The organism is Paraburkholderia sp. SG-MS1 (genome assembly GCF_012275575.1).
Lineage (GTDB): Bacteria > Pseudomonadota > Gammaproteobacteria > Burkholderiales > Burkholderiaceae > Paraburkholderia.
Genome location: NZ_NPIH01000238.1, coordinates 1 through 56628, shown reverse-complemented (window position 1 = coordinate 56628; position 56628 = coordinate 1). Strand labels below are relative to the sequence as shown.

At 64.3% G+C, this 56628-nt stretch carries 50 protein-coding genes and 4 pseudogenes; 35 read left to right on the top strand and 19 right to left on the bottom strand.

Annotated elements, in window-relative coordinates:
• The first annotated feature begins 2040 nt into the window (after positions 1-2040).
• From CIC12_RS22990 to CIC12_RS22980, 3 genes are all read left to right on the top strand, one after another.
• A complete protein-coding gene (locus CIC12_RS22990; RefSeq protein WP_168667279.1) occupies positions 2041-3273 on the top strand; it encodes a ribonucleotide-diphosphate reductase subunit beta in 1233 nt (410 codons plus the stop codon).
• 86 nt (positions 3274-3359) lie between these two features.
• Positions 3360-3677: a hypothetical protein gene (locus tag CIC12_RS22985; protein ID WP_121315743.1), complete on the top strand. Its 318-nt coding sequence runs from the start codon at positions 3360-3362 to the stop codon at positions 3675-3677.
• Positions 3678-3707: 30 nt separating this feature from the next.
• Positions 3708-4340, top strand: coding sequence for a histone H1-like DNA-binding protein (locus tag CIC12_RS22980; protein WP_168667278.1), 633 nt, complete (start codon positions 3708-3710; stop codon positions 4338-4340).
• Positions 4341-4633: 293 nt separating this feature from the next.
• Here CIC12_RS22980 and CIC12_RS22975 read toward each other — a convergent pair whose 3' ends face one another.
• From CIC12_RS22975 to CIC12_RS22930, 10 genes are all read right to left on the bottom strand, one after another.
• Positions 4634-5110, bottom strand: coding sequence for a glycine zipper 2TM domain-containing protein (locus tag CIC12_RS22975; RefSeq protein ID WP_168667277.1), 477 nt, complete (start codon positions 5108-5110; stop codon positions 4634-4636).
• A 25-nt stretch (positions 5111-5135) separates the two neighbouring features.
• The gene (locus tag CIC12_RS22970) at positions 5136-6074 is read right to left on the bottom strand and encodes a carbohydrate kinase family protein (protein ID WP_168667276.1); all 939 of its coding nucleotides are present in this window, start codon (positions 6072-6074) and stop codon (positions 5136-5138) included.
• A 96-nt stretch (positions 6075-6170) separates the two neighbouring features.
• Positions 6171-6671, bottom strand: coding sequence for a thiol peroxidase (gene tpx, locus CIC12_RS22965; RefSeq protein WP_168667274.1), 501 nt, complete (start codon positions 6669-6671; stop codon positions 6171-6173).
• 73 nt (positions 6672-6744) lie between these two features.
• Positions 6745-8025 carry a zinc-ribbon and DUF3426 domain-containing protein gene (locus CIC12_RS22960; RefSeq protein WP_168667272.1) on the bottom strand — a complete coding sequence of 427 codons (1281 nt, stop codon included), beginning with the start codon at positions 8023-8025 and terminating at the stop codon, positions 6745-6747.
• 48 nt (positions 8026-8073) lie between these two features.
• Entirely contained in the window at positions 8074-8976 is a 903-nt protein-coding gene (gene prmA / locus CIC12_RS22955) for a 50S ribosomal protein L11 methyltransferase (RefSeq protein ID WP_168667270.1), read from the bottom strand.
• A 3-nt stretch (positions 8977-8979) separates the two neighbouring features.
• On the bottom strand, positions 8980-10347 hold the full coding sequence (gene accC / locus CIC12_RS22950) for an acetyl-CoA carboxylase biotin carboxylase subunit (RefSeq protein WP_042320854.1): 1368 nt from the start codon (positions 10345-10347) through the stop codon (positions 8980-8982).
• A 117-nt stretch (positions 10348-10464) separates the two neighbouring features.
• Positions 10465-10932, bottom strand: a complete 468-nt coding sequence (gene accB, locus CIC12_RS22945) for an acetyl-CoA carboxylase biotin carboxyl carrier protein (RefSeq protein ID WP_168667268.1) — start codon at positions 10930-10932, stop codon at positions 10465-10467.
• A 77-nt stretch (positions 10933-11009) separates the two neighbouring features.
• Positions 11010-11465 carry a type II 3-dehydroquinate dehydratase gene (gene aroQ / locus CIC12_RS22940; RefSeq protein WP_168667266.1) on the bottom strand — a complete coding sequence of 152 codons (456 nt, stop codon included), beginning with the start codon at positions 11463-11465 and terminating at the stop codon, positions 11010-11012.
• Between the two features lie 194 nt (positions 11466-11659).
• Positions 11660-12208: a TlpA family protein disulfide reductase gene (locus CIC12_RS22935; protein ID WP_168667264.1), complete on the bottom strand. Its 549-nt coding sequence runs from the start codon at positions 12206-12208 to the stop codon at positions 11660-11662.
• An 11-nt stretch (positions 12209-12219) separates the two neighbouring features.
• Positions 12220-12873 carry a UDP-N-acetylmuramate--alanine ligase gene (locus tag CIC12_RS22930; RefSeq protein ID WP_168667261.1) on the bottom strand — a complete coding sequence of 218 codons (654 nt, stop codon included), beginning with the start codon at positions 12871-12873 and terminating at the stop codon, positions 12220-12222.
• 204 nt (positions 12874-13077) lie between these two features.
• On the opposite strand from CIC12_RS22930, the gene mpl reads away from it, so the two are divergent.
• From mpl to pyrF, 20 genes and pseudogenes are all read left to right on the top strand, one after another.
• Positions 13078-14472: a UDP-N-acetylmuramate:L-alanyl-gamma-D-glutamyl-meso-diaminopimelate ligase gene (gene mpl / locus CIC12_RS22925; RefSeq protein WP_168667259.1), complete on the top strand. Its 1395-nt coding sequence runs from the start codon at positions 13078-13080 to the stop codon at positions 14470-14472.
• Complete coding sequence (locus tag CIC12_RS22920) at positions 14469-15071, top strand: YqiA/YcfP family alpha/beta fold hydrolase (protein ID WP_168667257.1); 603 nt, start codon at positions 14469-14471, stop codon at positions 15069-15071. The genes mpl and CIC12_RS22920 overlap by 4 nt, the downstream gene beginning before the upstream one ends.
• Positions 15072-15378: 307 nt before the next feature.
• Positions 15379-17499, top strand: coding sequence for an RNB domain-containing ribonuclease (locus tag CIC12_RS22915; protein ID WP_168667255.1), 2121 nt, complete (start codon positions 15379-15381; stop codon positions 17497-17499).
• Positions 17496-18359, top strand: a complete 864-nt coding sequence (gene aroE, locus CIC12_RS22910; RefSeq protein ID WP_168667254.1) for a shikimate dehydrogenase — start codon at positions 17496-17498, stop codon at positions 18357-18359. The genes CIC12_RS22915 and aroE overlap by 4 nt, the downstream gene beginning before the upstream one ends.
• Positions 18360-18407: 48 nt before the next feature.
• Positions 18408-19130, top strand: a complete 723-nt coding sequence (gene mtgA / locus CIC12_RS22905) for a monofunctional biosynthetic peptidoglycan transglycosylase (protein ID WP_168667253.1) — start codon at positions 18408-18410, stop codon at positions 19128-19130.
• A gap of 56 nt (positions 19131-19186) precedes the next feature.
• Positions 19187-20107 (top strand): LysR family transcriptional regulator, encoded by a 921-nt coding sequence (locus tag CIC12_RS22900; protein WP_168667252.1) that lies wholly within the window; start codon positions 19187-19189, stop codon positions 20105-20107.
• Positions 20108-20285: 178 nt separating this feature from the next.
• Positions 20286-21686, top strand: a pseudogene (gene tcuA / locus CIC12_RS22895) (FAD-dependent tricarballylate dehydrogenase TcuA); the annotation flags it as partial.
• Positions 21687-21738: 52 nt separating this feature from the next.
• On the top strand, positions 21739-22962 hold the full coding sequence (gene tcuB / locus CIC12_RS22890) for a tricarballylate utilization 4Fe-4S protein TcuB (protein WP_446728032.1): 1224 nt from the start codon (positions 21739-21741) through the stop codon (positions 22960-22962).
• Between the two features lie 62 nt (positions 22963-23024).
• On the top strand, positions 23025-24335 hold the full coding sequence (gene tcuC / locus CIC12_RS22885) for an MFS transporter (protein WP_168667305.1): 1311 nt from the start codon (positions 23025-23027) through the stop codon (positions 24333-24335).
• A 436-nt stretch (positions 24336-24771) separates the two neighbouring features.
• Positions 24772-25725: an IclR family transcriptional regulator gene (locus CIC12_RS22880; protein WP_168667250.1), complete on the top strand. Its 954-nt coding sequence runs from the start codon at positions 24772-24774 to the stop codon at positions 25723-25725.
• Positions 25722-26780, top strand: a complete 1059-nt coding sequence (locus CIC12_RS22875) for a 2-dehydro-3-deoxygalactonokinase (protein WP_168667249.1) — start codon at positions 25722-25724, stop codon at positions 26778-26780. Before CIC12_RS22880 ends, CIC12_RS22875 begins: the two co-directional genes overlap by 4 nt.
• 48 nt (positions 26781-26828) lie before the next feature.
• A complete protein-coding gene (locus CIC12_RS22870; protein WP_168667248.1) occupies positions 26829-27509 on the top strand; it encodes a 2-dehydro-3-deoxy-6-phosphogalactonate aldolase in 681 nt (226 codons plus the stop codon).
• Positions 27506-28282: an SDR family oxidoreductase gene (locus tag CIC12_RS22865; protein ID WP_168667247.1), complete on the top strand. Its 777-nt coding sequence runs from the start codon at positions 27506-27508 to the stop codon at positions 28280-28282. Before CIC12_RS22870 ends, CIC12_RS22865 begins: the two co-directional genes overlap by 4 nt.
• Positions 28283-28426: 144 nt before the next feature.
• Positions 28427-29425 carry an arabinose ABC transporter substrate-binding protein gene (locus tag CIC12_RS22860; protein WP_168667246.1) on the top strand — a complete coding sequence of 333 codons (999 nt, stop codon included), beginning with the start codon at positions 28427-28429 and terminating at the stop codon, positions 29423-29425.
• A gap of 229 nt (positions 29426-29654) precedes the next feature.
• Positions 29655-31196, top strand: coding sequence for an L-arabinose ABC transporter ATP-binding protein AraG (gene araG / locus CIC12_RS22855; protein WP_168667244.1), 1542 nt, complete (start codon positions 29655-29657; stop codon positions 31194-31196).
• Between the two features lie 55 nt (positions 31197-31251).
• Entirely contained in the window at positions 31252-32268 is a 1017-nt protein-coding gene (gene araH / locus CIC12_RS22850; RefSeq protein WP_168667243.1) for an L-arabinose ABC transporter permease AraH, read from the top strand.
• Between the two features lie 51 nt (positions 32269-32319).
• Complete coding sequence (locus CIC12_RS22845) at positions 32320-33120, top strand: SDR family NAD(P)-dependent oxidoreductase (RefSeq protein ID WP_168667242.1); 801 nt, start codon at positions 32320-32322, stop codon at positions 33118-33120.
• Complete coding sequence (locus CIC12_RS22840; protein WP_168667241.1) at positions 33117-34031, top strand: SMP-30/gluconolactonase/LRE family protein; 915 nt, start codon at positions 33117-33119, stop codon at positions 34029-34031. Before CIC12_RS22845 ends, CIC12_RS22840 begins: the two co-directional genes overlap by 4 nt.
• A gap of 209 nt (positions 34032-34240) precedes the next feature.
• Positions 34241-35323 (top strand): aldose 1-epimerase, encoded by a 1083-nt coding sequence (locus CIC12_RS22835; protein ID WP_168667240.1) that lies wholly within the window; start codon positions 34241-34243, stop codon positions 35321-35323.
• Between the two features lie 108 nt (positions 35324-35431).
• Positions 35432-36247, top strand: coding sequence for an orotidine-5'-phosphate decarboxylase (gene pyrF, locus CIC12_RS22830; RefSeq protein ID WP_168667239.1), 816 nt, complete (start codon positions 35432-35434; stop codon positions 36245-36247).
• Between the two features lie 183 nt (positions 36248-36430).
• Here the strand turns inward: pyrF and CIC12_RS22825 are convergent, their stop codons facing one another.
• The 4 genes from CIC12_RS22825 to thiL all read right to left on the bottom strand — a co-directional run bounded on the left by CIC12_RS22825 (position 36431) and on the right by thiL (position 39095).
• A complete protein-coding gene (locus CIC12_RS22825; protein WP_168667237.1) occupies positions 36431-36943 on the bottom strand; it encodes a cupin domain-containing protein in 513 nt (170 codons plus the stop codon).
• A gap of 23 nt (positions 36944-36966) precedes the next feature.
• Positions 36967-37467 (bottom strand): CinA family protein, encoded by a 501-nt coding sequence (locus tag CIC12_RS22820; protein ID WP_168667236.1) that lies wholly within the window; start codon positions 37465-37467, stop codon positions 36967-36969.
• Positions 37468-37531: 64 nt separating this feature from the next.
• The gene (locus tag CIC12_RS22815) at positions 37532-38104 is read right to left on the bottom strand and encodes a phosphatidylglycerophosphatase A family protein (RefSeq protein ID WP_168667234.1); all 573 of its coding nucleotides are present in this window, start codon (positions 38102-38104) and stop codon (positions 37532-37534) included.
• Complete coding sequence (gene thiL, locus CIC12_RS22810) at positions 38094-39095, bottom strand: thiamine-phosphate kinase (RefSeq protein WP_168667232.1); 1002 nt, start codon at positions 39093-39095, stop codon at positions 38094-38096. Before thiL ends, CIC12_RS22815 begins: the two co-directional genes overlap by 11 nt.
• Positions 39096-39301: 206 nt before the next feature.
• Here thiL and CIC12_RS22805 point away from each other — a divergent pair, with 206 nt between their 5' ends.
• The 3 genes from CIC12_RS22805 (at position 39302) to CIC12_RS22795 (ending at position 43060) form a co-directional block, all read left to right on the top strand.
• Entirely contained in the window at positions 39302-41641 is a 2340-nt protein-coding gene (locus tag CIC12_RS22805) for an NADP-dependent malic enzyme (RefSeq protein ID WP_168667230.1), read from the top strand.
• A gap of 425 nt (positions 41642-42066) precedes the next feature.
• Positions 42067-42483 (top strand): ribonuclease, encoded by a 417-nt coding sequence (locus CIC12_RS22800; RefSeq protein ID WP_168667228.1) that lies wholly within the window; start codon positions 42067-42069, stop codon positions 42481-42483.
• A 16-nt stretch (positions 42484-42499) separates the two neighbouring features.
• On the top strand, positions 42500-43060 hold the full coding sequence (locus CIC12_RS22795; protein ID WP_168667226.1) for a barstar family protein: 561 nt from the start codon (positions 42500-42502) through the stop codon (positions 43058-43060).
• Between the two features lie 128 nt (positions 43061-43188).
• On the opposite strand, the gene CIC12_RS22790 is transcribed toward CIC12_RS22795, so the two are convergent.
• The 3 genes from CIC12_RS22790 to speE form a co-directional block, all read right to left on the bottom strand.
• Entirely contained in the window at positions 43189-43929 is a 741-nt protein-coding gene (locus CIC12_RS22790) for a 16S rRNA (uracil(1498)-N(3))-methyltransferase (RefSeq protein ID WP_168667224.1), read from the bottom strand.
• Positions 43930-43948: 19 nt separating this feature from the next.
• Positions 43949-44362 (bottom strand): VOC family protein, encoded by a 414-nt coding sequence (locus CIC12_RS22785; RefSeq protein ID WP_168667223.1) that lies wholly within the window; start codon positions 44360-44362, stop codon positions 43949-43951.
• 111 nt (positions 44363-44473) lie between these two features.
• Positions 44474-45346: a polyamine aminopropyltransferase gene (speE, locus tag CIC12_RS22780; RefSeq protein ID WP_168667222.1), complete on the bottom strand. Its 873-nt coding sequence runs from the start codon at positions 45344-45346 to the stop codon at positions 44474-44476.
• A 278-nt stretch (positions 45347-45624) separates the two neighbouring features.
• Between speE and tkt the strand changes: the two genes are divergently transcribed.
• Together tkt and gap are read left to right on the top strand one after the other, a co-directional pair.
• Positions 45625-47646: a transketolase gene (gene tkt / locus CIC12_RS22775; protein WP_168667221.1), complete on the top strand. Its 2022-nt coding sequence runs from the start codon at positions 45625-45627 to the stop codon at positions 47644-47646.
• A gap of 95 nt (positions 47647-47741) precedes the next feature.
• Complete coding sequence (gene gap / locus CIC12_RS22770; RefSeq protein WP_168667220.1) at positions 47742-48752, top strand: type I glyceraldehyde-3-phosphate dehydrogenase; 1011 nt, start codon at positions 47742-47744, stop codon at positions 48750-48752.
• Positions 48753-48860: 108 nt separating this feature from the next.
• Here the strand turns inward: gap and CIC12_RS22765 are convergent.
• Positions 48861-49302 (bottom strand): annotated as a pseudogene (locus tag CIC12_RS22765) (GntR family transcriptional regulator); the annotation flags it as partial.
• On the opposite strand from CIC12_RS22765, the pseudogene CIC12_RS22760 reads away from it, so the two are divergent.
• Positions 49291-49437: pseudogene (locus CIC12_RS22760) on the top strand (allantoicase); the annotation flags it as partial. The pseudogenes CIC12_RS22765 and CIC12_RS22760 overlap by 12 nt on opposite strands.
• An 11-nt stretch (positions 49438-49448) precedes the next feature.
• Positions 49449-49959: pseudogene (locus tag CIC12_RS22755) on the top strand (ureidoglycolate lyase).
• A gap of 107 nt (positions 49960-50066) precedes the next feature.
• Here CIC12_RS22755 and fur read toward each other — a convergent pair.
• Positions 50067-50495, bottom strand: a complete 429-nt coding sequence (gene fur / locus CIC12_RS22750; protein ID WP_168667219.1) for a ferric iron uptake transcriptional regulator — start codon at positions 50493-50495, stop codon at positions 50067-50069.
• A 158-nt stretch (positions 50496-50653) separates the two neighbouring features.
• Here fur and CIC12_RS22745 point away from each other — a divergent pair, with 158 nt between their 5' ends.
• From CIC12_RS22745 to leuS, 5 genes are all read left to right on the top strand, one after another.
• Positions 50654-51502, top strand: coding sequence for an outer membrane protein assembly factor BamE (locus CIC12_RS22745; RefSeq protein WP_168667218.1), 849 nt, complete (start codon positions 50654-50656; stop codon positions 51500-51502).
• Between the two features lie 157 nt (positions 51503-51659).
• Positions 51660-52457, top strand: a complete 798-nt coding sequence (gene dapB, locus CIC12_RS22740) for a 4-hydroxy-tetrahydrodipicolinate reductase (protein WP_168667216.1) — start codon at positions 51660-51662, stop codon at positions 52455-52457.
• Between the two features lie 88 nt (positions 52458-52545).
• Complete coding sequence (locus CIC12_RS22735; protein WP_168667214.1) at positions 52546-53256, top strand: MotA/TolQ/ExbB proton channel family protein; 711 nt, start codon at positions 52546-52548, stop codon at positions 53254-53256.
• 90 nt (positions 53257-53346) lie between these two features.
• Entirely contained in the window at positions 53347-53793 is a 447-nt protein-coding gene (locus tag CIC12_RS22730; RefSeq protein ID WP_168667212.1) for an ExbD/TolR family protein, read from the top strand.
• Positions 53794-53971: 178 nt separating this feature from the next.
• Positions 53972-56563: a leucine--tRNA ligase gene (gene leuS, locus CIC12_RS22725; protein ID WP_168667209.1), complete on the top strand. Its 2592-nt coding sequence runs from the start codon at positions 53972-53974 to the stop codon at positions 56561-56563.
• Positions 56564-56628: the final 65 nt, after the last annotated feature.

The window sequence follows — 56628 nt, the reverse complement described above, 5'->3', positions numbered from 1 at the left end:
GACTGGAATTCTCGACTATCGGCACGGCTCGGGAACGACAGTTCGGGCTGTTGGTCAGCAGGTTGGAGTGCCGCCGAAGGTACTTCGGCTACCCGGACCACGCTGTCGCCGACGCGGCCAGCCTACTATGGGATTTGGAAGGGATCATCTGCACACCCTTGATGACGTCGCCGATGCGTGCATGCAATCGAGTTGGCGAGCGACAGACATTGCGCTGGCCGCCGCGCGTACGCGGGATCTAGTTCGAATCCTGCGACTCATCGCAAAACAGAGCGACGGTGTGCGCGCGATCTCGGATCTCGAGCGCGAACTATCATTAGTTCCGGGGCCGTGGCGCAGCCACGTGTAAGAGACTCTTGGACTCTTACGGTACCGGACCAACCTTCCGCGAATCTGATTTTTGAATCCTGTGGCGGGACGGCCGATCTCCGCTTCGCAGGAGGGGTGCGGGTATCCTTTTACCTCATGAGCGGCCGAGGGGCTGCGAAAGCAAATCCCGTTTTCAGCGTCCGGATTCGCAGACTCTGATGGCCACAGGCGGTCAGTGGATGGCGAGGATGGTCAGTCGCGGCCTTGCCGTGGGGTAGTAGCGATTTGCAGTTGCGCTGAGTCATCTCGGGCTTACGCGGGGCGGACGTCGTCCGAGAGTTGCTTCGCGAAGCGCCTAGCGCAACATGCGATCGCTACTGCGACCATGGTGATCTGCCGTTTGAGAGAAAGCTGTTCGACCTGCTTGCACAAGCTGTGGGCAGCGACCTAACGACGCGCGTCGCGAGCAAACATTGCCAATCCCTCCTCCGACTACAAATCTGGGGCGCCCTCAGCGGAGGCTCAATGTCTTGACATTGCTATACGTCTGTCTGCCGATGCGGGCATGCTGCGGTGACCTTTGGGGGCAATCTCGCAGACGAGGGCATTCCCTTCATAGCCGGACGCGACTTCATCTGCGACCGAGTCGTCTCAACGGCTTGCCGTATGCCTGTGTAGCCGGTATGGTGCGGTCCCGCCAAGAATTTTTCTCTCGACCAGCTCTTAGGCTGGCGCGATTGCGAGCGTGGGCACTACGCTATTCGTCCTTCGATGAAGGGCGCGACTGAACTGCCCAGAGGCTCATTTTCCTGTTGAAAAAACACCAAATATGGGGTTTGTGATGGTAGTCAAGCACAATATTTGGTGTGTTTGACTTTTCTTGTGCGAGCTTGGCTGGTAGACTTCCGTAAAGTTCGCGAGCCGTTTTCCCCCTATCAACCGTTGATGTTTACGAATCGGTTTTTCTAAAGGAGACGCGTATGTCTGTGAGCGTTACTAGACGTAGAATTGGCCCGAAGTTTCCGCGGCCTTGACCGGCCACAATGCCAGTAAGTGCGCGGCAAACAGCAGGATCGCTGCTTGCTGACGGGTCGTAGTTGATGACCCGCATGCAGTGATCCGCGCACCTGACCGAGGTGCGGCAGAAGTGAAGTCGATGAGCGGTCCAACTTCGATCGAGTGGCCGATGCAGGTGAAACGAAGGTGACGCGATCGACGCCGAGCCGCTCATCGACGCCAGTGCAGGGAACGGAAGACGCAGCAAACTGAAGACATGAAGCGAAAGACCTGGCAGCAGAGCGGGGCTCGGCAGTCGGCGGCATCAGACGAAGCGCGCGGCACAGCGCGCTCAGCAAACGGCTTCGAACGATGGACCGCTCAACCAGGTGGCCGCATGCATCGTTCGACATGGCATTGAACTTCACCTCGCTCACGCCGACGAAGTGGCCAATGCGAGGCAGCAGTCGGCAAGCGCAAGACGCTGCAAGCACACTCCGCGATACAGATAGATAGAGCAGCGAAATGTCGCTTCGACGCGTTGCTCTTCGAGCTCGCGAAGCACGTCGACGACACACGTTCAACACGCTTCACTCGAAGCGTCGCACACAGTCTGTTGAACAAAGTGTTGTATGAACGTAGCAACGCGAATCGAAAACAGGATTTTTCGCGAACGAAGTCTTTTATCGCTCGTGAAAAGATGGTACAAACCGTTCTAAATTGATGGTGACATTTATGCTCAACTGGGATGACGAGATCACTGCCGTAACTCCCTCGAGCGGCGCGCAACAGAATGCGTTGCGCAACGCGGCGGGATCGGCTGTCGGTTCGCAAATCGGAACGCGTTCCGCTCCTCATGCTCCCTCGGCTCGAAACGTTTTCGCGGCTCAAGACGTTTTCGAAAACGACATCGCCGTCGCTCACGCTGCTGGAACGGCTGCCGTTTCGGAAGCGCGGGTCAATGTCGCCGACAAACGCATCATCAACGGCCAGACCGACGTCAATCAGTTGGTGCCGTTCAAGTACAAGTGGGCCTGGGAAAAGTATCTGGCTGGTTGCGCCAACCACTGGATGCCGCAAGAAGTGAACATGTCGCGCGACATCGCCTTGTGGAAAGACCCGAACGGTCTGACCGAAGACGAGCGCCGCATCGTCAAGCGCAACCTGGGCTTCTTCGTGACGGCCGACTCGCTGGCCGCCAACAACATCGTGCTGGGTACCTACCGTCACATCACGGCGCCCGAATGCCGCCAGTTCCTGCTGCGCCAGGCGTTCGAAGAGGCGATCCACACGCACGCTTACCAGTACATCGTCGAATCGCTGGGCCTCGACGAAGGCGAAATCTTCAACGCGTATCACGAGGTCACCTCGATCCGCGCGAAAGACGAATTCCTGATTCCGTACATCAACGTGCTGACCGATCCGGGCTTCAAGACCGGCACGCTCGAGACAGACCAGACTCTGCTGCGCTCGCTGATCGTGTTCGCCTGTGTGATGGAAGGCCTGTTCTTCTACGTCGGCTTTACACAAATCCTGGCGCTCGGCCGCCAGAACAAGATGACCGGCGCGGCGGAGCAATACCAGTACATCCTGCGCGACGAGTCGATGCACTGCAATTTCGGCATCGACCTGATCAACCAGATCAAACTCGAAAACCCGCAGCTCTGGACGGCTGAGTTCCGCGCGGAAATCCGCGAGATCTTCCAGCAGGCGGTCGAACTCGAATACCGTTACGCAGAAGACACGATGCCGCGCGGGGTGCTCGGCCTCAATGCGTCGATGTTCAAGAGCTATTTGCGCTTCATCTGCAACCGTCGTTGCCAGCAGATCGGTCTCGATCCGCTGTACCCGAACGAGGAAAACCCGTTCCCGTGGATGAGCGAGATGATCGACCTGAAGAAGGAACGCAACTTCTTCGAGACACGAGTGATTGAATATCAAACTGGCGGCGCGCTGACCTGGGAGTGATCCGGGTTCGTGTCGCAGATGCATTCATCGATGGGGATGCCGCCAGCTTCGGCTGCGGCAATTTTGGTTAGGAGCAGAACCGCCTGATGCAAAGCGTGCCCGGTGCCTTAGCGGCCCACAAACATGACAGGCACTTTGCGAACCCTTCAGTGGGATGGGCAGACTTCCCCCCGGAAAAAGCCGCTGGCGACGCCGCCAGCGGCTCGATCAAGCAATTGCCGGCGTTCCGCTTGAACGCCGACCAGATCTGGCGCGCGGTGCCTTGTGGCACGGCGCGCCTTACCGCATTCATTAGCGTAAGCGCGCGGCATCTGCGTACGCCGATGAATAGCCCGCTTCGTAGCGCGCGCCCTGAGAAGCGTCCGCGGGAAGCGGGTTTTGACGAAGGGTGTAGTTTGAACTGACTCTCATCTGAAAACCTGAAGGAGAAAATGATGGCAACTGCAAAGAAAGCCGCCGCTAAGAAGCCCGCAGCAAAGAAGGTCGCAGCAAAGAAGGCTGCTCCGGCTAAGAAAGCTGCTCCGGCAAAGAAAGTCGCTGCCAAGAAAGTCGCAGTGAAGAAGGTTGCAGCGAAGAAGGCAGCACCGGCTAAGAAGGTTGCAGCGAAGAAAGCTGCGCCGGCCAAGAAGGTTGCAGCGAAGAAAGTCGCCGCGAAGAAAGTTGCTGTGAAGAAGGTCGCGGCGAAGAAAGCAGCACCGGCCAAGAAAGCCGCGGTGAAGAAGGTTGCAGCGAAGAAGGTAGCACCGGCGAAGAAGGCCGCGGCGAAGAAGGCGGCACCGGCCAAGAAGGCTGCTGCGAAGAAGGCTGCGCCCGCGAAAAAGGCTGCTGCTAAAAAGGCTGCGCCTGCGAAAAAGGCTGCCGCTAAAAAGGCTGCGCCTGCCAAGAAGGCTGCTGCGAAGAAGGCGGCTGCTCCTGCGAAGAAGGCTGCTCCTGCGAAGAAGGCTGTCGCCAAGAAGGCAGCGCCTGCACCCGCAGCGACTTCTGTCTCGAGCGCACCGGCGGCGACGGTGAAGACCGCGCTGAACCCGGCAGCGGCATGGCCGTTCCCGACGGGCAGCCGTCCGTAAGCAGTGGATAAGCAGTAGAAATACTTCGGCACGTCGCACGATGTGTCCGATGATCGAGTGGCGCTGAAGCAGTGGCAAGCGCTACTTGGTCAGGGTCCCGTTGCCGGTTTCCGGCGGCGGGATTTTTTTTGCCCGGCGTTTTGACGAGCCCGTTCGCGATCGACTGAGGATGGGCGGAGAGTGTTTCGGTGGGAAGAGCTGCAAGCGAAAAGAGACGCATGCACAGGGGAGAGCATGCGTCTGAGGTCGTCGCAGCGGCGTGTCAGCCGACCGCGCGAGAGGGAAAGCTTGAGTTAGTGCGTGACGCGCGTGACGCCGCCGCTGGAGAGAAGCCGCACGCGGTCGCCCGCGCGGAAGATTTCGCCGGTGGTGGTTTGGGTGATGGCGCGCATGTCGCCATTGTCGAGTCGCACGGTGATCTCGACGCCGTCGCGCATCGCGACGCTGTTTTCGATGGCATTGCCGGCCACCGCACCGCCTATGCCGCCGATGATGCCCGTGGCGACCGAGCCGCGGCCGCCGCCGATCGTGCTGCCGGCCAGTGCGCCTAGAGCGCCGCCACCGACCGCGCCCAAGCCGCTCGGCTGGCCGTTATTCGAGCTGATGCGTACAGCGCGTACGCTGTCGACGGTACCCATGCGGACCGTCTGTTCGCGCTGTGCCTGCGACGCCGTAAACACGTTTGGAGAACTGCTGTTGCTCGCGCACCCCGACATGGCCAGCGAACCGGCGATCAGCGTAGCGACGATCAGGCGACTCGTTGTTCTCATTCCCTAACTCCCATAGCTCTCGGTATCAAGGCAGGCTGTAACCGAATGCCTGCGCGAACCGTTCGTTGATCTCCGCCCGGGTGGGCGCATAGTTTTGTGGGCCTTGCTGCTCGATTTTCAAGGCACCCATCAGACTCGCGAGGCGTCCAGTGGTGGCCCAGCCAAGCTTGTTCTCGATACCGTACAGCAAGCCGCCGCGGAAAGCATCGCCGCAGCCGGTGGGATCGAGCACTTGCTTCGCCTCGACTGCCGGAATGCTTTCGACACCGCCAGCATGATGGATCTGTGCACCCTGTTCGCCGAGTGTGACGATCAACGCTTCCACCTTGCCGGCGATCTCTTCGATCGACCAGCCGGTCTTGTTGCTCACCAGCTTGGCTTCGTAATCGTTGACAGCTACGTACGTGGCAAGTTCAATCATGCGCCGCAGTGTAGCGCCGTCGAAGAGCGGCAAGCCTTGGCCCGGATCGAAGATGAACGGCACGCCGGCGGCCGCCAGGTGTTCCGAATGCTGGATCATGCCGTCGTAGCCGTCCGGTCCCACGATGCCGAGCGTGATGCCTTTCGCTTTGTCAGCGCGGTTCAGATGCGACTGCATCATCGCGCCCGGATGGAACGCGGTGATCTGATTGTTTTCCAGGTCGGTGGTGATCATCGCCTGGGCCGTGTAGGTGTCCGGCACGACGAGCACGCTTTCAGTCGACAGCCCGAGCTGCTCGAAGCGCTCGACGTAGCGCTGCGCGTCCACTGCGCCGAGCGTGCCCATGATGCGCGCGTCGCCGCCGAGAAGATGCAGCGCGTAAGCGATGTTGCCCGCGCAGCCACCGAACTCGCGGCGCATGGTCGGCACGAGAAAGCTCACGTTCAGGATGTGGACCTGCTCCGGCAGGATGTGCTCCCGGAACCGCCCTTCGAAAGTCATGATGTTGTCGTAGGCGAGCGAGCCGCAAATGAGCGTAGCCAAGGCGAGCGTTCCTGTAAAAGTGCGATTGGGAGTGGGCGCGCGACGATGCGACAACGCCGCGCACAAGGCGCGGCGCCGGGCTCGTGCGCGAGGGTTTTACTTCAGCGCGGCGAGTGCTGCGTCGTAGTTCGGCTCGTTCTTGATTTCGCCGACCAGCTCGGCGTGCACGACCTTGTCGTTCTCGTCGATCACCACCACGGCGCGCGCGGTCAGGCCCGTCAGCGGGCCGCTCGTCACGTCGACGCCATATGCTTGCGCGAACTCATGGCCGCGGAACGTCGAGGCCGTGACGACGTTCTCGATGCCTTCAGTCGTGCAGAAGCGCGACGCGGCGAACGGCAGATCGCCCGACACGACGATCACAGCCGTGTTGGTCAGCTTCGCGGCCGCTTCGTTGAACTTGCGGGTCGAGGTGGCGCAGGTCGGCGTGTCGAGGCTCGGAACGATGTTCAGCACCTTGCGCTTGCCCGCGAAATCGGCGAGCGTCAGCGGCTTCAGATCCTTGCCGACCAGCGAGAAAGCGGCTGCGCTCTGGCCCACCGACGGGAACGTGCCGGCTACTTCGATCGGGTTGCCACCCAGCGTGACTTGACTCATGTTGTTGTGCTCCGAAAATTCGTCAGTAATGACGGTGAAAGCGCCCAGTCATGGCCGGGCGCGCGAGGGTGCGTTACGGATAGAAGATCTGTACGCGGAAATTGGAGGCGACCGCCGTGCCCGTGTCGAGATGCACGATCATGGTTTGCGTCGTGTGCGCCGGCAGGCCGGCTGCGATCGCCGTGCCCGGCGGCACATAGTCTTGCGGCCACAGCACGCGCCGCACAGCCACGTTGTTCTGGTCGTCGAGCAGCGTGAGTTCGATGGCGGGATAGGCGAGCGCGATGCCGTAGCGGTTGTGCAGCGGCATCTTCAGTTCGAGCTTGTGCGGGCCGTCGATCTGCCGCAGATCGGATGGTTCGACCTGCAAACCGTCGATGTCGTGCGGCGGCGTCAGCTGGCAGCCGAGATACGAGCAAACCTTCACGTACAGCGTCTGCGTGCGCGGCAGATACACCTGCACCGTTTCCCGCTGCCACCATGCGAGTTGCGCGAGCAGCACGAAAACCAGTATCAGCCCCAGGATCGATGCGGCAATCGCCCGGCCCATGCGCCGCGCGTCGGCGGGACGGGTTTCGCGCACGACCGGGAAAGGGTCGCTGCCGTCGTTCACGGGGTTGACGGAGAAGGGTTCACCGCCGGATGCGGCCGGAGCCGGGCCACCGATGCCGGGACCGCCCGCGCCTGAACCGCCCGCACCCGCAGTCGTGGCTGCGCCGAAACGGGCAGCGCCCAGATCCGCGGCGGCGCCTAAGCCCGAGGTGCCGAAATGCGGTTCATTGTCGGCGATGCCATGCAAGCTCGCCGCCTCACCGAGGGCCGGTTCGGTCACGCGGTCGGTCTTGTGCCAGACCCGCGGCGCTTCTTCTGCGGGCGGCTCGTCGTTGGCCTGGTACGCGTAGGGGTCGAGCGGCGCGTCGGCCAGCACGGGTTCGTCGTCGTGGGGCAGGGGCTTGCTGAAGGCGTCGGCCGGCAGTTCCGGATCGACGGGTTGATCGGGTGTGGGCGCGGCGCCCGCGTCGGTCGAGACGGGCGCGAGCGGCACATTGCCGGTCTGGTGCAGCAGACGGTTGTCGATGGATGCCTCGGGCGCGGGCGCCCCCGGGTCCCACGCTTCGGCGCTGAAGTCGGGGTCTTTCTGACGCACGCCCGACAGCGCCTCGATTGCCGCCGCAGCCGCGACCGGTTTGGCGGTGGAGAAGTCACCGCCTCCGGTGACGTCGAACAGGCTGCTCGACGCGTCGAATACTTCGTGGCAATGCCCGCAGCGCACAAGCCCGCGGCGCTGCGCGAGCTGCGCCGGTTGCAGACGGAAGACGGTTTCGCAGAAGGGGCAACGCGTCGCCAGGAGCATATTGAGCCGTTAAGCCAGGAGGCCGATGGTTGGACAATACGCCCTATTCTAATGGCTTTCGCGGCGCGTTCCCGTGAGACATACCCAACCTTCGTGTTCGCGCCACACGCCGATGTCGATCCAGCGCGCGTAGACCTGCGCGACTTCATCGGCCTGCCGCGCCAGAATGCCGGACAACGCGATCCGGCCGCCCGGCTTGACCTTCGACGAGAGCATCGACGCCATCAACTTGAGCGGGTTGGACAGGATGTTGGCAACCACGATATCGAACTCGCCGATGGGACATTCGTCGGGCAAACCGTAGGTGACTTCGGCCCGGTTGCGCTCGCTGTTGTGACGCGCCGACTCGACCGCCTGCGGGTCGATGTCGATGCCGTACACCGGATTCGCGCCGCACTTCTTCGCGAGGATCGCGAGAATGCCGGAGCCGCAGCCGTAATCGAGCACGGACTGCTCGGGCTTGACCGATTGCTCCAGCCACTCCATGCACAGACGCGTGGTCGGATGGCTGCCCGTGCCGAACGCGAGACCTGGGTCCAGTTCCAGCACGAGTGCTTCGGGGTCCGGCGCATCGTGCCACGACGGCACGACCCAGATGCGTTCGCCGATCGGAATCGGATCGAACTGCGACTGCGTGAGCCGCACCCAATCCTGTTCCTCGACTTCCCGCACGGTGAACGACGGCGCGCTTTCCAGCCCGATTTCGTTCGACGCGGCGGTCAGCAACACCGCCGGCTCGTGTTCCGGCGCGAGCAGCGCGATCACGCGCGAACGCTGCCAGGCCGTGCGATCCGGCGTGAGACCGGGCTCGCCGAACAGCGGCTGTTCGTCGGGCGTGTCGGCGTCGGCGTCTTCGACCGATACGGACAACGCGCCCAGCTCGAGCAGCGCGTCGGAAAATTCCTCCGCGTGCTCGCGAGCCAGCTCGGCGATCAGTTCCCGGTAGCTCATGACTTACGCTTCTTCCGGTGCGGCCTGCAGCTTCGCGGCCAACCGGTTTTCGAGGTAGTGGATGCTGGTGCCGCCTTCGACGAACTTCGCGTCCAGCATCAGTTCGCGGTGCAGCGGGATGTTGGTCTGAATGCCTTCGACTACCATCTCCGAGAGCGCGATGCGCATGCGCTTGATCGCCTGCTCGCGGGTTGCGCCGTAAGCGATCAGCTTGCCTATCATCGAATCATAGTTCGGCGGAACGAAATAGCCGTTGTACGCGTGCGAATCGACGCGGATGCCGGGACCGCCCGGCATGTGCCACGAAGTCAAACGACCCGGCGACGGAATGAACTTGAACGGATCTTCGGCGTTGATCCGGCATTCGATCGCATGGCCCTTGAACACGATGTCGCGCTGACGGAAAGCGAGCTTCTCGCCGGCCGCGATGCGGATCTGTTCCTGCACGATGTCGACGCCCGTGATCAGTTCGGTCACCGGATGCTCGACCTGCACGCGCGTATTCATTTCGATGAAATAGAACTCGCCGTTTTCGTACAGAAACTCAAACGTGCCCGCGCCCAGATAGCCCATCTTCTTGCAGGCATCCGCGCAACGGTCGCCGATGCGGTCGATCAGACGGCGCGCGATACCCGGCGCCGGCGCTTCCTCGATCACCTTCTGGTGGCGTCGCTGCATCGAGCAGTCGCGCTCGCCGAGCCAGATGGCGTTCTTGAACGAGTCGGACAGCACCTGGATTTCGATGTGCCGCGGGTTCTCCAGGAATTTCTCCATGTAGACCTGCGGGTTCCCGAACGCGCGGCCGGCTTCTTCCCGGGTCATGTTGACCGCGTTGACCAGCGCCGCTTCCGTGTGCACCACACGCATGCCCCGGCCACCGCCGCCGCCGGCGGCCTTGATGATGACCGGGTAGCCGACCTGGCGGGCAATCTTCACGATTTCTTTCGGATCTTCCGGCAATGCGCCTTCCGAACCCGGCACGCAAGGCACGCCGGTCTTGATCATGGTCTGCTTGGCCGTGACCTTGTCGCCCATCATCCGGATCGTTTCCGGACGCGGGCCGATGAACGTGAAGCCGGACTGCTCGACACGCTCGGCGAAGTCGGCGTTCTCCGACAGGAAGCCGTAGCCAGGGTGGATCGCTTCGGCGTCGGTCACTTCGGCCGCGCTGATCAGCGCGGGCATGTTCAGATAGCTGAGGTTCGAAGGCGCCGGGCCGATACAGACCGCCTCGTCGGCGAGCTTCACGTACTTGGCTTCCTTGTCGGCTTCCGAATAGACGACGACCGTCTTGACGCCGAGTTCGCGGCAGGCGCGCTGGATACGAAGCGCGATCTCGCCACGATTGGCAATGAGGATTTTTTCAAACATAGCGGGTTTTCGACTCATCAATGGGCGCCGGGTTGGTTGCAACACCGGCCGCCTCAGAGGATCGGTCGCGCGCCTTTCGAACAGCGGGCGCGCGGGCGGCGAACAATGCGTGCCGCGTTAGCCGACCACGAACAGCGGTTGGCCGTACTCGACCGCCTGGCCGTTTTCGACGAGGATTTCCTTCACCACGCCGGACTTGTCCGACTCGATTTCGTTGAGCAGCTTCATCGCTTCGATGATGCAGATCGTCTGGCCTTCCTTGACCGTGTCGCCCACCTGGACGAACGGGTCTGCGCCCGGCGACGGTGCGCGGTAGAACGTGCCGACCATCGGCGAGGTCACCACGTGGCCTTGCGGCGCGGCGACCGCCGGCGTTGCCGGAGCGGCTGCCCCGGCCGGTGCTTCTGCGCCCGGGGCTGGCGGCTGTTGCGCGTATTGCGGCGCGTAGGAGGCGGACGGCTGCACGTAAACTGGCGGCGCATTTTTGACGATGCGCACCTTGCCTTCGCCCTCGGTCACTTCGAGTTCGGAGATGCCGGACTCCGAGACGAGGTCGATCAGAGTTTTCAGTTTACGTAGATCCATCAGGAAGCCCCTTTCAATGCGTAAAGTGCCGGCGTGTGCAGTTGTGCAGTGGCCGGCTCAAATTAGTCGTGTTGGATTCAGCCGCGCGACGCGCCGGCGGAAAGCCGGTCGAGCGCGAATTCGAGCGCGTACAGATATCCCTTCCAGCCGAGGCCGCAAATCACGCCTTCTGCCTGGTCGGAGAAATATGAGTGGTGCCGGAACGGTTCGCGACGATGCACATTCGACAGATGAATCTCGACGAACGGAATGCCGACCCCCGCGAGTGCGTCCCGAATGGCCACGCTGGTGTGCGTGTACGCGGCGGGATTGATCAGTATGAAATCGGTGTTTTCAGTCCGCGCGGATTGGATGCGATCGACCAGCGCGCCTTCGTGATTGCTCTGGAACGACGCGAGTTCGACGCCTGCGTCCGCAGCGCGGTCCGCTAGCGCCTGATCGATCTGCGGCAAGGTCACGCGACCGTACACCTCGGGTTCCCGGGTGCCGAGAAGGTTGAGGTTTGGTCCGTGCAGTACCAGCAGTCGCGTCATGGTCGCTTCTTTTTCCGTGGAATTGGGCGCACTTTAGCGCTGATTAGAGAAACTTGTCTAGTTTCCAAGACGTACGGAGCGACGCTCGCGTCGCTCCGCAGTCGCGCCGGGCGTCCATCTTCTCTCAAATTCGCTCGATTTGCGCGTATTCTTGCGCGTTCTGCACGTAATTTGTCAGCAAAAGAATGCGAAATTTAAAGTGCGTCGAGCGTCTGCCGGAGCGCGCTCGGGTCGATCTGCCCTAATTTCGTCGAGCGGACGTTGCCCTTGGCGTCAATCACGACGGTAAACGGCAGCCCACCCGCGTTGTTGCCGAACGCGCGGGCGAGGTCGGCGCCGCCGAAGCCGGTTACGTAGACCGGATAGGCCACATTGACCTTCTGCAAGAACGCCTGGATGTTTTTTTCCGAATCGACGCCAAGTCCGACAAACTGGATCCCTTTCTTCGCATATTCGTGCTGGAGTTGCGAGAGCGCCGGCATTTCCTCGACACACGGGCCGCACCATGACGCCCAGAAGTTGACGACGATTGGATGCCCTTTGTGCACACTTAGCGACTGCGGCTTCCCGTCGACGCTAGTAACCGCCGCGGCCCACAACTGGTCGACCGCGCTATGCGGCGAGCCGGCCTGCGCCGCGTGGGCGACCTCGGCGCCGTCGCTGAGCCAGTGATTGGCCAGCACGCCGCCGCCCGCGGCAACGATGGCGACCAGTGCGCCCGCCAGAATCCGTCTCGTCTTCATACTTGGTCTGTCTAATTGGTGGAAGGGGTGGCTTCGCTGTTGTCGAGCAGCGCCTGGACCGCCTGCAGATTGGCCCGCGCCGTGCGGCCGCGCGCATCGGCCTTGACGGCGCCGCGCAGGTCGTCCGTTTCGTAGAGCGCGACGTGAATGCCGACCGGTTCCGCGTCGCGCCCTTCGTTCGCCGGGCGCCACAGGAAGCTCAGCGTCTCGACATAGCCGCGGCCTGCAAAGTGCCGCGTTTCCGACACGTCGTATTGAATGTTGGCGTTCAGAAAGTAGATCGCAACTTCCTTCGGGTTGTCGCAGAACGCCTGCAGATGCACGTCCGAATGTTCGCCCGCCGTGCCGCCCAGCACCGCGCCGGTCAGATAGGGATTGAACGGTGCGAGGCGCTCCATCCAGTCCAGCGCGATACAGCGCAGCCGCCGCAGCAGCGCGGGCTGGCTATCGCCCTGAAAAAGCGACTGATATTCGCGGATTTCTTCTTCGATCTGGTCGTTATCCGGCAGCCATTCGCCGGCAACACGAGTCTCGCCGACGACTTGCCGCGCGGCTTTGCGCTTGGCCGTGGCGTAGTCCAGACCGTCCTCGGCGATCATGCGTGCAGCCGCGATGGCGATTTCCTCGCGCACGCGCTGCGGATCGAAATGTGATTTGCGGACCATCCGTCAATCATACTAGAGATTGCCGACAGGCCTTTTTGGGCGGGCCGCGCCGCACGGCGGGCGAGGCGGCGCGGGCGAGCGTGATTGGGCACGCGGGGGCGCGGAGGCTGTCGGTTACAATAGCGTCCTTTGCAGACGGTCGTTCCGGCCGCTTTGCAGCACTCCCATCCCTCGCAAAAAACGCCCGCGCGGCACGACAGGCTTATGCACATTCACATCCTCGGCATCTGCGGCACATTCATGGGCGGTCTCGCGGTGCTCGCGCGCGGCGCGGGCCACACCGTGACCGGTTGCGACGCCGGGGTCTATCCGCCGATGAGCACGCAGCTCGAGGCGCAAGGCATCGGTCTGACGGAGGGTTACGATGCGGACCAGTTGAACGGCCTGAACGCGGACCTGTTCGTGATCGGCAATGTGGTTTCGCGTGGCAACCCGCTGATGGAAGCGATTCTTGACCGCGGCCTGCCGTACGTCTCCGGCCCGCAGTGGCTCGGGGAGCACGTGCTGAACGGTAAGTGGGTGCTGGCGGTGGCCGGCACGCACGGCAAGACCACCACCAGCTCGATGCTGACCTGGCTGCTCGAAGACGCCGGACTCAACCCGGGTTTCCTGATCGGCGGCGTGCCGTTGAACTTCGGCGTGTCGGCGCGGCTCACGGATTCGAGCTTCTTCGTCATCGAAGCCGACGAATATGACACCGCGTTCTTCGACAAGCGCTCGAAATTCGTCCACTACCGGCCCAGGACGGCGGTGCTGAACAACCTCGAATTCGATCATGCCGACATCTTCCCGGATCTCGCCGCGATCGAAACGCAGTTCCATCATCTGATCCGCACGGTGCCGGGCATCGGCCGGGTGGTGACGAATGGCCGTGAAGACGCGCTCGAACGCGTGCTGACGCGCGGCTGCTGGAGCGACGTCGAGCGCTTCGGCGTGCAGGGCGGCTGGGAAACCCTGCCCGCCGAAGACGGCGTGCCGGTCGACGAACGCTTCGCCGTGTATCACAACAGCGAGCGCGTCGGCGTGGTCGAGTGGCAGGTGCAGGGCGAGCACAACCGTATGAACGCGCTGGCGGCGATCGCCGCTGCGCGCCACGTCGGTGTGCCGCCGGCCCAGGCCGCGAAGTCGCTGGCGAGCTTTCGCAACGTGAAGCGCCGCATGGAAGTGCGCGGCAGCGTCGACGGCGTAACCGTGTACGACGACTTCGCGCATCATCCCACCGCGATCGACACGACCGTGGCCGGGCTGCGCGCGCGCGTCGGCCGCGACAACACGCGGATTCTTGCCGTGCTCGAGCCGCGCTCCAACACGATGAAGCTGGGCGTGATGAAAGCGCAACTGCCCGTCAGCCTCGCCGACGCCGACCTCGTGTTCGGCTACGGCGCGCCGAACGGCCGCGACGCACTCGGCTGGAATCTCGGCGAGGCGCTCGCGCCGCTCGGCGGCAAGGCGCAGGCCTTCGACAATCTGGACGCCCTGGTCAAAGCGGTGGTCCACGCCGCGCGCCCAGGCGACCAGATTCTGGTGATGAGCAACGGCGGCTTCGGCGGCGTGCATCAGAAGCTGCTCGACGCCCTTTCTGCGCGAGGCAGCTCGTGATTCTCTATCTGCACGGGTTCCGCTCGTCGCCCAATTCGTTCAAGGCGCGCGTGCTGGCGGCGCGTCTGGCCGAGCTGGGCCGCGCCGACGAGTGGTGCTGCCCGATGCTGCCCGTTTCACCGTTCGACACGGTGGCACTCGCCGAATCGTTGGTGGATGCCGCAAAACCGAAAAATGTGACGGTGATCGGCAGTTCGCTCGGCGGCTATTTCGCCACGCATCTGGCGGAGAAGCACGGTTGGCCGGCCGTGCTGCTGAACCCGGCGGTCGTGCCGCAGCGCGACCTGAGCGCGTATCTCGGCGAGCAGCCGTTGTGGCATGGCGGCGGCAGCATCGTCGTCGAACCGCATCATCTGGATGAGCTGCGCGCGCTCGGCGTCGCGTCGATCACGCGGCCCGAACGCTATTATCTGGTGGCCGCCACCGGCGACGAAGTGCTCGACTATCGCGAAATGCTTGCGCACTATCGCGGCGCACGCACTACGCTGATCGAAGGAAGCGACCACGCGATCAGCGAGTTCGCGCAATACGTCGACGACGTGCTGGCCTTTTGCGACGCCGAAGACGTCGAGCCGCCGGCGCCGCGCGAAGCGGCATGAAGTAATAGCGATCCGACGCGTCCTGATGTTGCGTGCCGACGCGGCGGTCCGAAGCGACGTCCTGAGTAGAGGCTCAGGCGTACGGCCTGGCGGCGAAGCCGCCGCCGGTCACCGATGCATCCGACCCGCAGTGAAGCCGCTGCCTGTCACCAGACTGGAATCAGATTCAAGCCGCCGGCGCGCGTATCCGTACGTAAGGCGCCGCGGATCCACTACCACGAACACGTTGCCGTGCCGCGCACGCAGTGACCGATCGCTGAACGAAATCGGGCGCGCCGGCAGATGCAAGTCAGAACGAGAGTATTGAGTGAACGTTTTCTTCGAGGAATCGGGCAGTTTCAAGGCAGGCAGCGTGTTGTCGCGCCAGGGTGACGCGTTTCAGGTCGAGTTGCCGGGCGGCCGGCGCGCGAAGGTGCGCGCCAAAGACGTGCTGATCGAATTCGACAAGCCGAGCGCGGCCGAGCTAATGCAGCAGGCCGACGCCGCCGCGCAGGACATCGACCTGGACTTCTTGTGGGAATGCGCGCCGGACGACGAATTCCCGTTTGCCACGCTGGGCGCCGAGTACTTCGGCGAAAGCTTCGGTTCGATCGAGCGCGCGGCGCTGGTGCTGCGCATGCACGGCGCGCCGGTGTACTTCCGCCGCAAGGGCCGGGGCATGTATCAACGCGCGCCGCAGGAACAACTGAAGATGGCGCTGGCCGGCCTCGAACGCAAGCGTCAGCAGGCGCTGGTGCAGCAGGGCTACGAGGAAGAACTGAAGGCCGGCCGTCTGCCGGAAGCCTTCACCGGCAAGACCGCGCTCGCGTTGCTGACCAAGCCGGACAAGAACACGATCGAATACAAGGCGCTCGAAGGCGCGGCCGCCGCGCGTGGCATTTCGCAAGCGCGCCTGATGCTCGAATGCGGCGCGATCCCGTCGGCGCGCGCGCTGCACGAGGCGAAATTCCTCTCCGAGTTCTTCCCGCACGGCACGGGCTTCCCGCCCGTCAGCATCGGCAGCTTGCCGGACGATTTGCCGGAAGCGAACGTCGAGGCGTTCTCGATCGACGACATCACCACCACCGAAATCGACGACGCGTTCTCCGTCGAGCACCTGGCCGACGGCCGCGTGCGGATCGGCGTGCACATCGCCGCGCCGGCGCTCGGCATCCAGCGGGGCGACGAAGTCGACGCGATAGCGCGCACGCGTTTGTCGACCGTGTACATGCCGGGGGACAAGATCACGATGTTGCCCGACAGCGTCGTCGAAGCATTCACGCTGGCTGAAGGTGGCTTGCGGCCGGCGCTGTCGTTGTATGTGATCGTCAATCGCGAAACCCAGGAGATCGTCGCGAGCGAAACGCGTGCAGAGCGCGTGTTCGTGAAGAACAACCTGCGCCACAACACGCTCGACGAACTTGTCACCGAAGAGGCGCTCGCCGCCGGCGCCGGCGACTATCCGCACAAGGAAGACATCGCCGTGCTGTGGCCGTTTGCGCAGGCGCTCTTCGAAAAGCGCCAGACCGCGCGCGCCGGCTACGGTCTGCGCCGCGAAGTGCAGCGCAATACGGACTTCAACTTCTACGTGGAAGGCGAGCACATCACGATCACGCCGCGCCGGCGCGGTTCGCCCCTCGACACGATCGTCGCCGAACTGGCGATTCTCGCGAACTCGTCGTGGGGCGCGTTCCTGCACGACCACGGCGTACCGGGCATTTACCGCACGCAGCGCGCGTTCGGCGCGCCGAGCGGTCCGAAGCGCACGCGCATGCAGACCAACGCCGCGCCGCACGAAGGCCTCGGCGTCACGCAATACGCGTGGAGCACGTCGCCGCTGCGCCGTTACGTCGACCTGGTGAACCAGTGGCAACTGATCGCCTGCGTGCAGCATGGCGTGACCGCGAAACTCGCCGCGCCGTTCAAGCCGAAGGACGCCGATCTGTTCGCCGTCGTGCAAGGCTTCGACGACACCTACACCGCGTATGCGGATCATCAGCGCCGCATGGAGTACTTCTGGTGCCTGCGCTGGCTGAAGCAGGAGAACCGCAAGCAGGTGGTGGCGTCGGTGGTGAAGGGCGATCTGGTGCGTCTCGAAGAGATTCCGTTGCTGCTGCATGTGCCGGGCCTCGGCGTGCACGCGCGCGGCACGCGCTTGCAGATGGAAGTGATGTCGATCGACGAGTTGACCGTCGAAGCGTCCGTGCGTCTGTTGCACGTGCTCGACGCGCCGACCGTGACGAGCGGCGCCGAAGCGGAAGAAGCGGAAGAAGGCGATGACGAAATCATCGACGCGGCAGACGACAGCGCCGAAGGCGAAGCCGAGGCGCAGGCCGAAGCCGAACTGGACGGCGACGGCGCAGCGGCCGATGCCGGCACCGACAACAACGACGACGACAGCGCAAGCGGCGCAGCCGCCGATCAGCACATCGCGGAGCCGGGACGATGAGCGCCAATCAGACACGTGAGCGCTATGCGGTCATCGGCAATCCGGTCGGCCATAGCAAGTCGCCGTTTATTCACGGCCGTTTCGCCGGGCAAACCGGCGAGCCGGTCGAATACGGCGCGCTGCTCGCGCCGGTCGACGCATTCGTGCCGCACGTGCGCGCCTTCATCGACGCGGGCGGACGCGGCCTGAACGTGACCGTGCCGTTCAAGCTCGACGCACATGCGTTCGCCACGACATTGTCGCCGCGCGCGGCGGCGGCGGGTGCAGTGAACACGTTGCGCTTCGACTCGAACGGCATCTACGGCGACAACACCGACGGCGTCGGTCTCGTGCGCGACATCGAGGTGAATCTCGGCGTGTCGCTGAAGGGCGCGCGCATTCTGTTGCTCGGCGCGGGTGGCGCCGCGCGCGGCGTCGTGCTGCCGATGCTGGAGCGCATGCCGCATACGCTGACCATCGTCAATCGCACCGCGGCGAAGGCCGAAGCGCTCGTCGATCAGTTCGCGCAGGCCGCGCACGATGCCGCGTGCCGGCTGACCGGCGGCAGCGCGCGCGCGATCGAAGCGGGCCAGTACGACGTGATCGTCAACGCGACGGCGGGCAGTCTCGACGCGTCGTTGCCCGACTGCGACGACCGCGCGTTCGGCAACGGCACGCTCGCGTACGACATGATGTACGGCGCGCACCCGACGGTCTTCCTGGAGCACGCGCACAAGCTGGGCGCACGCGGCGCCGACGGTCTCGGCATGCTGGTCGAACAGGCCGCCGAATCGTTTCACGTGTGGCGCGGCGTGCGGCCCGACGGCGCGCCGGTGCTGGCCGAGTTGCGTGCGCTGCTGACGGCGCCGTCGCACGCCTAGACCCGCGCATCGCCTGACGGTACCGTCCATTCGAGAACTGGAACGCACATGACAGCAACGCGGCGCGCAAGCCGGCCCAGTCCGGTGCGATGGGTGATCTATCTGGGCGCCGTGCTGGTGATCGCCTGGCTCGCGACGCAGGCGTTCTACTTCACGCAGATCGCGGTCTGGAATTATGTGAACCCGCGCTCGACCGCGTTCATGCGCTCGGATGCGTGGCGCCTGTCGCAGGATCGGCCGGACCTCTCGTTGCAGCATACGTGGGTGCCGTACGACCAGATCTCGCGCAATCTGAAGCGTGCGATCATCGCCTCCGAAGACGCGAACTTCGTCAACAACAAAGGCTATGAGACCGACGCGATCCTGCAGGCGTGGGAGCGCAACAAGGCGCGCGGCAAAATCGTGCGCGGCGGTTCGACGATCACCCAGCAGCTCGCGCGCAATCTGTTTCTGTCCCGTGAGAAGAGCTATATCCGCAAAGGCCAGGAGCTGATCATTACCTGGATGCTCGAAACCTTGATGGACAAGGAACGGATCTTCGAGATCTATCTGAACTCCGTCGAGTGGGGCAATGGGGTGTACGGCGCCGAAGCGGCGGCCCAGTATTACTACAAGACCTCGGCGGCCAAGCTGAGCGCGGCGCAGTCCGCGCGCCTCGCCGTGATGCTGCCGCGGCCCAAATACTTCGATGAACACCGCAGCTCCGCCTATCTGACCCAGCGCGCCCGCGTGATCGCGCGGCGCATGGGCGCGGCCGAGTTGCCGGACTAAACGTTTTTTCGCACGTGCGGCGCGGCCGCGGGTGCATGGCCTCGCGGGAAACTCCGATGGAACTGCGGCAGCTGCGTTACTTCATCAGCGTGATCGAACACGGCAGCATGGGCAAGGCGGCGCTCGAACTGGGCGTCGTGACCTCGGCGCTGAGCCAGCAGATCGCGCGGCTCGAAAGCGAGCTATCGACCCGGCTGTTGCAGCGAACCTCGAGCGGCGTCGTGCCGACTGATGCCGGGCTCGCGTTCTGGCGGCAGGCTCAGTTGGCATTACGCCATATCGACGACGCGGCGCTCGCCGCGCGCGAGGCGCGGCTCTCGGGACACGTCAGCGTCGGGCTCGCGCCCAGCACCACCGGCGTGCTCGGTCTGCCCTTTATGCGCGCGATGCGCGAACGCTATCCGGACATCCGGTTGCGCATGGTCGAAAGCCTGTCTGGCTATCTCGCATCGATGCTCGGCGCGCGGACCATCGACCTCGCCATCCTGTTTCAGGAAGCGCCCACCCAACGCTGGAGCGTCATGCCGCTGCTCGACGAGCGGCTCTTCGTGATCGGTGCGCGTGATCTGGCCGGCATGCCGACGCAACGCGAAGTGCGTTTGTCGAAGCTCGGCGATCTGCCGCTGATCCTGCCAAGCGGCTCGCACGGTTTGCGAGCCTTGCTGACCTCCGCGTTCAAACGCGCGAAGTACGAGCCGCATCTCGCCGCCGAGGCGGACGGTCTCGCCATCCTGATGGACGCGGTGCGCGGCGGCTTGGGTGCGACCATCCAGCCCGGCGCGGCGCTCGCGCGATCGGAGAACGCGATGCTTGCAAGCAGCCGTATCGCGGACACCGACGCGGTCCGGGCGAACCTGCTGGTCAGCGTGTCCGACGACGAATTGTCCCCGGCTGCGCTGGCGGCGCGCGTCGTGCTCGCGGACGTCGCGCGTACGCTGGTGAAGGAGGGCCGCTGGCCCGGCGCGAAACTCCGCTAACTCGATCAAGGCCGCCCGTTCACGAAAGCTGAAGACCTCTAGCCCGTTTGCTGATGGCGGCGTTTGCCGCCGCTGACTACAGTTCGCCTCGAAGCAATTACGTTGCATGGGATCGGCGTCAGCGCGCTGGATGGCCGACAGCCACAGCGCCAACTCCGGTCGACAGGAGGCAAGCTAGATGGTCGATGTACTCGTGATCGGAGGAGGCAATGCCGCGCTGTGCGCCGCGCTGATGGCGCGCGAAGCGGGCGCGTCAGTCCTCCTTCTCGAATCGGCCCCGCGCGAGTGGCGGGGCGGCAACTCACAACACACCCGCAATCTGCGCTGCATGCACGATGCACCGCAAGACGTGCTCGTCGAAGCGTATCCGGAAGAAGAATACTGGCGCGATCTGCTGAAGGTGACGGGCGGCATCACGAACGAGCACCTCGCGCGTCTCGTGATTCGCGCGTCCGCAACTTGCCGTCCGTGGATGCGCAAACACGGTGTGCGGTTTCAGCCGCCGCTGTCCGGTGCGCTGCACGTCGCGCGCACCAACGCGTTTTTCATGGGCGGCGGCAAGGCGCTCGTCAACGCGTATTACCGCAGTGCCGAAGCGCTCGGCGTGCGGGTTCTCTACGACACGCCAGTCGATGCGATCGAACTCGATGATGGCCGCTTCGTCGCGGCGTGTAGTGGCAGCCGTCGTTTCGAGGCACGTGCCTGCGTGCTGGCGGCGGGCGGCTTCGAGTCCAATCGCGAGTGGCTTAGAGAAGCGTGGGGCCAGAATGAGCGCGGCGAATGGCCCGCTGATAACTTCCTGATTCGCGGCACGCGCTTTAACAAGGGCGTGTTGCTCAAGCACATGATCGACGCGGGCGCGGATTCGATCGGCGATCCGTCGCAATCGCATTGCGTCGCGATCGACGCGCGCGCGCCGCTCTACGACGGCGGCATCTGCACGCGGATCGACTGCGTGTCGCTGGGCGTGGTGGTCAATCGTGACGCTGAGCGGTTCTATGACGAGGGCGAGGACTTCTGGCCCAAACGTTACGCGATCTGGGGACGCCTCGTTGCGCAGCAGCCAGGGCAGACCGGCTATTCGATCATCGACGCCAAGGCAATCGGCCGTTTCATGCCGCCGGTGTTTCCCGGTGAGAAATCCGACACGCTGGCCGGACTGGCGCGCCAGTTCGGTCTGCCGGAAGCGGCGTTCGTGCGGACCATCACCGCGTACAACGACGCCTGCCGGGGCGGCACGTTTGACCACACCGCGCTCGACGACTGCCACACCGAGCGGCTCGTCCCACCGAAGACCCACTGGGCCCGGCCGATCGACACGCCGCCGTTCTACGGCTATGCGCTCAAGCCCGGCATCACGTTCACTTACCTGGGGCTCAAGGTCAACGATCGGGCTCAGGTGCATTTTGGCGGCCAGCCGAGCGAGAACCTGTTCGTCGCGGGCGAGATGATGGCCGGCAATGTGCTCGGCAAGGGCTATACGGCAGGGGTCGGCATGTCGATCGGCACGGCGTTCGGGCGTATCGCCGGCACCGAGGCGGCGCAGGCCGCCCAGGCGGCTGCGCATGCGGGACACGCGGGACACGCTGGACACGCGGCTCGAAGCGCACGCCAATCATCGGGAGTTTTCCGTGCAGAAAATTGAAGCGCTGGCGCGTGAAGCGCAGCAATTGGCCGACTCGCCCGGCCGCGCCGATCACTCCGTCGAGCGTGATCCGCAGTCGCGAGTCATCCGGATCGTGCCGCTGACCGATAACGAAACCGAAGTCGCGCGGCAAATGCAGATATGCAACGCGTGCCGCTATTGCGAAGGTTTTTGTGCGGTATTCCCGGCGATGACACGCCGCCTCGAATTCGGCAAGGCCGACGTCAATTACCTGGCGAACCTGTGCCACAACTGCGGCGCGTGCTATCACGCGTGCCAGTACGCACCGCCGCACGAATTCGCGGTGAACGTCCCGCAGGCGATGGCGAAAGTGCGGCTCGAAACCTATACCGAGTACGCGTGGCCGCCCGTGATGGGCGCCCTGTACAAACGCAATGGCCTGACCGTCTCGCTCGCGCTGGCCGCCGGGCTCGCGCTGTTCCTGATACTCGGCACCGCGCTGTCGGGTTCGCTGCTCGACTACCGTCCGGGCGCGCGGGCGTCGAGCTTCTACACGGTCTTCCCGCACAATCTGCTCGCGCTGATCTTCGGCGCGGTGTTCGGCTTCGCGGCGCTCGCGCTGGGTATCGGCGTGACGCGGTTCTGGCGCGACGTGTCGGCGGGTGCGGCCTCGGCACCGGCGATCGTCGAAGCGACGCGCAACGTGCTCGGACTCACCTATCTCGACGGCGGACACGGCGACGGTTGCAACGAAGCGGACGACCGCTTCACGCTCGCGCGCCGGCGCTTTCATCACTTCACGTTCTACGGCTTCATGCTGTGCTTCGCCGCGACCGTCGTGGCGACGCTGTATCACTACGTGTTGGGCGAGGAGGCGCCTTATCCGATGCTGAGCCTGCCGGTCGTGCTGGGCTCGTTGGGCGGCGTCGGTCTGCTGATCGGGCCGGCCGGTCTGCTGTGGCTCAACCTGCGGCGCGATCCCGCGCGCGGCGACGCGAAACAGCGTCCGATGGATCGCGGTTTCATCGCCTTGCTGATGCTGACGAGCGCCAGCGGCCTCGCGCTTCTGACAGGCCGCGACACGTCCGCCATGCCCGCGTTGCTTGCGTCGCACCTCGGTGTGGTGATGGCGCTGTTCGCGACGCTGCCGTACGGCAAGTTCGCGCACGGCATATATCGCAGCGCCGCGCTCCTCAAGTCCGCGATTGAAAAACGCCGCGCTAGCGGCCTGCAAGCCGGCGCCGACTGAGGCCAAGCCTGAAGCGTGAAGCGTCGCCGGCATCGCAAAACAGAACAATGGAGACCCCGATGATGAACCCCACAAATACGATCGAGACAAGCGCGGCCACGTCCCGCGTGTCGAAAGTCGGCGCGGTACTGCGCGTGACCAGCGGCAACTTTCTCGAACAATTCGACTTCTTTCTGTTCGGCTTTTACGCGCCTTACATTTCGAAGGTGTTCTTCCCGACGAGCAGCGAATTCGCGTCGCTAATGCTCACCTTCGCCGTGTTCGGCGCGGGGTTCCTGATGCGGCCGCTCGGCGCGATTTTCCTCGGCGCGTACATCGACCAGGTGGGGCGTCGCAAGGGCTTGATCGTGACGCTGTCGATCATGGCGAGCGGCACGATACTGATCGGCTGCGTGCCGGGCTTCACGTCGATCGGTCTGCTGGCGCCGGCCCTCGTGCTGCTCGGGCGGCTATTGCAGGGCTTTTCCGCGGGCGCCGAACTGGGTGGCGTGTCGGTCTATCTCGCCGAGATCGCGACGCCGGGTCATAAAGGTTTCTATACGAGCTGGCAGTCGGCGAGCCAGCAGGTCGCGATCGTGATCGCGGCGGCGCTCGGCTACGGCCTCAATCACTGGATGAGCGCCGAGACGATCGGCGCGTGGGGATGGCGCATTCCGTTCTTCATCGGCTGCGCGATCGTGCCGCTGCTTTTCGCGTTGCGCCGCTCGCTGGAAGAGACGGAGGCGTTCAAGGCGCAGCGGCATCGTCCCAGCGCGCGCGAGGTGTTCGGCACGCTGTTGCAGAACTGGCAGGTCGTGTTCGCGGGCATGCTGCTGGTCGCGATGACCACCACGACGTTCTATCTGATCACCGTCTACACACCGACCTTCGGCAAGACCGTGCTGAAGCTCTCGACTGCCGACAGTCTGATCGTGACGCTGTGCGTCGGCATCGGCAATTTCATCTGGTTGCCGGTTGGTGGCGCGCTATCGGATCGCATCGGACGCCGGCCCATCCTGATCGCGATTACCGTGCTGGCGATCCTGACTGCGTATCCGGCGCTGTGGTGGCTGGCGTCGTCGCCGAGTGTCGGCCGCATGCTGATCGTGCTGCTGTGGTTCTCGTTCTTCTTCGGCATGTACAACGGCGCGATGGTGGCCGCGCTCACCGAAGTGATGCCGGAGAACGTGCGCGTGGCCGGTTTTTCGCTCGCATTCAGCCTCGCCACGGCGATCTTTGGCGGCTTTACGCCAGCGGTGTCGACCTACCTCATCCAGGTGACGGGCGACCGGGCGGCACCGGGTTACTGGCTGAGCTTGGCCGCCGTGTGCGGGCTGGTCGCGACGTTGGTTCTCTATCGTCGCAGCGGGGTGGCGAAGCGGTTTGCGACGTAGCTCTGGTGACAATTCTGCCTAGGGAAAAGCCCGCCGTCGCGGGCTTTTTTCATGCGCGGCGAAACCGGCGCGACACTCCTGTGAAACGCTGCCACCGGCCCCCGGCGCGCTTCACGCCGCTACCCGAACGTCGGTAACACTAACCTTCTCACGATCCGATCCAGATCTAAACATGTTCAATCCCATTATCTGAATTCGACATTCACATATTGGAGATTTCTCAAAAACGGTCCTACAATCCAACCCAACATGCAAACGTGAGTCGGAAAGCCCATCCATCCGGCCGCGCGAAAGCGACAGCAAAAAAACTGGAGACAAGGCCAAACCATGCCCGACATCACGAGGCAGCACCTCTGCGCCCGCCACTTCGCGCGCACTCAAGGCTTCTCCTCCGGCTCCGCGCTGTAAGCGCACACACCACTCAAAGCCAATCGCCATGAACAAAGCGATGCCTGCTCACGCCGCAAGCGCGTCCGAAGCCGATCACGCAAACAACGCCGCGCCGCGCCCGGCCACCGCCGCCAAGGCGCGCCCCGGCGTTCAACCGGCTGGCGCCAACGGAATCGCCGTGCCCAGCACGCTGCTCGACATCACGCCGCAACAGGCCGGCACGCAGACGCTGTTGCGCGGCCTCGCGATCCTCGAAGCCGCCGCCGCCGGCGTGCGCGATCTGCGCACCTTCGGCGCCGCACTCGGCACGACCCGCAGCACCACGCACCGGCTGGTGAGCAGCCTCGTGCAGGCGCGCTATCTGAGGCAGGTGCAAGGCGGCTATCTGCTCGGCCCGAAGCTGATCGAACTTGGCACCATCGCGCTCGAACAGATGCCGCTCACCGCGGTCGCGCGCCCGCATCTCGAATCGCTCGCGGAACAGACGCTCGACACGATTCACCTCGGCGTGCGCGACGGCGACGACGTGCTGTACATCGACAAGATTCCCGGCACCCGCGGCCTCGAAATGCGTTCGCGCGTCGGGCACAGGATGCCGCTCGCGTCGACGGGGATCGGCAAGGCGATGATGCTCGACCTCACGCCGGACGTCTGGCAGACGCTGTTCGACGCGTCGCGCCGCGCGCTCGCTGGCGTCACGTTCAAGCCGGACAACCGCCCTGATGCGCCGACCTTCATGCAGCGCATGACCAGTTACGCAGCCGGCGGCTACACCTTCGACCTCGAAGAAAACGAAGCGGCGATCCGCTGCGTCGCGGCCCCGGTGCGTGATGCGTCGGGCGCGGTGGTGGCGGCGTTGTCGGTGGCGAGCACGATTCCGTACATGCCGCTCGAGCGCATGGACGAACTGATTCCGGTCGTGCAGCGCGAAGCGCGCGCGATCTCGGAAGAACTCGGTTGGCGCGCGCCGCAACCGACAACCCGCAGGATCAAACGATGACACAGGCGGGTTCTCTCACACCGGCAGGCAGCCACCCGGCCACGGATGTCGCCGCCGACGCCGGCTTCGCGAATGCCGCGCTGATCGCGCTCGACTGGGGCACGACCTCGTTGCGCGCCTATCTGTACGACGTCGACGGCCAGGTGCTGGCGACGCGCGCGTCGCCGGCCGGCATCATGAATCTGCCGCGCAGCGCGGAACAGGGCGGTTTCGACGCCGCTTTCGACGACGTGTGCGGCGCCTGGCTCGACGCGGCGCGCGGCGTCCCGGTGATCGCGGCGGGGATGGTCGGCAGCGCGCAGGGCTGGCTGGAGGCGCCGTACGTCGACGCACCGGCGAGCCCCGATGCGCTCGTGAGCGGCCTCGTTCGCGTGCAGGCGGCATGCGGCGCGACGCTGCACATCGTGCCGGGCATCCTGCAACGCGGCGAACTGCCCAACGTGATGCGAGGCGAAGAAACGCAGATTTTCGGCGCGCTCAGCGAGGACGCGAACGCCGTGGACTACGGCCAGCGCGCGCTGATCGGCTTGCCGGGCACCCACGCGAAATGGGCGGTCGTGCAGGCAGGCCGCATCGAACGGTTTCATACCTTCATGACGGGCGAAGTGTTCGCGGCACTGCGCGAGCATACGATTCTCGGCCGCACCATGGTCACGCCCGATCGTCCGGATACCGAAGCATTCCTTCATGGCGTGAGCATTGCGCGTGAAAAGGGACAGGCGGGCATGCTCGCGACGGTATTCAGCGCCCGCACGCTCGGCCTCACCGGACAACTCGCGCGCGACGAGCAGCCCGACTATCTGTCGGGCCTGCTGATCGGCCACGAACTGGCCGGCCTCGACGCCGTGCTGACGCAACAGCAGAGCTCGCTCGCCGCACAGAGCCTGCGCCTGATCGGCAATGAAGCGCTGTGCGAGCGCTATCGACTTGCACTCGCGCAATTCGGCTGCACCCAGGCGGAATTGGTGAAGCAGGCCACCGAGCGTGGCCTGTGGCGCGTCGCCTCGCAGGCGGGGCTCGTCAATCCGGCCGCTCACGCGGCGCGCGCCGACTAAGCCGCGCGCCAGGTCATCTTCGTGCCGCTCACGAAACAAGGAACCGACATGCAACCTCACATCAATCTGCCCGCACCGTACATGCCGCACGCGGGCCTGATCGCGGCGTTCGAAGTGTGTCCGCTGATCGCGATCATGCGCGGCGTGACCCCCGCCGACGCGGCCGATCACGGTCAGGCGCTGTACGAAGCGGGCTTTCGCATCGTCGAAGTGCCGTTGAATTCGCCGCAGCCGTTCGACAGCATCGCCGCGATCCGCAAGGTGTTGCCGGCGGATGCGATCGTCGGCGCGGGCACGGTGCTGCATTCGAGTTTCGTCAACGACGTGAAGTCGGCGGGCGGCGAACTGATCGTGATGCCGCATAGCGATCCCGAAGTCGTCGTCGCCGCGAAAGCGCAGGGCCTTGCCTGTGCGCCGGGCGTCGCCACGCCGACCGAAGCGTTCATCGCGCTGAAGAACGGCGCGGACGTGCTCAAGATGTTCCCCGCCGAACAGCTCGGCTGCCAGGTCGTGAAGGCATGGCGCGCGGTGATCGCCGCGCAGGTGCCGCTGGTGCCGGTCGGCGGCATCACGCCGGACAACATGGGGCCGTTCCTGAGCGCCGGTGCGAACGGCTTCGGCCTCGGCTCGGCGTTGTACAAGCCGGGTCAGAGCGCCGCCGTGACCGCCTCGCATGCGAAGGCATTCATCAACGGCTTGCGCATCGCCCGCGCGGGCGCGAAGAAATGAAACGGCTCGCCGGCAAAGCTGCCCTGGTGACGGGCGCCGGACGTGGCATCGGCGCGGCGATCGCACTCGCGTTCGCGCGTGAGGGCGCGTCGGTCGTGCTCGCGGAACTGGATATCGACACCGCGCAGCAAACGGCGGCGCACATCAAGGCGCAAACCGGCGCGCGCGTGCTCGCGGTGCGCACGGACGTGACGCAGTCCGCGTCGGTTCAGCAGGCGGTGTCCGAGGCGGAGCAGGCATTCGGCGCGGTGGACGTGCTGGTGAACAACGCAGGCATCAACGTGTTCTGCGATCCGCTCACCATGACCGACGACGACTGGCGGCGCTGCTTTGCGGTCGATCTCGACGGCGTGTGGAACGGTTGCCGCGCGGTGTTGCCGGGCATGGTCGAACGCGGCACGGGCAGCATCGTGAATATCGCGTCGACCCATGCATTCAAGATCATTCCGGGCTGCTTTCCGTACCCGGTGGCCAAGCACGGCGTGATCGGCCTGACGCGCGCGCTCGGCATCGAATACGCGCCGCGCAACGTACGCGTGAATGCGATCGCGCCGGGTTACATCGAAACGCAATTGACGCACGACTGGTGGAACGAACAGCCCGATCCGGCCGCCGCGCAGCAGGCGACGCTCGACCTGCAGCCGATGAAGCGCATCGGCCGCCCGGAAGAAGTGGCGATGACGGCGGTGTTCCTGGCCTCGGATGAAGCGCCGTTCATCAACGCCAGTTGCATTACCGTGGATGGCGGCCGCTCGGCGCTGTATCACGACTGATTCACGACGGATTTTTGCAGTACGCAGGTTTGCGCAGGGGCGCAAAAGTACACCGGACGACGCGCTGGCCGCGTGTGTCATCACCGGTACAAGAAGACGCGGCCGCTTACCTTCTCGTTATCAATTAGTCAGGAGACACGCATTATGAAACGTAGAATTTTCCTCACGCTGGCAGCAGCGGCGACGGGTGTGCTCTTCAACGCACCGGTCGCGCAGGCGGCCGATCCGGTCAAGATCGGCTTCCTCGTGAAGCAGCCGGAAGAGCCGTGGTTCCAGGACGAATGGAAGTTCGCCGAAATCGCTGCGAAGGAAAAGGGCTTCACGCTCGTGAAGATCGGCGCGCCGTCGGGCGAGAAGGTGATGAGCGCGATCGACAACCTGTCGGCACAGAAGGCGCAAGGCTTCGTGATCTGCACGCCCGACGTCAAGCTCGGACCGGGCATCGTCGCGAAGGCGAAGGCCGACAAGCTGAAGATGATGACGGTGGACGACCGCCTCGTCGACGGCGCGGGCAAGCCGATCGCTTCGGTGCCGCATATGGGCATCTCGGCGTACAACATCGGCAAGCAGGTCGGCGACGGTCTCGCGGCCGAAATCAAGAAGCGCGGCTGGGACATGAAGGACGTGGGCGCGATCGACGTGACCTACGAACAGCTGCCGACCGCGCATGACCGCACCAGCGGCGCGACCGACGCACTGGTGGCCGCCGGCTTCCCGAAGGCGAACGTGATCGCCGCGCCGCAGGCGAAGACGGACACGGAAAACGCGTTCAACGCCGCCAACATCGCCCTGACGAAGAACCCGCAGTTCAAGCACTGGGTCGCTTACGCGCTGAACGACGAAGGCGTGCTCGGCGCGGTGCGCGCAGCGGAAGGCCGCGGCTTCAAGGCGGACAACATGATCGGTATCGGCATCGGCGGTTCGGACTCGGCGTTGAACGAGTTCAAGAAGCCGACACCGACGGGCTTCTACGGCACGGTCATCATCAGCCCGAAGCGCCACGGTGAAGAAACCTCGACGCTGATGTACGACTGGATCACGCAAGGCAAGGAACCGCCGCTGCTCACGCTGACGACCGGCATGCTGGCCACGCGTGAGAACGTCGCCGATGTGCGCCAGAAGATGGGCCTCGCGTCGAACTAAGCGTGTGACACGCGATGCGATGAAGTGAACTGCCGGCGCGTCATGGCCAAACATGACGCGCCGGCGGCAGCGATAAAAGATCAGCAGTAGAGACAAGCCATGTTTGCGCCTGCCGGTGAGGTACGAAGTACGAGGCACGGCGAGGCGCGGTTCACGTAAAACGGCAACTAACTTGCATGGGACCGGAGCAAGCGCTCAAGCGCTAACTCCCGTCGACACAGGAGGCGAAGTGTCAGCGACGCTACGTTTTGACAATATCGGCAAAGTTTTTCCAGGCGTGCGTGCGCTCGACGGTGTGTCCTTCGACGTCAACGTCGGCCAGGTTCACGGCCTGATGGGCGAAAACGGCGCAGGGAAATCGACCCTGCTGAAGATACTCGGCGGTGAATATCAGCCCGATTCGGGCCGCGTGCTGATCGACGGCAACGAGGTGCGTTTCTCGAGCGCGGCGTCGTCGATCGCGGCGGGGATCGCAGTGATTCACCAGGAACTGCAGTATGTGCCCGATTTGACGGTCGCGGAAAACCTGCTGCTCGGCCAGCTGCCGAACTCACTCGGCTGGGTCAACAAGCGCGAAGCCAAGCGCTTCGTGCGCGAACGCCTCGAAGCAATGGGCGTGGCGCTCGATCCGAACGCGAAACTGCGCAAGCTCTCGATCGCGCAGCGGCAGATGGTCGAAATCTGCAAGGCGCTGCTGCGCAATGCACGCGTGATCGCGCTCGACGAGCCGACCAGTTCGCTGTCTCATCGCGAGACCGAGGTGCTGTTCAAGCTGGTGCGCGATCTGCGCGCCGACAACCGCGCGATGATCTACATCTCGCACCGCATGGACGAGATCTACGAACTGTGCGACGCCTGCACGATCTTCCGCGACGGCCGCAAGATCGCTTCGCATCCGACGCTCGAAGGCGTGTCGCGCGACACCATCGTCAGCGAGATGGTGGGGCGTGAAATTTCGGACATCTACAACTATTCGGCGCGCCCGCTCGGCGAAGTGCGCTTCGCGGCGAAAGCGATCGAAGGCCACGCGCTCGCGCAACCGGCCAGCTTCGAAGTGCGGCGCGGCGAGATCGTCGGTTTCTTCGGCCTGGTGGGTGCCGGCCGCAGCGAACTGATGCATCTCGTGTACGGCGCGGATCACAAAAAGGGCGGCGAACTGCTGCTCGACGGCAAGCCGATCAAGGTGCGCAGCGCGGGCGAAGCGATTAGACACGGCATCGTGCTGTGCCCGGAAGACCGCAAGGAAGAGGGCATCGTCGCGATGGCGACGGTCTCGGAGAACATCAACATCAGTTGCCGCCGCCACTATCTACGCGCGGGGATGTTTCTCGATCGCAAGAAGGAAGCGGAAACCGCGGACCGTTTCATCAAGCTGCTGAAGATCAAGACGCCGAGCCGTCGCCAGAAAATCCGTTTCCTGTCGGGCGGCAATCAGCAGAAGGCGATTCTGTCGCGCTGGCTCGCCGAGCCCGATCTGAAGGTCGTGATTCTCGACGAGCCGACGCGGGGCATCGACGTTGGCGCGAAGCATGAAATCTACAACGTGATCTATCAGCTGGCCGAACGCGGCTGCGCGATCGTGATGATTTCGTCGGAATTGCCGGAAGTGCTCGGCGTGTCCGACCGCATCGTCGTGATGCGTCAGGGCCGGATTTCCGGCGAACTGGCGCGCCGGGATGCCACAGAGCAATCGGTGTTGAGCCTCGCGCTGCCGCAAAGCTCGACTGCGCTGCCTGAGACGACCGCAGCCGCCGCCCAGCACGCGGCCTGAACCTTATTTGGACGCAAGTCCGGCAACCCGTGGGGATACGGGAGGAGTATTGAACATGCAAGCCAGAGAAAACCTCGCGCAACAGGCCGCCAAGAGCGCCGCCGATGCGCTGATTCCGCAAGCCAACGACAAGGCGAAATGGTGGCAGCAGATCACCGAGTACAGCCTGATCGTGATTTTCGTCGTGATGTTCGTCACGATGTCGCTGACCGTCGATCACTTCTTCTCGATCGAGAACATGCTCGGCCTCGCGCTGTCGATTTCGCAGATCGGCATGGTCGCGTGCACGATGATGTTCTGTCTCGCCTCGCGCGACTTCGACCTCTCCGTGGGATCGACCGTCGCATTCGCCGGTGTGTTGTGCGCGATGGTGCTCAACGCCACGGGTAATACGTTTATCGCGATCATCGCGGCGGTCGCGGCAGGCGCGGTGATCGGTTTCGTCAACGGCGCGGTGATCGCATATCTGCGCATCAACGCGCTGATCACGACGCTCGCGACGATGGAAATCGTTCGCGGCCTCGGCTTCATCGTGTCGCACGGTCAAGCCGTGGGCGTGTCGTCGGATACGTTCATCGAGCTGGGCGGCTTGAGCTTCTTCGGCGTGTCGCTGCCGATCTGGGTCACGCTGCTGTGCTTCATCGTGTTTGGCGTGATGCTCAACCAGACCGTGTACGGCCGCAATACGCTCGCGATCGGCGGCAATCCGGAAGCGTCGCGTCTGGCCGGTATCAATGTCGAACGCACGCGCGTCTACATCTTCCTGATTCAAGGCGCGGTGACCGCGCTGGCCGGTGTGATTCTGGCGTCGCGCATCACGTCGGGTCAGCCGAATGCCGCGGAAGGCTTCGAGCTGAACGTGATTTCGGCGTGCGTGCTGGGCGGCGTGTCGCTGCTCGGCGGACGCGCGACGATTTCCGGCGTCGTGATCGGCGTGCTGATCATGGGCACCGTCGAGAACGTGATGAACCTCATGAACATCGACGCGTTCTATCAGTACCTCGTGCGCGGCGCGATCCTGCTCGCCGCCGTGCTGCTCGACCAGTTGAAAAATCGCGGCTCGCGCGACTGAACCGGCGACTGAACCGTCACTTATCCAATCAGCTCTCAAAGGAATCGAACGATGTCGTCTCCGGCCAATGCAAATGCCCGTCTCGCGGACAGCGCGTTCGCGCGCTATCCGAGTCTCGTCGACCGTACGGTGTTGATCACGGGCGGCGCGACCGGTATCGGCGCATCGTTCGTCGAGCATTTCGCGGCGCAGGGCGCGCGCGTCGCGTTCTTCGATATCGACGCGAGCGCCGGTGAAGCGCTCGCCGACGAACTCGGCGATTCGAAGCACAAGCCGCTGTTCCTGACATGCGATCTGACCGATGTCGATGCGCTGCAAAAAGCGATCGCCGACGTGAAAGCCGCGCTCGGCCCCATCCAGGTGCTGGTCAACAACGCCGCGAACGACAAGCGCCACACGATCGGTGAGGTGTCGCGCGAGTTTTTCGACGCGGGCATCGCGGTGAATATCCGCCACCAGTTCTTCGCGGCCCAAGCCGTGATGGAAGACATGAAGGCGGCCAACAGCGGCTCGATCATCAACCTCGGTTCGATCAGCTGGATGTTGAAGAACGGCGGCTATCCGGTGTATGTGATGTCGAAGTCGGCGGTACAGGGTTTGACGCGCGGTCTCGCGCGCGACCTCGGGCACTTCAACATCCGCGTCAATACGCTGGTGCCGGGCTGGGTGATGACGGAGAAGCAGAAGCGCCTGTGGCTCGACGACACCGGCCGCCGCCAGATCAAGGAAGGGCAGTGCATCGACGCCGAGCTGGAGCCGTCCGACCTCGCGCGCATGGCGCTGTTCCTCGCCGCCGACGACAGCAAGATGATCACCGCGCAGGACATCGTTGTCGATGGAGGCTGGGCGTGAGCGCTGACCTGCCGTCGCACGCCGCTGCGTCGCGCGCGTCGCTGCTGATCGACACGCAATGCACGCTCGGCGAAGCAGCGACCTGGTGCGCGAGAACCGGCCGCTTCTACTGGGCCGATATCGAGGGCGCGCGCCTGTGGCGCTACGATCCGCGCGACGGCGGCAGCACGTTCTGGCCCATGCCCGAGCGGCTCGCGACGTTCGCGCTGTGTGCGAATCCGCGCTACCTGTTGCTCGGACTCGCCACGCATCTGGCGTTTTTCGATCTGACGACCGGCGAGACACAGCGCATCGTCGACGTCGAGCCCGGCTTGAACACGCGCGTGAACGACGGCCGTTGCGACCGTCAGGGGCGCTTCGTGTTCGGCACGAAAGACGAAAGCGGACTGGCGCAACCGGTCGCCGGCTTTTACCGCTTGAATCACGACCTGTCGCTGGAGCGCCTGCCGTTACCTGCGCCAGCCATCTCGAACAGCATCGCGTTCAGTCCCGACGGCGCGACGATGTACTACTGCGATTCGAAGGTGCCGGAAATTCGCGCGTGCGACTATCGCGCGGACGGCAGCGTCGCCAACGATCGGCTGTTCACCCGCGTGACCGACGCCGGCGTGGAGCCGGACGGCTCGACCGTCGATCGCGACGGCGGCTTGTGGAACGCCCAGTGGGGCGGCGCGAGCGTCGTGCGCTACGGTCCCGACGGGGTGGAAACCGGGCGTGTCGACGTGCCGACCGCGCAGCCGAGTTGCGTCGCGCTCGGCGGACCGGAACTCGACACGCTGTACATCACGAGCGCGCGCGCCGACCTCGACGCCGCCGCGCTTGCGGCCGATACTCGGGCGGGCGGCGTGTTCGTCGCGCCGGTGGGACGGCACGGTTTGCCCGAGCCGGAGTTCCAGGGCGCGCCCGCATAGCGCAGAATGACGCAGCCGCGCTCGCGGGGCCGCACTGCGGGCACGACTCGCAGGATTTTGAAAGTGAACCAGAAGGTGATGTCGCAATTCCAGTGGCAGCAAATCGGCAGCATGCAGTTCGGACCCAGAGGCGACCCGTTCCAGAAAGTCGCCCTACAGCATCCGTCAGCAATGACGGCAACGTCCCTCGCCTCTCGATGGAGCCAGATATGACTGTTGCGAATCTTGTTTCCGCTTCCTCCCCCGTTTCTTCGCTTGCTTCTTCGTCGACCTCTCAGAGCCGGCGCTCGCGCCTCGCCGCGGCCGCCAATCCGGTGCTGGCGGGGCCGAGCACGTCGGCGGTGGCAGTCGGCGAAGGCAGCGCCGGCGATGTCGCATGCGTCACGCTCGCCAACGCGCATTTGCGGCTCGACGTCGCGCCGACGCTCGGTGGCGGCGTCACCCGTTTCGACTGGCGCAACGACGGCGCGCTCACGCCGATTTTCCGGCGTTGCCGCCATGTCGCCGCCGACACGCAGCCGAACCAGCTCGCCTGCTATCCGCTGCTGCCGTATTCGAACCGGATCGGCGGTGGTCATTTCAACGTGGCGGGCCGGCGCGTCGAGGTGCCGCGCAATCGCGCCGACGAACCCTTGCCGATTCACGGCGACGGCTGGCTCTCGGCGTGGCAGGTGGCGGAGTCGCATCGCGAAAACGTGCGGCTGACGCTCGATCGGCATGACGGCAAGCCCTACGCGTACCGCGCGGCGCAAACCTATACGCTGGAGGGCCCGACGCTAGTCGTCACGCTGGAGATCGAGAATGCCGGGCGCGACGCGCTGCCGTTCGGGCTGGGCGTGCATCCGTTCTTCGTGCGCGATGCGGACACCGAGCTGTCGGCGGCGGCGGGCGGCCTGTGGCTGTCCGGTGAAGACTGGCTGCCGGTGCGCCATGTGCCGGCGCCGCCCGCGTGGCAATTCGGCGTCGCGTATCCTTTGCCGGAGACCGTCGTCAATCATGCTTTTACCGGCTGGAGCGGGCAGGCGGCGGTGGTGTGGCCGAAGCGCCGTCTGTCGGTGAACATCGCCGCCGACACCGATTACTACGTGCTGTACACGCCGCCCGGTGAAGACTTTTTCTGCTTCGAGCCCGTCGATCATCCGATCAACGCGATGAATCTCGCCGGTGGCGCATGCGAAAACGGCATGACGCTGCTCGCGCGCGGCGAGCGGCTGACGCGTACGTTCCGGTTTACCGTCGAACGTACCGGGCTGCGGTCGATGCCCGGCGCACGCGGGGCACGGCGACAGTAAGTCACGGGGCGGGGCGGCGGACAGCGGGCGATGTTGGGAGGCGGCCCGCCGCGCAGGACAGGTAAAATACCCGCCTCTTCCGATTACCGGCTCGCCGCGAGACCCACCATGTCCAACTTCATCCAGACACTCAACGACGCCTGGCAGCGCACCCACTCGCTGCTGTGCGTCGGCCTCGACCCCGAGCCGAGCAAATTTCCCGGCGCGCTCGCCGGCCGGCCCGACGCGATTTTCGATTTCTGCCGCACGATCGTCGATGCGACCGCGCCGTACGCGTCGTCGTTCAAGCCGCAGATTGCCTACTTCGCCGCGCATCGCGCGGAAGACCAGCTCGAACAACTGATCGCCCACATTCACGCGAAGCATCCCGGCCTGCCGGTGATTCTGGACGCGAAGCGCGGCGACATCGGCAGCACCGCCGAGCAGTACGCGCGCGAAGCGTTCGAGCGCTACCAGGCGGACGCGGTGACGGTGAATCCGTACATGGGCTTCGACTCGATCCAGCCGTACCTGGCGCACGAAGGCAAGGGCGTGATCGTGTTGTGCCGCACGTCGAACGCGGGCGGCTCCGATCTGCAATTCCTGGAGACGGGCGGCCGTCCGCTGTACCAGGTCGTCGCGCAACTGGCGGCGGACAAGTGGAACGCGAGCGGCCAGCTGGCGCTCGTGGTTGGCGCGACGTTCCCGAAGGAAATCGAGGTGGTGCGGGGGATCGTCGGCGATATGCCGCTGCTGATTCCGGGCATCGGCGCGCAAGGCGGCGATGTCGAGGCGACCGTCAACGCCGGGCGCACGGCCAACGGCACGGGCATGCTGATCAACTCGTCGCGCGCGATCATTTACGCGGGCAAGGGCGACGATTTCGCGCAAGCCGCCGCGCAGGCCGCGATGGAAACGCGTGACCGGATCAACGCGTTCCGGTAAGCGCGAAAATTGTGGTTGAGGAAGCCGGCGACGCGGTAATAGCCGGCCGTTGAACGGCCCGGCTTCGGGCCGGTTTTAGCGGATGGTTCAGACCGTTGCGCCTGATGAGCGCTGAACGAGGCTCACGAGACCTGGCAGACCGACTGGCTAGCAGGCACTGTGGCAAACCGCCGAAAGCTCGGCTCAACGCACCGGTCCCAGCCGCGCAATCATCCCTGCATGCTGTGGATGCTCCGCCTTGAGCGCATCCACATCTCCGATCTCGAACTCGCTGAACTCGAATCCCGGCGCGACCGTGCAGCCCACCAGCGCGAACGTCGCCGGATCAGCGCATTCCGCCGCGAACCATAAGCCCGCCGGCACTACCGCCTGAAACACGGCGTCGTGATGCGCCAGTGCATTGCCGAGCTTATGCGTGACCAGCGCGCCGCTCGCATCGAGCACGTGGACATTCAACGGCTCGCCCGCATAGAAGTGCCAGACTTCGTCGGACCTGATGCGATGCCACGCCGAATGCGCGCCGTCGCAGAGCAGGTAGTAGATCGCGGTCGACGCCGAGCGATGCTGCGTTGAACCGCCGTCGCGAATCACACGCTGCACCGACCGATACGTTTCGTTAAAAAATCCGCCTTCCGGATGCGGCTTCAGATCGAAGCGGCGGATCAGTTCGTCCCTGCTTGCGTGCGAATCCGGCATCGTTCGCGCCTCTTGAACGAGGGTCAATGTTCGCGTTCGTCGAGCAGCGCGAGCACGCCGCGCAGCGCATGCGCCGCGGCCTGCACGCGGATCTGTTCGCGATCACCCTTGAAAATCTTCGTTTCCACCGATGTGTGCAGCCGGTTGCTCCAGCCGAACGACACCATGCCGACCGGCTTGGTCTCGGTGCCGCCGCCCGGCCCGGCGACGCCGGTGATCGACAGCGACACCTGCGCGCGGCTGTTGCGCAGCGCGCCCTCGGCCATTGCACGCGCCACCGGCTCGCTGACCGCGCCGTGCCGGTCGATCAGATCGGCGGGCACGCCGATCATCTCGCTCTTCGCCTGATTCGAATACGTGACGAAGCCGCGCTCGAACCAGCCGCTGCTGCCGGAAATATCGGTAATGGCGGTCGCTACCATGCCGCCCGTGCAGGACTCGGCGGTGACGAGCATCAGGCGTTCGTCGCGCAGACGGTTGCTCACGCGAATCGCGAGCTGGTGAACGACGGAATCGGTAGGCATGGCGTCAATCCGGAAAACGGAAGCCGGCGATCAGGCACGGCAGGCGGCGATTGCCGGGCGGCGGTTAAACCGACATGCGCCAAAGCGCAATCACGAGCAACGTGAAAAAAGCGGCGACGAGGTCATCGAACATGATGCCAAAGCCACCTTTCAGACGGCGGTCGAAATAACTGATGGGCGGCGGCTTCACCATGTCGAAGAAGCGGAACACGATGAAAGCCCACAGCTGGCCGGTGAGGGTGGCCGGCGTGACCATCAGCAGCACCAGCCAGAACGCGACGATTTCGTCCCACACGACCGGCGACGGATCGTCGATGCCGAGCCGCTTCGCCGTAAACCCGCAAATCGCAATACCGCCGATGAAGCCCACGCCGATCAGCACGCCCCACTCGATCACGGTGAGATAGCGGCTCAGCACGGCAAACGATGCCCACGCGAACAGCGTGCCGATCGTGCCCGGCGCCACCGGCGACAAGCCGCTGCCGAAACCCAGCGATAGCAGGTGCAACGGATGCGACAGCATGAAACGCGCGGTGGCGCGGCGCGGCTGAGGCCGCGGCGCCCGGGGTTGCGGCGCTTGGGGCGGCTCGCCGCCGATGAGATTGTCGGCGGGGCGGAGCGGGGGGTCAGTCTGCATGGAAGTGATCGAAGCCTTGCAACGTCAGGGTGAGTGGCGCGCCGGCGGCATCGCGCCAGTCGATGGCCGGGCGGGCGTCTGCCGCCGGGAGAGCGCTTATTGTACCGACGCGGGTGACCGGGACGGCCGCCTCGCGCCCGGCCGCTTCGACCGCAGCGCGCGCCGTGGCCGGCGCGGTGAAGCACAGTTCGTAGTCGTCGCCGCCGGCGAGCGTGCAGCGTCGTTGAGTTTCGGGTGGGAGACGGCGCAGCGCGGCGGAGCGCGGCACGGCGTCGGCATCGACCGTCGCGTGCATACGCGAGCGTTCCAGGATGTGCAGCAGATCGCCCGCGAGGCCGTCCGACAGGTCCAGTGCCGCGTGCGCGATGCCGCGCAGCGCCAGCCCGAGCGGCACACGCGGCTCTGGCCGTTCGAGGGCGCGGCGAAACGTCGCGGTATCGGCCGCGTGCGCCGACCACTCGCCGCGCAGTACACCGAGGCCGGCGCGCGCGTCGCCGAGGGTCCCGGAAATCCAGATGTCGTCGCCCGGCTGGGCTGCGTCGCGACGCAGCGCCACGCGCGGCGGCACGCTGCCGAACACGGTCACGCACAGATTCAGCGGGCCGCCCGTCGTGTCGCCGCCGATCAGTTCGCAGCCGTAGCGGCCGGCCAGCGCGAATAGTCCTTCGCTGAACGCGGCGAGCCAGGCTTCGTCCGCCCTCGGCAACGAGAGCGCCAGGGTGAATGCCTGCGGTTGCGCGCCCATCGCGGCGAGGTCTGACAGATTCACCGCGAGCGTCTTGTGACCGAGCGCTTCGGGATCGGCATCGGCGAAGAAATGGCGGCCTTCTACCAGCATATCGGTCGATATCGCCAGCATTTCGCCCGCGCGCGGCGCGAGCAGCGCGCAGTCGTCGCCGATGCCGAGCGTGTCGGCGGCGGCGTCGGATGGTCGAGCGGCAGCGGCACGGCGGCCAAAGAAACGGTCGATCAGCGAAAACTCGGAGAGCATGTCGGTCACCGGTGAACGGGATAAGTACCGCGAACTGCGGCTAACGGCGCGCATTGTACGAAGTTGCCATGCGATCGGCGCTGCTTCCCATGCAGCGCCGCTCCGGATCGAGCCCAAGCGACACAAGGCAGCCCGCCCGTTGGCTCCGTTTAAGTCGCGGCAGTTGTACCTGTATTGAAGGAATCGCGTAGGCAATTGGGGCTACAATGCCGTCGAACGTCTATTCTAATCCGCACTTCGAAGCCCGCCTTATGTCGAATCCCGTCAATAGCAAACTCCGCGAAGCCGCACTCGATTACCACGAGTTCCCCACCCCCGGGAAAATCGCGATCGCCCCGACCAAGCAGATGATCAACCAGCGCGACCTCGCGTTGGCGTATTCGCCGGGCGTCGCGTTCGCGTGTGAAGAGATCGTCGAAAACCCGCTGAACGCCGCGCGTTTCACCGCTCGCAGCAACCTGGTCGGCGTCGTCACGAACGGCACCGCGGTGCTGGGTCTGGGCAACATCGGGCCGCTCGCGTCGAAGCCGGTCATGGAAGGCAAGGCCGTCCTGTTCAAGAAGTTTGCCGGCATCGACGTGTTCGATATCGAGCTGAACGAGTCGGACCCGCACAAGCTGGTCGACGTGATCGCCGCGCTCGAGCCGACTTTCGGCGGCATCAACCTGGAAGACATCAAGGCGCCGGACTGCTTCATCGTCGAGCGCGAATGCCGCAAGCGCATGAAGATTCCGGTCTTCCACGACGACCAGCACGGCACCGCGATCGTCGTCGCGGCGGCGATTACCAACGGTCTCAAGGTGGTCGGCAAGGACATCAAGAACGTCAAGCTGGTGTCCTCCGGCGCGGGCGCGGCTGCGCTGGCCTGTCTGGACCTGCTGATCGACATCGGCCTGCCGCTCGAGAACATCACCGTCACCGACCTGGCCGGCGTGGTCTACAAGGGCCGCGTCGAATTGATGGATCCGGACAAGGAGCGCTTTGCGCGTGAAACCGACGCGCGCACGCTCGCCGAAGCGATCGGCGGCGCGGACGTGTTCCTTGGCCTGTCGGCGGGCGGCGTGCTCAAGCAGGACATGGTCAAGCAGATGGCCGACAAGCCGCTGATTCTCGCGCTGGCCAATCCGACGCCGGAAATCCTGCCGGAACTGGCGCTGGAAGTGCGCCCGGACGCCGTGCTGTGCACCGGCCGCACCGACTACCCGAATCAGGTGAACAACGTCCTCGTGTTTCCGTTCCTGTTCCGCGGCGCGCTCGATGCCGGCGCGACGACGGTCACGCGGGAAATGGAAATTGCCGCAGTCAACGCGATCGCCGAACTGGCGCGCCAGGAGCAGAGCGACATCGTCGCGACAGCCTATGGCATTCAGGATCTGTCGTTCGGCCCGGAATATCTGATTCCGAAGCCGTTCGACCCGCGCCTGATCGTCAAGGTCGCGCCGGCAGTGGCGAAGGCCGCGATGGATTGCGGCGTCGCCGAGCGTCCAATCGAGGACATGGATGCGTACGAACAGCATCTGCAGCAGTTCGTGTATCACAGCGGCACAACCATGAAGCCGATTTTCCAGCTCGCGCGCAGCGTCGAGCCGGAGAAGAAGCGCATCGTGTTCGCGGAAGGCGAAGAAGAGCGCGTGCTGCGCGCGATGCAGATCATCGTCGACGAAAAGCTGGCCAAGCCGATCCTGATCGGCCGTCCGGCGGTGATCGAGCAGCGGATTGGGCGCTATGGTCTGCGTCTCGTCGCCGGTCAGGACTACACGGTCGTGAACACCGATCACGACGAGCGTTACCGCGATTTCTGGCAGGAATACGCGAAGATGATGTCCCGCAAGGGCATCACCCCCCAGATGGCGAAGCTCGAAATGCGCCGCCGCACCACGCTGATCGGCGCGATGCTGGTGAAAAAGGGCGAAGCGGATGGGATGATCTGCGGCACGGTCAGCACGACGCACCGGCATCTGCACTTCATCGATCAGGTGATCGGCAAGAAGGAAGGCGCCAAGGTCTACGCGGCGATGAACGCCCTGGTCTTGCCGAATCGGCAGATTTTCCTGGTCGATACGCACGTGAACGTCGATCCGACGCCGGAGCAACTGGCCGAAATCACGATCATGGCGGCCGACGAAGTGCGCCGTTTCGGTATCGAGCCGAAGGTCGCGCTGGTCTCGCACTCGAACTTCGGGTCGAGCAACGCGCCGACCGCGCAGAAGATGCGCGACACGCTGGAGATCCTGCGCAAGCGCGTGCCGGAACTCCAGGTAGACGGCGAAATGCACGGCGACGTGGCGCTGGACGCGAATCTGCGTCGCGAAGTGCTGCCCGATTCGACGCTCGAAGGTGACGCGAACTTGCTGGTGCTGCCGAACATCGACGCGGCCAACATCTCGTACAACCTGCTGAAGACGGCGGCCGGCAACAACATCGCGATTGGTCCGATGCTTCTGGGCGCGGCACAGCCGGTGCACGTGCTGACGCCGTCGGCGACAGTGCGCCGGATCGTCAACATGACGGCATTGCTAGTGGCGGACGTGATCGCCGCCCGCTAATTCCCGTTCGGGTGATGCATGGCGCCGGGTCGCGCGCCATGCAAAAAAAACGGCGTGCCCGCAACGGGCACGCCTCCGGGCGAGCAGGGGATTGCCACCCGAAAAACGGCAAAGGGGCACATCAGAGGGCACATTGAACTTCAGAATGACTGCCGGCCCGCAGCGCTCGCCACGGGCATGAAGGGGCCTCCAAGCGGTCTGCCGGTTCGCCCAAATTCTCCTTCCAATTGCACAGTCAGGCTAAGTTTAGCCTTGTCGGGCAAAACATTCTGTCAAAAGTCGTCAAAGGCCCGACTGCGGCCTTTTCCACCCGATCGAGAACGCTTAGGCTACCCGTCGAACGTTGATTCCAAAGGCCATTAGCGATACCCTTACGACTTTCATGGTCGTCAAACTCGTGATCTAACAGCGGGGAACCTTGATACATGGCACGCACGTGGCTGCGCATCAGGGGCGTGCTGACCGGTGCTCTTACGCTGTGCGCGTTATCCGGCTCTGGGCCTGGCGCACTTGCACGCGACTACACGGCGCCCGCCGATGCAAACGCACAAGGGGTGGGCAAGGTCGCGCTGGCGCAGTTGCCGCGCGAAGCGGTCAATACATTGAACTTGATTGCCGCGGGCGGGCCTTACCCGTATGAGAAGGACGGCATCGTATTCGGCAATCGCGAGCGGTTGCTGCCGGCCCATCGGCGCGGCTATTACCACGAATACACCGTTCCCACGCCTCGCGCGCGTAATCGCGGGGCACTTCGCATCGTCTGCGGAGGTCCGCTACAGCGAACCGATAATTGTTACTACTCGGACGACCACTACACCAGTTTTAATCGTATTGTTGAATGACATCGGGATGAACGGCATGAGCGACAACGTCTACGCGCACAACACCGGAGTCGCGACGGATCTTTTCGCGGCCGGCGACGGCAATTTGTTCCAACGCGTCATGAAGATGCGCGCTGGCGATCAGGGCCGCGACAACCAGGGCGAAGCAGGCACTGCGGTTTCATCGAACGAGGAGCCCATGAGTCTTTTCAAGACCGTGCGACCGAACATCGTACAGTCGATCCGCGCTTTCCGCGTGCAAGATCTCGCCGACGAGGCCGCCCAGCTCGGCCAGCATTTTCTGTATGCATATTGCGCCAATGCGCTGACCAAGCAGGAAGTGCTCGAGACGATCGCCACCTCGTTCCTGTTCCCGAAGCATTTTGGCAAGAACTACGACGCGCTCTACGATTGTCTGACCGACCTCGTCCATAAGGCAGGCGCGCAGCCGGGTTTTGTAATCGTGCTCGAACAGTTGCCGGTTGCGCAGAAGTTCGACAAGGAAGGGCGCGAGACGTTACTGGACGTGTTCCGCGAGGCGGCCGAATTCTGGGCCGAGCGCAAGGTGGCGTTCCGGGTGTTCTATTCGTTTGCCTGAATTTCGCCTGACTGGGCACTGCGAGTCGCGCTAGACGCCGCAGTGAGGAAAAGCAAAAGGCCCGCCAATCGGCGGGCCTTTTCTTCTCGCAGCTTGCCTGCGCCCACGCGCCGCTGTTGTGCAACTGCTTACCAACCACCCCAGCGGGCCGCGAGCGCGGAAAGCACCGCTATTCCCGCAGTCTCGGTGCGCAGTACCCGTGGGCCGAGGCCGACGGCGGTAAATCCGTGATCGGTGGCCGCTGCTTCTTCGGCGGCGGAAAACCCCCCTTCGGGGCCGACCAGCACCGTCACGCGGCCCGTCGGCGGTGTGTCCGGCAGCGCCGAAAAACTGATGCTGGCGCGTGGCGACAGCAAAATGCGCAATTCGCCTTCGCCGGGTTCGCGAGGCAGCGCCCCCAGCCAGGTGGCGATCTCGCGCACCGGCATGACTTCCGGCAGGCGATTTCGCCCGCATTGTTCGCACGACGCGCGCACGATGCCTTGCCAATGCGCATGCCGGCGCTGTGCCCGCTCGCCGGAAAGCCGCACGACACTGCGCGTGGTGGTCAGCGGCATGAAGCACGAAGCACCGAGTTCGACCGCCTTTTCGATCAGCCAGTCCATCTTGTCGCCGCTGGCAATGCCTTGCGCGAGCGTGAGGTGATAGGGCGCCTCGACTTCGATCGGGCGGAATTCGTGAATTCTGACCTTGGCCGAGCGGCGTTCTATCTCGACGAGCTCGGCGCTGTACTCGCCGCCCTCGCCGTTGAAAAGCACAATCGAATCACCGGGCTGCAAACGCAGCACCAGAACATGGCGCACGACGTCATCGGGAAGCGGCATGATGTCGTCGGGGTTCAGGGACGTACCGACGAAGAAGCGGGGCATCAAAAAAATACTCATTAGCTCAGGATAGGTGGCGAGCGAGCGCCCAGCGGTAGCCGTCCAGATCTTCGACCTGAGCGAACCGGTCGCCCCAGAATTGATCTTGCGGCTCGCTCAGCGATTTTGCGCCGGCAGCCAGCGCCCGCGCATAAACCGCGTCGACATCGTCGACATAGACATAGAACGATTGCGGGGCGATTGCGCCCGCGCTTTTGGGTGTTTTCGCGGCCGAGCCGAACGCGCCCTCCGGCGCGAACATCACGATCAACTGGCCTTGATAGGACATCTCGACGTGCATGACGACACCGTCGTCCTGAACACTGTCGCGAACTTCGAAGCCGAATGCCGCAGAGAAAAACGCAGTCGCGGCACGCGCGTCGCGTACCGTCAGATAGGGGGTCAACCAGGGCACACCGGCTGGGCGGGGGGCGGTCATGGACTTCTCCGGATCTCGAGGGTTTGCGGGACGCAGGCGGCGGATTCTGGCGGCTGCGCCTGTCGATATATCGAGACGCGATCCGACCCAGCCGGGCATTGTGCCTACACGTTAGCTTAATGGCTTTAAGAATTGGCCTAGTTTATCGCGCACAGAACGGGGCGCCGAGAAGAGTCCTGCATGCAGGGACGGATCGTAGTGTTTCAGCGATTCGATACGGCGAACAGCGACGCGCTCCCGCAGCGTGTCAGCGGGGAGTGCGGCGGGGTCGAGGGTGTCGCTGGCGCTCGCCATCATCCACAGTGAGCCGTAGAGCGGGACGAAGGTGTTCATCGTACGCACGACGCGGAACGTAGCGTGCAGATCGTCGAGCAGGCCGGTAATGCGGCGAGCGTGGAAATAGGGCGAGCCGAGATGCAGCGAGAGGGCTGCGGGCGCACGCATCGTCCGTTTGAGTTGCGCGTAGAAGGCCTGCGTGTACAGGCCGGCGGCGGGCGAATCCGGCGGCGTCAGATCAAACACGACGAGGTCGAACTGCGCCGGCGCCGCGGCGGCGACGTACTGCACGGCGTCGCCGATCACCAGTTCGACGCGCGGATCGTCGAGTGCGCCGCCGTGCACCTCGGGCAAATGCTCGCGACTCAGACGGACCACTTCCGCATCCAGTTCCGCCACGACGATCCGTTCGATATCCGGATGGGCCAGCAACTGCCGCGCGGCGCCGCCATCGCCGCCGCCCAGGACCAGCGCCGCGCGCGGCGCCGGATGCGCGAGCGCGATCGGATGCGCCATGCATTCGTGATAGATGAACTCGTCGCCGGTGGACGTCATCGGACGGCCGTCGAGCGTGAAAAGCCGGCCGAGCTGCGGCGTGTCCCACACCTCGATGCGCTGATAAGGCGAATCGACGCGCGCGACGAGCCGCGCATGCGGAAATCCGTAGACGGCGTCGGGACTCGGTTGGAACAGCAGCGGAGCGCTCACGGATGTCGGGGCTCCAGCGGGAGCGTAGTGGGTTCGGTTGTTTGATTGTAAAGGGCCAAGTGCGCCGCGGGCCCGTATGTGCGCTGAAACTCACAGCCAGGCGGCTTTGCGGGCCGGAGGCGGGGCAACGTTCTGTTAGAATGTCTCGCTTTCAGCCTTGTCCGTTTGCTCTGCCCGTTTCGCGCTCCTGGCGCCGCATCGTGCGCCGAAGCGAACTGGCATTCGAGCTCCCGGTCCTCAAGCGCGCACCGCTTTCTGACTCTGTCTCCGGACTCGACATGACGACCTCGTCTCCCGCACCCACTTCCTTGATGGCCAACGCAATCCGCGCGTTGTCCATGGACGCCGTTCAAAAAGCGAATTCCGGTCACCCGGGCATGCCGATGGGCATGGCCGAAATCGGCGTGGCTTTGTGGTCGCGTCATCTGCGTCACAACCCGAAGAACCCGCAGTGGGCCGACCGCGACCGTTTCGTGCTGTCGAACGGCCACGGTTCGATGCTGCTGTACTCGCTGCTGCACCTGACCGGCTACGATCTGCCGATGGAAGAGCTGAAGAACTTCCGCCAGATGCACTCGAAGACGCCGGGCCACCCGGAATACGGCATCACGCCGGGCGTTGAAACCACCACCGGCCCGCTCGGCCAGGGTCTCGCGAACGCGGTCGGCATGGCGCTCGCCGAGTCGCTGCTCGCCACCGAATTCAACAAGCCTGACGCGAAGATTGTCGATCACCACACGTACGTGTTCGTCGGCGACGGCTGCCTGATGGAAGGCATTTCGCACGAAGCGTGTTCGCTGGCCGGCGTGCTGAAGCTGAACAAGCTGATCGCGTTCTACGACGACAACGGCATCTCGATCGACGGCGAAGTGGTGCACTGGTTCCACGACGACACACCCAAGCGCTTCCAGGCGTACGGCTGGAACGTGATCCCGAACGTGGTCGGCCACGACGTCGACGCCGTGGATGCCGCGATCAAGCAGGCAAAGCTCTCCGACAAGCCGACCCTGATCTGCTGCAAGACCGTGATCGGCGAAGGCTCGCCGAACAAGGCTGGCAGCCATGATTCACACGGCGCGGCGCTCGGCGACAAGGAAGTCGCGGCCACGCGTGAAGCGATCGGCTGGAAGTGGGAGCCGTTCGTGATTCCGCAGGAAGTCTACGCGGCGTGGGATGCGAAGGAAGCCGGCGCGCACGTCGAAGGCGAATGGGACAAGGCATTCGCGGCTTACGCGGCCAAGTACCCGCAGGAAGCAGCCGAATTCAAGCGCCGTGACGCGAAGCAACTGCCCGCGGACTGGAAGGAAAAGGCGAAGGCGATCATCGCCGGCGCGAACGAACGCGCAGAAACCATCGCGACGCGCAAGGCATCGCAGCAGGCCATCGAAGGTTTGTCGGTGGTGCTGCCCGAACTGCTCGGCGGTTCCGCCGACCTCACCGGCTCGAACCTGACCAACTGGAAGGCCGCGAAGCCGGTGCGCGTGAATGCGGAAGGCAAGGCAGCCGGCAACTACGTGAACTACGGCGTGCGCGAATTCGGCATGAGCGCCGCGATCAACGGTGTCGCGCTGCATGGCGGCTTCAAGGCGTTCGGCGGCACGTTCCTGACCTTCTCGGACTACAGCCGCAACGCGCTGCGCGTCGCTGCGCTGATGAAAGCGCCGTCGATCTTCGTGTTCACGCACGACTCGATCGGTCTGGGCGAAGACGGCCCGACCCACCAGTCCATCGAACACGTTGCGAGCCTGCGCCTGATTCCGAACCTGCAGGTGTGGCGCCCGGCCGACACCGTCGAAACGGCGGTGGCCTGGACTCACGCCGTTGAACATCACGGCCCGTCGTGCCTGATCTTCAGCCGCCAGAATCTGGCGTTCTCGGAGCGCACCGACGCGCAGATCGCCAACATCGAGAAGGGCGGCTACGTGCTGCGCGACTGGAACGACGAGATCGTCGCGCGCAAGATCATTCTGATCGCCACCGGCTCGGAAGTCGAACTGGCGCTGAACGCGGTCGAGCCGCTGGCACGCGAAGGCATCGCGGCGCGTGTCGTGTCGATGCCGTCGACCACCGTGTTCGACAAGCAGGACGCCGAGTACCGCGAGCGCGTGCTGCCGCACGGCGTACGCCGCGTCGCGGTCGAAGCGGGCGTGACGGATTTCTGGCGCAAGTATGTGGGTCTGGAAGGCGGCGTGGTCGGAATCGACACGTTTGGCGAATCGGCCCCGGCTGGCGTGCTGTTCAAGCATTTCGGCTTCACCGTCGAGCATGTGGTAGAGACGGCTAAAGCCGCACTGGGCTGATGTAGGCGAGGCGTTGCCTCATGGCGTATGAACGCGTGGCAACGCAGCCTGTCAGACGAACGAGACGTATTTTTTCAGCCATCAGGAGATAGACCATGACGATTCGCGTCGCAATCAACGGCTACGGCCGGATCGGCCGCAATACCCTGCGCGCCTTCTACGAAAACGGCAAGAAGCACGATATCGAAATCGTCGCCATCAACGATCTCGGCGATGCCAAGACCAACGCTCACCTGACGCAATACGACACGGCGCACGGCAAGTTCCCGGGCGAAGTGTCGGTGGACGGTGACTACCTGGTCGTCAACGGCGACAAGATCCGCGTGCTCGCCAACCGCAACCCGGCCGAACTGCCGTGGGGCGAGCTGAACGTCGACGTCGTGATGGAATGCACGGGCTTTTTCACGACCAAGGAAAAGGCTAGCGCGCACATCAAGGGCGGCGCAAAGAAGGTCATCATCTCGGCACCGGGCGGCAAGGACGTCGACGCAACGATCGTCTACGGCGTGAACCACAACGTGCTGAAAGCATCGGACACGGTGATCTCGAACGCGTCGTGCACGACCAACTGCCTGGCGCCGCTCGTCAAGCCGCTGAACGACAAGATCGGCCTCGTGAACGGCCTGATGACGACGATCCACGCGTACACGAACGACCAGGTTCTGACCGACGTGTACCACGAAGACCTGCGCCGCGCGCGCTCGGCGACGCACAGCCAGATCCCGACCAAGACCGGCGCGGCGTCGGCGGTTGGTCTCGTGCTGCCGGAACTGAACGGCAAGCTCGACGGCTACGCGATTCGTGTCCCGACGATCAACGTGTCGGTCGTCGATCTGTCGTTCATCGCCGCGCGCGACACGACGGTCGAACAAGTCAACGCGATCATGAAGGAAGCCTCGGAAGGTGCGCTGAAGGGCATCCTCGGCTACAACGATGCACCGCTCGTGTCGATCGACTTCAACCACAACCCGGCTTCGTCGACGTTCGACGCGACGCTGACCAAGGTGTCGGGCCGTCTGGTGAAGGTGTCGAGCTGGTACGACAACGAGTGGGGTTTCTCGAACCGCATGCTGGACACGGCAGTGGCGCTCGCCAACGCGAAGTAAGTTATCGCGCCTCGTTGCGTTCTGCGCTGCGAAGCCGGCCTCGGGTCTGGCGGCAGGGCAGCGCGGGGTAAGGCAAGGGCAAAAAAGCCGCTCCTCGGAGCGGCTTTTTTACGTCTGCGGCGTGGGGAAATGAACGCCTGCGCGTTGCGCGGCGTTCGAGATGTGGGTTTCGATCGCCTTGCCCGCCGCTGCGCAATCGCGGGCGCTGAGCGCGTCCAGAATCGCGCGATGCTCGGTGTACCTGGATAGCACCAGTTCGCGCCGGTAGAACGGCATCCGCTGGCTTTCCTTCATGATTTCCGCGCTGCTTTGCAAGATCGATTCGATTGCCGCATTGCCGGCAATGCTCACGATCCGCATGTGGAACGCATAGTCGAGGCGCGGCTTCGTCGAGCTCGTCGCAGGCGAGCGCGGTTTGCATCTCCGTGATGTTGCTCTCGAACCAGGCGAGGTCGGCGTCACTCACGGCAAGCGCCGCCATGCGCGCGACGAAGCCTTCCAGCGCGAAGCGCATCTGATAAGTATCCGGCAGCGACGACTGCTCGGCGAACAGAAGCTGCAAATGGACCACGTCCACACGTTTGCGGACGGCCTCGCGCCGCTGGGACCGCTCACGCACGTGCGTTTCAATATCTTTCCTGACGGCGGCGTGTCGCGCCTGCGTCTGTGGGGTGAGATCGCCTAACGGATCGCCTGATGAAGACATTGCAGATGGAACGTTTGACGCGGGCGGCTTTCGCGCGGTTCGGCGAGGTCATCGAGCTGGACGGCGTGCGTCATTTTCCGATCAACGGCGGCACGACCGAGCGCTATCACGACCTCGCTGCCGTCGACGTAACGGCGCAGGGCCGCCGCCCGCTGATCAACCTGTTTCGTGCCCGGCCGCGCACGCTGCCGGTCGTCATCACGATGATGGATCGGCATCCGCTCGACAGCCAGGCTTTCATTCCCTTACGACAGGGCCGCACCTCGTGGTGGTAGCGCCGCCGGGCGAGTTGGATCCGGCGCGGATGCGGGCCTTCCGGACCGACGCCTGGCAGGGCGTGAATTACGCGAAGGGGTCCGGCACCATCCGCTGCTGGCGCTCGATCAGGTGAGCGACTTCGTGGTGGTCGATCGCAGCGGCGAAGGCAACAATTGCGATGAACTGTCATTGGCCGAGCCGTGGCGGCTGGCGTTTGAAGTAAGCGCCGAACTTGTCGCATAGCAGCACCGACGGCGCCGCCGTGAACGTAAAAAGACCCGGCCGATTCGCATAGGCCGGGTCTTTTTCATGGTCACCTCACGCACCCCGGCGCGGGCGGCGCAACGGCGTCAATGCTTGCGATGCGGGCAATTCTCCTTCGTGCAGACGCCATATAGCGCCAACGCATGTTCCTGCAGCTTGAAGCCGCGTTCCTTCGCAATAGATTGTTGGCGGCTCTCGATGTCGGGATCGAAAAACTCTTCCACGAGCCCGCAGTCGAGACACACGAGATGGTCGTGATGCGACCCTTCGTTGAGTTCGAACACTGCCTTGCCCGATTCGAAATTGCTGCGCGAGAGCAGGCCCGCCTGCTCGAATTGCGTCAGCACGCGATACACGGTTGCGAGGCCGATATCGAGTTCCTCGTGCAGGAGGTTGCGGTACACGTCTTCGGCCGTCAGATGACGTACCGGGCTGTGCTGAAAAATCTCAAGGATTTTGAGGCGCGGAAGGGTCGCCTTGAGCCCGATATTCTTGAGATCGGTTGGATTGGTCATGACAAGGGATCCCTAGAGTACAATGCTGGGCTCTCATAGTAATGTGTTTTTGCCGTTCTGGTCATCTTCGATGGAATGAAACTCGCGCGGCTCGTCAGCGGGCCCGCACGGTGAGTGAAATGATTTCAAAATCTCAATTGATCTACCGGGGGAGCCGCATGCGGGGTACCTTGATCGCTGTTGCGACTGTCGCGGTTCTTGCCGGATGTTCCACGTACGACAGTCTCACGCAGCGAGTCGCCCAAAGCATCACGCCGTACCGGATAACGGTGGTGCAAGGCAATTTCGTCTCGAGTGAAATGGCGTCGCAAATGAAGGTCGGCATGACGCGCGCACAAGTGCGCCAGCTGCTCGGCACGCCGCTTTTGACCGACATGTTCCACGCGGACCGCTGGGACTACGTGTTCTATTTCAAGCGCGGCTCGACCGCTATCGTGCAGCAGCGCGACTTCGTCGTGTTCTTCTCGGGTGACATCGTCGCCAGCTGGACGGGTGGCGAAGACTTGCCGTCCAACCTCGAATTGCTGGCCGAGATCGACGGCGACCGGCGCGGCAACCGAAGGGCGATAGCGAACGCGCCGAGCGCGGCCAGCGCTGCTGAAGCGAACGCCGCGAGCGCGCCGGCGGCCACGGCACAAGCCCCGGCCACGCCGGACACCGCGCGTTCGCCGTCGGTCGAGGGCGCCGCCGCAGCCGGTGAGCCGTCCACGGACGCCAATGCGGAGGCCGCGCAAGCCGCCAATCGTGCGACCAATGCGGTGCAATCGCCGTCAAACGGGCCGTCGTCGGTGCGTTCCACGGCGCCGACCCCGAATGCGGGCGGCGTGCCGTCGCAAGGACCGACCTCTGGCGGGCGGCCGCAGTTCCAGTTCCACCGTCCGCCGCCGCCGGCGCCGACCACCCAGAGCAATCCGGTCGGACCGACGGGCCCGCAAAGCAGCAACAGTGGCCCGACGGACAACGCGCCTGTGACTTCGCCTTCGTCGACGTCGGGAACGGGCGACTAATCCCGTTGTCCTTGTTTTAAGGCGGGCGCGGCGCCATGCGCGCGGCGCCCGCCGGATTCTCCGCTTGTCCAAATCAGTGCGGCGCCCGGGTGTGCTGCCCGCCGCCGCCGCTTTTGCCCGCGTTTGCCGGGTTTTGTCTTTTCGAACCCTCGTAGCCATGAAAATTGCCATTGCTGGCGCATCGGGCCGTATGGGCCGCATGCTCATCGAAACCGTCCTCCAGGATCCCGCTGCCACCTTGTCCGGCGCGCTCGTGCGCGCGGGCTCCGCGCAACTGGGGCACGACGCAGGCGCGTTTCTCGGCAAACAAACCGGCGTGCTGATGACCGACGACATCGAGCGCGTGTTCGCCGAATCCGATTACCTGATCGACTTCACGCGCCCGGCCGGCACGCTGGAGCATCTGGCGGCGGCGCAGCGCCACGACGTAAAAATGGTGATCGGCACGACCGGCTTCGACAACGAGCAGAAAGCGCAATTGCGCGCCGCGGCGGAGAAGGTCGCCATCGTGTTCGCGTCGAATATGAGCGTGGGTGTGAACGTCACGCTCAAGCTGCTGGAATACGCGGCGAAGCATTTCGCGACGGGCTACGACATCGAGATCATCGAGGCGCATCATCGTCACAAGGTCGACGCGCCGTCCGGTACAGCGCTGACCATGGGCGAAGTGATCGCCAACGCGCTCGGCCGCAATCTCGACGACTGCGCGGTGTACGGCCGCGAAGGCGTGACCGGCGAGCGTGATCCGTCCACGATCGGCTTTTCGGCGATTCGCGGCGGCGACATCGTCGGCGACCATACGGTGTTGTTCGCGGGCACCGGCGAGCGCATCGAAATCACGCACAAATCGTCGAGTCGGCTGTCGTATGCGCAAGGCTCGCTTCGTGCAGTGCGTTTCCTCGAGGGCCATAAGACCGGCTTTTTCGACATGCAGGACGTGCTCGGCCTGCGTTGAGCGGGCCTTGCAAGGGTTTTTGCACCTAGGCCCAGGGGCATCGCGGCCCCGGCGTACGCCCTGAATTTACTTTCCCCGGTGAGGTCAGATGGCAGGCAGCAGCGGCATCATCCATTATCTGCAAACCAGCGACGCGATCACGCACGGGGTCGCGTATGTGCTGCTGGCCATGTCGATTGCGAGCTGGTGCTTCCTGATCGTCAAGAGCTGGATGCTGACTCGCGCCAAACGTCAGGCCACGCGGGCGATTGCGCAGTTCTGGCAGACGCCGACGCTGTCCGAGGGCGTCGCGGTGTTGCGGCGCGCCGACCGTGAACGCGTCTTCCTGCCGCTCGCCGAAGCGGCGCTCCATGCGGCCGAGGTGGATATTCCGGGCGCGTTGCTCGCGCGTGTCGAGCGTGGCGAGCGGGTGCTGCGGGCGTTGCGCCAGGCGCTCAACGCGTCGCAGCGGCGGCTCGAATTCGGCCAGGTGCTGCTGGCGTCGGTGGGCGCCACGGCGCCGTTCGTCGGCCTGCTCGGGACCGTGTGGGGCATCTATCACGCGCTCGGCAGCATCGCCGCGGCCGGTCAGGCGCAGATCGAGAACGTCGCCGGCCCGGTTGGCGAAGCACTGATCATGACGGCGTTCGGTCTCGTGGTCGCGATTCCGGCGGTGCTGGCGTACAACGTGCTCGGGCGCCTCGTGCGGCAGTTGTCCGAAGAACTCGACGGCTTCGCGCATGATCTGCACGCGTACGTGTGTGCGCCTGCGGAGCAGCCTCACGCGCCGGTGCGAGCGCAGCAGGCTTCGACTCACTAGGCGCGCGCTTCGAAAAGGTCCAGGCATAACGCCGAAGCAGAAGCCCAGCATCAGACGCAAGCGGAAAGCTCAGACGGAAGGAGGGCGATCATGGCATTTGGCGGACTCGAGAAAAAGCAGACGGCTGCGCCGATGGCCGAGATCAACATGACCCCGTTGATCGACGTGATGTTGGTGCTGCTGGTCATTTTCATCATCACCGCGCCGTTGTTCACGCACGCGATCCGGCTCGATTTGCCGAAAGTCGCGGCCACGCCCGCGCGCGAAACGCCGCAAACCATTTCCCTGTCGATCGACGCCGCCGGCAAGCTGTACTGGAACGGCAACCTCATCACGCTCGCGCAGATGCGCAAGCAGTTCGCACAAGCGGCGAGCGAAGCCAGGCAGCAGGCGCAGCAGCCGGAGATCCATCTACGCGCGGAGCGCTCGACGCGCTACGAGGTCATTGCGCAGGTGATGGGCGCGGCGCAGCAGGCCGGCCTCGAGCGGATCGGTTTCGTGACAGACCCGCCGCCGCCGGCGGACGCGGCGCATTAAACGCTGCTCCGCGCTTCAACCCACTGCCCGGCACTCACGCACCACCCCGCGCGGCGTAGCTGTCCGCGAACGGTATAATCAGCCCTTTCCCCGCCGACGGGGAAACGACGCCATTTCATTCAGCAGAGCACCAAAGCGGCCGGTGCGAAAGCACCGAACCCAGCGATCCCATCACACCATGCACGAAAAATACGTTCCCTCCGACGTCGAATCCGCCGCGCAAGGGCAATGGCGCGCCATCGACGCGTACAAGACGACGGAAACCACCGATAAACCCAAGTTCTATTGCGTCTCGATGCTGCCGTATCCGTCGGGCAAGCTGCACATGGGGCACGTGCGCAACTACACGATCAACGACGTGATGTACCGCTATCTGCGGATGAACGGCTACAACGTGCTGATGCCGATGGGCTGGGACGCGTTCGGCATGCCGGCGGAAAACGCCGCGATGGCCAACAACGTGCCGCCCGCGAAGTGGACCTACGACAACATCGCTTACATGAAGAAGCAGATGCAGTCGATGGGCCTCGCGATCGACTGGACCCGCGAAGTTGCGACCTGCAGTCCCGACTACTACAAGTGGAACCAGTGGCTGTTCCTGAAAATGCTCGAAAAGGGCATCGCGTACAAGAAGACCGGCACCGTCAACTGGGACCCGGTCGACCAGACCGTGCTCGCCAACGAGCAGGTGATCGACGGCCGCGGCTGGCGCTCGGGCGCGCTCGTCGAGAAGCGCGAAATCCCGATGTACTACATGCGCATCACGCAGTACGCGGACGAACTGCTGAACGACCTCGACGGCCTCGGCTGGCCCGAGCGCGTCAAGATCATGCAGCAGAACTGGATCGGCAAGAGCTTCGGCGTGAACTTCGGCTTCCCGTACGAAATCGACGGCGAACAGAAGCTGCTGCGCGTGTTTACCACGCGTGCCGACACGATCATGGGCGTGACCTTCTGCGCGATCGCCGCCGAGCATCCGCTTGCCACGCGTCTCGCGCAAGGCAGGCCGGAACTGCAGGCGTTCATCGCAGAATGCAAGCGCGGCGGCGTGGCCGAAGCCGACGTCGCGACGATGGAAAAGAAGGGCATGGGCACCGGCTTCTACGTCACGCATCCGCTGACGCAGGGACTGGTCGAAGTGTGGATCGGCAATTACGTGCTGATGAGCTACGGCGAAGGCGCGGTGATGGGCGTGCCCGCCCACGACGAGCGCGACTTTGCGTTCGCGAAGAAATACGATCTGCCGATCAGGCAGGTGGTGGCTGTCGAAGGCAAGGAATTCTCGACGCAAGCCTGGCAGGAATGGTACGGCGAGAAGACCGGCACGCTGGTCAACAGCGGCAAGTACGATGGCCTCGCGTACGAAGCAGCGGTCGACCAGATCGCGGCAGACCTGAAAGAACTCGGCCTCGGCGACAAGCAGATCACGTGGCGTCTGCGTGACTGGGGCGTGTCGCGTCAGCGCTACTGGGGCACGCCGATTCCAATCATCCACTGCCCGGCGTGCGGCGACGTGCCGGTGCCGGAAAAAGATCTGCCGGTGGTGCTGCCGGAAGACCTCGTACCGGACGGCACGGGCAACCCGCTCGCGAAGTCCGAAGCGTTCGTGAACTGCGCCTGCCCGACCTGCGGCGGCGCGGCGAAGCGTGAAACCGACACGATGGACACCTTCGTCGATTCGTCCTGGTACTTCTACCGCTACGCGTCGCCGGATGCAAAGACCATGGTCGACGAGCGCACCGACTACTGGGCGCCGATGGACCAGTACATCGGCGGCATCGAGCACGCGATTCTGCACCTGCTGTACTCGCGTTTCTGGGCGAAGGTGATGCGCGACCTCGGCCTCGTCAAGTTCGGCGAGCCGGCGAAGAACCTGCTCACGCAGGGCATGGTGCTCAACGAAACGTATTACCGCGAAAACGAAGCGGGCAAGAAGACCTGGTACAACCCGGCCGATGTCACGGTGTCTTTCGACGACAAGGGCCGTCCGGTCGGCGCGATCCTGAACGCGGATGGCCAGCCGGTGGTGCTCGGCGGCGTCGAGAAGATGTCGAAGTCGAAGAACAATGGCGTCGATCCGCAATTGCTGATCGATCAACACGGCGCGGACACCGCGCGTCTGTTCGTGATGTTCGCGGCTCCCCCCGAGCAACAGCTCGAGTGGTCCGGTTCGGGCGTCGAAGGCGCGAGCCGTTTCCTGCGCCGCGTATGGAATTTCGGTCACACGAACGAAGCCGCGTTGCGTGCGGGTGGCCAGCTCGACGCCGCGCAATTCGGCGAGGCCGACAAGCTGCTGCGCCGCGAGATCTACAGCGTGCTGAAGCAGGCCGACTTCGACTATCAGCGTCTGCAATACAACACGGTGGTATCGGCCGCGATGAAGATGCTCAACGCGCTCGACAGCGCGAAGAGCGCCCAGCCGGCCGTGCTGCGCGAAACCTACAGCGTGATGCTGCGCGTGCTGTACCCGGTGGTGCCGCACCTGACGTTCCAGTTGTGGCAGGAACTCGGTTACGCCGACGAATTCGGCTCGCTGTTGGACGCGGCATGGCCGAAGGTCGACGAGAAGGCGCTGGAGCAGGCCGAGATCGAGCTCGTGCTGCAGGTGAACGGCAAGGTGCGCGGCGCGATCACCGTGGCGAAAGACGCGACTCGCGAAGCGATTGAGCAGCTCGCGGCCGCGCATGAGATGGTGGCGAAGTTCAGCGAAGGCAAGGCCCCGAAGAAGATCGTCGTGGTGCCGGGCCGTCTCGTGAACGTGGTCGTTTGACGGTCCACGAAAACATGTCGGCAGACAGGACGCCGCCGCGCGCGGCGGTCTTTGTCTGCGCTGCG

What these genes read in the sequence shown, in the direction of transcription:
- CIC12_RS22870 (WP_168667248.1), top strand. Translation starts at nt 26,829, where the DNA reads ATGCAACCTCACATCAATCTGCCCGCACCGTACATGCCGCACGCGGGC.
- CIC12_RS22835 (WP_168667240.1), top strand. Translation starts at nt 34,241, where the DNA reads ATGACTGTTGCGAATCTTGTTTCCGCTTCCTCCCCCGTTTCTTCGCTT.
- CIC12_RS22860 (WP_168667246.1), top strand. Translation starts at nt 28,427, where the DNA reads ATGAAACGTAGAATTTTCCTCACGCTGGCAGCAGCGGCGACGGGTGTG.
- CIC12_RS22875 (WP_168667249.1), top strand. Translation starts at nt 25,722, where the DNA reads ATGACACAGGCGGGTTCTCTCACACCGGCAGGCAGCCACCCGGCCACG.
- tpx (WP_168667274.1), bottom strand. Translation starts at nt 6,671, where the DNA reads ATGAGTCAAGTCACGCTGGGTGGCAACCCGATCGAAGTAGCCGGCACG.
- prmA (WP_168667270.1), bottom strand. Translation starts at nt 8,976, where the DNA reads ATGAGCTACCGGGAACTGATCGCCGAGCTGGCTCGCGAGCACGCGGAG.
- fur (WP_168667219.1), bottom strand. Translation starts at nt 50,495, where the DNA reads ATGACCAATCCAACCGATCTCAAGAATATCGGGCTCAAGGCGACCCTT.
- CIC12_RS22735 (WP_168667214.1), top strand. Translation starts at nt 52,546, where the DNA reads ATGGCAGGCAGCAGCGGCATCATCCATTATCTGCAAACCAGCGACGCG.
- CIC12_RS22865 (WP_168667247.1), top strand. Translation starts at nt 27,506, where the DNA reads ATGAAACGGCTCGCCGGCAAAGCTGCCCTGGTGACGGGCGCCGGACGT.
- CIC12_RS22880 (WP_168667250.1), top strand. Translation starts at nt 24,772, where the DNA reads ATGAACAAAGCGATGCCTGCTCACGCCGCAAGCGCGTCCGAAGCCGAT.
- mpl (WP_168667259.1), top strand. Translation starts at nt 13,078, where the DNA reads ATGCACATTCACATCCTCGGCATCTGCGGCACATTCATGGGCGGTCTC.
- CIC12_RS22785 (WP_168667223.1), bottom strand. Translation starts at nt 44,362, where the DNA reads ATGACCGCCCCCCGCCCAGCCGGTGTGCCCTGGTTGACCCCCTATCTG.
- CIC12_RS22790 (WP_168667224.1), bottom strand. Translation starts at nt 43,929, where the DNA reads ATGCCCCGCTTCTTCGTCGGTACGTCCCTGAACCCCGACGACATCATG.
- accB (WP_168667268.1), bottom strand. Translation starts at nt 10,932, where the DNA reads ATGGATCTACGTAAACTGAAAACTCTGATCGACCTCGTCTCGGAGTCC.
- CIC12_RS22820 (WP_168667236.1), bottom strand. Translation starts at nt 37,467, where the DNA reads ATGCCTACCGATTCCGTCGTTCACCAGCTCGCGATTCGCGTGAGCAAC.
- CIC12_RS22805 (WP_168667230.1), top strand. Translation starts at nt 39,302, where the DNA reads ATGCCGTCGAACGTCTATTCTAATCCGCACTTCGAAGCCCGCCTTATG.
- CIC12_RS22960 (WP_168667272.1), bottom strand. Translation starts at nt 8,025, where the DNA reads ATGCTCCTGGCGACGCGTTGCCCCTTCTGCGAAACCGTCTTCCGTCTG.
- CIC12_RS22900 (WP_168667252.1), top strand. Translation starts at nt 19,187, where the DNA reads ATGGAACTGCGGCAGCTGCGTTACTTCATCAGCGTGATCGAACACGGC.
- gap (WP_168667220.1), top strand. Translation starts at nt 47,742, where the DNA reads ATGACGATTCGCGTCGCAATCAACGGCTACGGCCGGATCGGCCGCAAT.
- CIC12_RS22800 (WP_168667228.1), top strand. Translation starts at nt 42,067, where the DNA reads ATGGCACGCACGTGGCTGCGCATCAGGGGCGTGCTGACCGGTGCTCTT.
- tcuC (WP_168667305.1), top strand. Translation starts at nt 23,025, where the DNA reads ATGAACCCCACAAATACGATCGAGACAAGCGCGGCCACGTCCCGCGTG.
- CIC12_RS22980 (WP_168667278.1), top strand. Translation starts at nt 3,708, where the DNA reads ATGGCAACTGCAAAGAAAGCCGCCGCTAAGAAGCCCGCAGCAAAGAAG.
- araH (WP_168667243.1), top strand. Translation starts at nt 31,252, where the DNA reads ATGCAAGCCAGAGAAAACCTCGCGCAACAGGCCGCCAAGAGCGCCGCC.
- thiL (WP_168667232.1), bottom strand. Translation starts at nt 39,095, where the DNA reads ATGCTCTCCGAGTTTTCGCTGATCGACCGTTTCTTTGGCCGCCGTGCC.
- aroE (WP_168667254.1), top strand. Translation starts at nt 17,496, where the DNA reads ATGAGCGCCAATCAGACACGTGAGCGCTATGCGGTCATCGGCAATCCG.
- dapB (WP_168667216.1), top strand. Translation starts at nt 51,660, where the DNA reads ATGAAAATTGCCATTGCTGGCGCATCGGGCCGTATGGGCCGCATGCTC.
- accC (WP_042320854.1), bottom strand. Translation starts at nt 10,347, where the DNA reads ATGTTTGAAAAAATCCTCATTGCCAATCGTGGCGAGATCGCGCTTCGT.
- CIC12_RS22745 (WP_168667218.1), top strand. Translation starts at nt 50,654, where the DNA reads ATGCGGGGTACCTTGATCGCTGTTGCGACTGTCGCGGTTCTTGCCGGA.
- CIC12_RS22795 (WP_168667226.1), top strand. Translation starts at nt 42,500, where the DNA reads ATGAGCGACAACGTCTACGCGCACAACACCGGAGTCGCGACGGATCTT.
- CIC12_RS22985 (WP_121315743.1), top strand. Translation starts at nt 3,360, where the DNA reads ATGCAAAGCGTGCCCGGTGCCTTAGCGGCCCACAAACATGACAGGCAC.
- CIC12_RS22815 (WP_168667234.1), bottom strand. Translation starts at nt 38,104, where the DNA reads ATGCAGACTGACCCCCCGCTCCGCCCCGCCGACAATCTCATCGGCGGC.
- CIC12_RS22935 (WP_168667264.1), bottom strand. Translation starts at nt 12,208, where the DNA reads ATGAAGACGAGACGGATTCTGGCGGGCGCACTGGTCGCCATCGTTGCC.
- aroQ (WP_168667266.1), bottom strand. Translation starts at nt 11,465, where the DNA reads ATGACGCGACTGCTGGTACTGCACGGACCAAACCTCAACCTTCTCGGC.
- CIC12_RS22930 (WP_168667261.1), bottom strand. Translation starts at nt 12,873, where the DNA reads ATGGTCCGCAAATCACATTTCGATCCGCAGCGCGTGCGCGAGGAAATC.
- leuS (WP_168667209.1), top strand. Translation starts at nt 53,972, where the DNA reads ATGCACGAAAAATACGTTCCCTCCGACGTCGAATCCGCCGCGCAAGGG.
- CIC12_RS22990 (WP_168667279.1), top strand. Translation starts at nt 2,041, where the DNA reads ATGCTCAACTGGGATGACGAGATCACTGCCGTAACTCCCTCGAGCGGC.
- CIC12_RS22975 (WP_168667277.1), bottom strand. Translation starts at nt 5,110, where the DNA reads ATGAGAACAACGAGTCGCCTGATCGTCGCTACGCTGATCGCCGGTTCG.
- pyrF (WP_168667239.1), top strand. Translation starts at nt 35,432, where the DNA reads ATGTCCAACTTCATCCAGACACTCAACGACGCCTGGCAGCGCACCCAC.
- CIC12_RS22730 (WP_168667212.1), top strand. Translation starts at nt 53,347, where the DNA reads ATGGCATTTGGCGGACTCGAGAAAAAGCAGACGGCTGCGCCGATGGCC.
- mtgA (WP_168667253.1), top strand. Translation starts at nt 18,408, where the DNA reads ATGACAGCAACGCGGCGCGCAAGCCGGCCCAGTCCGGTGCGATGGGTG.
- CIC12_RS22825 (WP_168667237.1), bottom strand. Translation starts at nt 36,943, where the DNA reads ATGCCGGATTCGCACGCAAGCAGGGACGAACTGATCCGCCGCTTCGAT.
- CIC12_RS22845 (WP_168667242.1), top strand. Translation starts at nt 32,320, where the DNA reads ATGTCGTCTCCGGCCAATGCAAATGCCCGTCTCGCGGACAGCGCGTTC.
- tkt (WP_168667221.1), top strand. Translation starts at nt 45,625, where the DNA reads ATGACGACCTCGTCTCCCGCACCCACTTCCTTGATGGCCAACGCAATC.